At 61.6% G+C, this 42,443-nt stretch carries 38 protein-coding genes; 21 read left to right on the top strand and 17 right to left on the bottom strand.

Annotated elements, in window-relative coordinates; translation table 11 throughout:
- The coding region (locus tag C6W91_RS10710) for a hypothetical protein (RefSeq protein ID WP_370570808.1) at positions 1-242 on the top strand (242 nt) is incomplete at its 5' end.
- 65 nt (positions 243-307) lie between these two features.
- Here C6W91_RS10710 and C6W91_RS10705 read toward each other — a convergent pair.
- Entirely contained in the window at positions 308-1,156 is an 849-nt protein-coding gene (locus C6W91_RS10705; protein ID WP_274831662.1) for an LOG family protein, read from the bottom strand.
- A gap of 145 nt (positions 1,157-1,301) precedes the next feature.
- On the opposite strand from C6W91_RS10705, the gene C6W91_RS10700 reads away from it, so the two are divergent.
- The 3 genes from C6W91_RS10700 to dapD all read left to right on the top strand — a co-directional run bounded on the left by C6W91_RS10700 (position 1,302) and on the right by dapD (position 3,805).
- The gene (locus C6W91_RS10700) at positions 1,302-2,231 is read left to right on the top strand and encodes a threonine/serine dehydratase (protein WP_370570807.1); all 930 of its coding nucleotides are present in this window, start codon (positions 1,302-1,304) and stop codon (positions 2,229-2,231) included.
- 38 nt (positions 2,232-2,269) lie between these two features.
- Complete coding sequence (locus C6W91_RS10695; RefSeq protein WP_065272178.1) at positions 2,270-2,869, top strand: GntR family transcriptional regulator; 600 nt, start codon at positions 2,270-2,272, stop codon at positions 2,867-2,869.
- 108 nt (positions 2,870-2,977) lie between these two features.
- Complete coding sequence (gene dapD, locus C6W91_RS10690; protein WP_065273668.1) at positions 2,978-3,805, top strand: 2,3,4,5-tetrahydropyridine-2,6-dicarboxylate N-succinyltransferase; 828 nt, start codon at positions 2,978-2,980, stop codon at positions 3,803-3,805.
- A 55-nt stretch (positions 3,806-3,860) separates the two neighbouring features.
- Here dapD and hutU read toward each other — a convergent pair whose 3' ends face one another.
- Genes hutU through hutI form a run of 4 tightly spaced genes read right to left on the bottom strand, consistent with a single transcriptional unit; the run spans position 3,861 to position 9,038 of the window.
- The gene (hutU, locus tag C6W91_RS10685; protein ID WP_370570806.1) at positions 3,861-5,528 is read right to left on the bottom strand and encodes a urocanate hydratase; all 1,668 of its coding nucleotides are present in this window, start codon (positions 5,526-5,528) and stop codon (positions 3,861-3,863) included.
- On the bottom strand, positions 5,525-6,307 hold the full coding sequence (gene hutG / locus C6W91_RS10680) for an N-formylglutamate deformylase (protein WP_274837912.1): 783 nt from the start codon (positions 6,305-6,307) through the stop codon (positions 5,525-5,527). The genes hutU and hutG overlap by 4 nt, the downstream gene beginning before the upstream one ends.
- Entirely contained in the window at positions 6,304-7,827 is a 1,524-nt protein-coding gene (gene hutH, locus C6W91_RS10675; RefSeq protein WP_274837911.1) for a histidine ammonia-lyase, read from the bottom strand. Before hutH ends, hutG begins: the two co-directional genes overlap by 4 nt.
- Positions 7,824-9,038 carry an imidazolonepropionase gene (gene hutI, locus C6W91_RS10670; RefSeq protein ID WP_274837910.1) on the bottom strand — a complete coding sequence of 405 codons (1,215 nt, stop codon included), beginning with the start codon at positions 9,036-9,038 and terminating at the stop codon, positions 7,824-7,826. The genes hutH and hutI overlap by 4 nt, the downstream gene beginning before the upstream one ends.
- 74 nt (positions 9,039-9,112) lie before the next feature.
- Between hutI and C6W91_RS10665 the strand changes: the two genes are divergently transcribed.
- Positions 9,113-10,480 carry a formimidoylglutamate deiminase gene (locus tag C6W91_RS10665; protein WP_274837909.1) on the top strand — a complete coding sequence of 456 codons (1,368 nt, stop codon included), beginning with the start codon at positions 9,113-9,115 and terminating at the stop codon, positions 10,478-10,480.
- A gap of 77 nt (positions 10,481-10,557) precedes the next feature.
- The gene (locus tag C6W91_RS10660; RefSeq protein ID WP_274829401.1) at positions 10,558-11,259 is read left to right on the top strand and encodes a GntR family transcriptional regulator; all 702 of its coding nucleotides are present in this window, start codon (positions 10,558-10,560) and stop codon (positions 11,257-11,259) included.
- A 15-nt stretch (positions 11,260-11,274) separates the two neighbouring features.
- Here C6W91_RS10660 and C6W91_RS10655 read toward each other — a convergent pair whose 3' ends face one another.
- Positions 11,275-12,846, bottom strand: coding sequence for a choice-of-anchor L domain-containing protein (locus C6W91_RS10655; protein WP_065272172.1), 1,572 nt, complete (start codon positions 12,844-12,846; stop codon positions 11,275-11,277).
- 186 nt (positions 12,847-13,032) lie between these two features.
- On the opposite strand from C6W91_RS10655, the gene C6W91_RS10650 reads away from it, so the two are divergent.
- The gene (locus C6W91_RS10650) at positions 13,033-13,380 is read left to right on the top strand and encodes a hypothetical protein (RefSeq protein WP_065273666.1); all 348 of its coding nucleotides are present in this window, start codon (positions 13,033-13,035) and stop codon (positions 13,378-13,380) included.
- Between the two features lie 21 nt (positions 13,381-13,401).
- On the opposite strand, the gene C6W91_RS10645 is transcribed toward C6W91_RS10650, so the two are convergent.
- Complete coding sequence (locus C6W91_RS10645) at positions 13,402-14,430, bottom strand: transporter substrate-binding domain-containing protein (RefSeq protein ID WP_065272171.1); 1,029 nt, start codon at positions 14,428-14,430, stop codon at positions 13,402-13,404.
- A 168-nt stretch (positions 14,431-14,598) separates the two neighbouring features.
- Positions 14,599-16,170 carry a Hint domain-containing protein gene (locus C6W91_RS10640; protein WP_274837908.1) on the bottom strand — a complete coding sequence of 524 codons (1,572 nt, stop codon included), beginning with the start codon at positions 16,168-16,170 and terminating at the stop codon, positions 14,599-14,601.
- 364 nt (positions 16,171-16,534) lie between these two features.
- Between C6W91_RS10640 and dapE the strand changes: the two genes are divergently transcribed.
- From dapE to C6W91_RS10615, 5 genes are all read left to right on the top strand, one after another.
- Positions 16,535-17,680, top strand: a complete 1,146-nt coding sequence (gene dapE, locus C6W91_RS10635; RefSeq protein WP_370570805.1) for a succinyl-diaminopimelate desuccinylase — start codon at positions 16,535-16,537, stop codon at positions 17,678-17,680.
- A complete protein-coding gene (locus C6W91_RS10630; RefSeq protein ID WP_274837906.1) occupies positions 17,677-18,102 on the top strand; it encodes a GNAT family N-acetyltransferase in 426 nt (141 codons plus the stop codon). Before dapE ends, C6W91_RS10630 begins: the two co-directional genes overlap by 4 nt.
- Position 18,103: 1 nt before the next feature.
- Positions 18,104-18,700, top strand: coding sequence for a TIGR04282 family arsenosugar biosynthesis glycosyltransferase (locus tag C6W91_RS10625; RefSeq protein ID WP_274837905.1), 597 nt, complete (start codon positions 18,104-18,106; stop codon positions 18,698-18,700).
- 50 nt (positions 18,701-18,750) lie between these two features.
- A complete protein-coding gene (gene rnr / locus C6W91_RS10620; protein WP_370570804.1) occupies positions 18,751-21,036 on the top strand; it encodes a ribonuclease R in 2,286 nt (761 codons plus the stop codon).
- A gap of 131 nt (positions 21,037-21,167) precedes the next feature.
- Complete coding sequence (locus tag C6W91_RS10615) at positions 21,168-22,514, top strand: lytic murein transglycosylase (RefSeq protein WP_274837904.1); 1,347 nt, start codon at positions 21,168-21,170, stop codon at positions 22,512-22,514.
- Positions 22,515-22,592: 78 nt separating this feature from the next.
- Here C6W91_RS10615 and C6W91_RS10610 read toward each other — a convergent pair whose 3' ends face one another.
- The 6 genes from C6W91_RS10610 to C6W91_RS10585 all read right to left on the bottom strand — a co-directional run bounded on the left by C6W91_RS10610 (position 22,593) and on the right by C6W91_RS10585 (position 30,362).
- Complete coding sequence (locus C6W91_RS10610; RefSeq protein WP_065272164.1) at positions 22,593-23,768, bottom strand: ABC transporter permease; 1,176 nt, start codon at positions 23,766-23,768, stop codon at positions 22,593-22,595.
- Between the two features lie 5 nt (positions 23,769-23,773).
- Complete coding sequence (locus C6W91_RS10605; protein WP_274829393.1) at positions 23,774-25,453, bottom strand: ABC transporter permease; 1,680 nt, start codon at positions 25,451-25,453, stop codon at positions 23,774-23,776.
- A 129-nt stretch (positions 25,454-25,582) separates the two neighbouring features.
- The gene (locus C6W91_RS10600) at positions 25,583-26,683 is read right to left on the bottom strand and encodes an extracellular solute-binding protein (protein ID WP_065272162.1); all 1,101 of its coding nucleotides are present in this window, start codon (positions 26,681-26,683) and stop codon (positions 25,583-25,585) included.
- An 84-nt stretch (positions 26,684-26,767) separates the two neighbouring features.
- Positions 26,768-27,868, bottom strand: coding sequence for an ABC transporter ATP-binding protein (locus tag C6W91_RS10595; protein ID WP_370570803.1), 1,101 nt, complete (start codon positions 27,866-27,868; stop codon positions 26,768-26,770).
- A 347-nt stretch (positions 27,869-28,215) separates the two neighbouring features.
- A complete protein-coding gene (locus C6W91_RS10590; RefSeq protein WP_274837903.1) occupies positions 28,216-29,610 on the bottom strand; it encodes an aspartate aminotransferase family protein in 1,395 nt (464 codons plus the stop codon).
- 65 nt (positions 29,611-29,675) lie between these two features.
- Positions 29,676-30,362: a GntR family transcriptional regulator gene (locus tag C6W91_RS10585; protein ID WP_274829391.1), complete on the bottom strand. Its 687-nt coding sequence runs from the start codon at positions 30,360-30,362 to the stop codon at positions 29,676-29,678.
- Between the two features lie 141 nt (positions 30,363-30,503).
- On the opposite strand from C6W91_RS10585, the gene C6W91_RS10580 reads away from it, so the two are divergent.
- From C6W91_RS10580 to C6W91_RS10560, 5 genes are all read left to right on the top strand, one after another.
- On the top strand, positions 30,504-31,589 hold the full coding sequence (locus C6W91_RS10580) for a polyamine ABC transporter substrate-binding protein (RefSeq protein ID WP_065272159.1): 1,086 nt from the start codon (positions 30,504-30,506) through the stop codon (positions 31,587-31,589).
- 111 nt (positions 31,590-31,700) lie between these two features.
- Entirely contained in the window at positions 31,701-32,828 is a 1,128-nt protein-coding gene (locus C6W91_RS10575; RefSeq protein WP_274829389.1) for an ABC transporter ATP-binding protein, read from the top strand.
- Positions 32,828-33,709 carry an ABC transporter permease subunit gene (locus C6W91_RS10570; RefSeq protein WP_065272158.1) on the top strand — a complete coding sequence of 294 codons (882 nt, stop codon included), beginning with the start codon at positions 32,828-32,830 and terminating at the stop codon, positions 33,707-33,709. Before C6W91_RS10575 ends, C6W91_RS10570 begins: the two co-directional genes overlap by 1 nt.
- Complete coding sequence (locus tag C6W91_RS10565) at positions 33,706-34,521, top strand: ABC transporter permease (RefSeq protein WP_065272157.1); 816 nt, start codon at positions 33,706-33,708, stop codon at positions 34,519-34,521. The genes C6W91_RS10570 and C6W91_RS10565 overlap by 4 nt, the downstream gene beginning before the upstream one ends.
- Positions 34,521-35,843 (top strand): NAD(P)/FAD-dependent oxidoreductase, encoded by a 1,323-nt coding sequence (locus C6W91_RS10560; protein ID WP_370570802.1) that lies wholly within the window; start codon positions 34,521-34,523, stop codon positions 35,841-35,843. The genes C6W91_RS10565 and C6W91_RS10560 overlap by 1 nt, the downstream gene beginning before the upstream one ends.
- On the opposite strand, the gene C6W91_RS10555 is transcribed toward C6W91_RS10560, so the two are convergent.
- The 3 genes from C6W91_RS10555 to C6W91_RS10545 all read right to left on the bottom strand — a co-directional run bounded on the left by C6W91_RS10555 (position 35,816) and on the right by C6W91_RS10545 (position 38,776).
- Positions 35,816-36,631 (bottom strand): phosphotransferase family protein, encoded by an 816-nt coding sequence (locus C6W91_RS10555; protein ID WP_274839014.1) that lies wholly within the window; start codon positions 36,629-36,631, stop codon positions 35,816-35,818. The two genes, C6W91_RS10560 and C6W91_RS10555, sit on opposite strands and share 28 nt — an antisense overlap.
- 132 nt (positions 36,632-36,763) lie before the next feature.
- Entirely contained in the window at positions 36,764-37,444 is a 681-nt protein-coding gene (locus tag C6W91_RS10550) for a flagellar hook capping FlgD N-terminal domain-containing protein (protein ID WP_065272154.1), read from the bottom strand.
- A gap of 3 nt (positions 37,445-37,447) precedes the next feature.
- Positions 37,448-38,776 carry a flagellar hook-length control protein FliK gene (locus tag C6W91_RS10545; RefSeq protein WP_274837900.1) on the bottom strand — a complete coding sequence of 443 codons (1,329 nt, stop codon included), beginning with the start codon at positions 38,774-38,776 and terminating at the stop codon, positions 37,448-37,450.
- A gap of 522 nt (positions 38,777-39,298) precedes the next feature.
- On the opposite strand from C6W91_RS10545, the gene C6W91_RS10540 reads away from it, so the two are divergent.
- The 4 genes from C6W91_RS10540 to C6W91_RS10525 all read left to right on the top strand — a co-directional run.
- Positions 39,299-39,604 carry a rod-binding protein gene (locus C6W91_RS10540; RefSeq protein ID WP_274831681.1) on the top strand — a complete coding sequence of 102 codons (306 nt, stop codon included), beginning with the start codon at positions 39,299-39,301 and terminating at the stop codon, positions 39,602-39,604.
- Positions 39,601-39,960, top strand: coding sequence for a flagellar export chaperone FlgN (locus C6W91_RS10535; RefSeq protein ID WP_065272151.1), 360 nt, complete (start codon positions 39,601-39,603; stop codon positions 39,958-39,960). Before C6W91_RS10540 ends, C6W91_RS10535 begins: the two co-directional genes overlap by 4 nt.
- A gap of 214 nt (positions 39,961-40,174) precedes the next feature.
- A complete protein-coding gene (locus C6W91_RS10530; protein WP_274831682.1) occupies positions 40,175-41,008 on the top strand; it encodes a flagellin in 834 nt (277 codons plus the stop codon).
- Positions 41,009-41,750: 742 nt separating this feature from the next.
- Positions 41,751-42,443 (top strand): flagellin (locus C6W91_RS10525; RefSeq protein WP_370570801.1); only part of this gene is annotated, 693 nt, incomplete at its 3' end.

The raw sequence follows: 42,443 nt of genomic DNA, 5'->3' as shown, positions 1-42,443 counted from the left end.
TCCGCCCGCCTCGTCAGGTTCAATTTATCACTGAAACAGAGGCGACAACTATCCTGACTGAGGGGGAACCGGGCGTTCTGACCATGATCCGTGATGAGCGTGAAAAGGCGCTGAGCACCCGTGAATGGCAATTTCGCCTGCGTGGCTATGGCTATGGCATCAAGACGATCGAAGGCGAACAGATCCTGACCCGTCTGCCCCAGGGCATCGCGGTTGGCGTGTTGCCGCCGGAGTTTTTCTGAGCAGCCCGCATCCCCCACGCATTGGTGACGGATGCGGTGCGGCCGAATTTGGCTCGGCAGTCTGATTACATGTCGCGGTCCGGCAAAGCGCCGCGCGCCGGAGCAGGCTCCCAGTTATCGATAATCTCCACGGCCTCTTGTGCCGTTTCGACGAACCGGAACAGGTCGAGATCCTGATCGGAAATGGTCCCGGCATCCGCCAGGGCCTCCCAGTTGATGATTTTTTCCCAGAACGCGCGCCCGAATAGAATGAAGGGCACCCGTTCCATGCGGCCGGTCTGGATCAGGGTGAGGCTCTCGAACAGTTCATCCAGAGTACCAAAGCCACCCGGAAAAACGGTGATCGCCCGGGCCCGCATCAGAAAGTGCATCTTGCGCACCGCGAAATAGTGGAAGTTAAAGCTGAGATCCGGCGTCACATAGAGGTTCGGTGCCTGCTCATGCGGCAGAACGATGCCAAGGCCGATCGAATGCCCCCCGGCATCGCTGGCACCTAGGTTCCCTGCCTCCATCACGCCCGGCCCGCCGCCCGTCACGATGACATTGTGCTGTCCAACAGTCTCCAGGGATGTCAGCGTCATCAGCCGGGCAAATTCCCGCGCCTCGTCGTAGAAATGAGAAAGATCCGCAAGGGTCTGCGTGCGGGCCTGCTCCTTGTTTTGCGGGCTGGGAATGCGCGCGCCGCCGAACATGACGATGGTGCTTTCGATCCCCTTTTCATCCAGCAGCAACTGCGGTTTCAAAAGTTCCAGCTGCAACCGCACAGGGCGCAGCTCGTCCCGCAGCATGAAATCGCTGTCGTCAAAGGCCAGCCGGTAGGACGGGGACCGGGTCTGCGGCGTATGCGGCAGATGTTCGGCCCGGCTCCGGTCGGACTGGGCGTCTGGAAACCGGCTTTTGCGATCGTCGCTCATGTGAAAAGACCTGCGTGTTATGCTCAACTGATGCCCTGTCTATCGCTGCCCTGCCCCCGGCGCCAGCCCACGCGCACCGCTCGGCTCTTGCACCCGGAGCGAAGTGGCGTAGTCTCCCGCCGAAAGACAAGAAAAGGCGGACGACATGGATTGGACAAGCGATATCGCAGCAGCGGCAGAGCGCATTCGGGACCACGTGCAGGTGACCCCCGTGTTGCAGACGAAAGGGTTTGATCTGGACCGGCCGATCGAGCTGAAGCTTGAACACATGCAGCATACCGGCAGCTTCAAGGCGCGTGGCGCCTTCAACACCCTGCTCAGCTGTGATGTTCCAGAGGCAGGCATCGTCGCAGCCTCGGGCGGGAACCACGGCGCGGCAGTGGCCTATGCCGCCAGCAAACTGGGTCATCGCGCCCGCATCTACGTGCCCGAGATGGCAGGCCCCGCGAAAATTTCACTGATCCGCGACACCGGCGCCGATCTTCAGGTGGTGCCCGGCGCCTATGCCAACGCGCTGGAACTGGCGCAGGCCTATGAACAGGAAACAGGCGCCATGCAGGTGCATGCCTATGATGCGCCCGGCACCGTGGCCGGTCAGGGCACCTGTTTCGCCGAATGGCAGGATCAGGGACTGGAAGCCGACACCGTGGTGATCGCGGTCGGCGGTGGCGGGCTGATCGCCGGGGCGCTGGCCTGGTTCAATGGCGCCAAGAAGATCGTCGCGGTCGAACCCGACACCTCCTGCGCGCTCAATGCCGCACTGGCCGCCGGGGCACCGATCGATGTCGAGGTTTCAGGCGTCGCCGCCAACGCGCTTGGCGCCAAACGCATCGGGTCGATCTGCTATGATCTGGCGCAGGCGCGCGGCGTCACATCGGTCACGGTTCCGGACGAGGCCATCACCCGCGCGCAGCATGCCCTGTGGCGCGAGCGGCGCATCCTGACCGAACCGGCGGGCGCAACCGCACTGGCGGCGCTGATGTCCGGCGCCTACCAGCCTGCCCCCGGCGAACGTGTGTCTGTGCTGGTCTGTGGTGGCAATATCGCCCCAGATCCGCTTCAGCCGCAGGGCTAAGGCTTGCGGCAGGGCCAAAGGCACCCTATCGCAGGGCCATGACCGCCACGATCGCAGACAGGATCTATAGCGCGCTGAGCGAGCGCATCGTCACCGGGCAATTGCCCGCGGGCGAAAAGCTGCGTCAGGACCACATCGCCCGCGAATTCGACACCAGCCATGTGCCAGTGCGCGAGGCGCTGTTGCGGCTTGAGGCGCACGGGCTGGCACGGTCAGAGCCGCGCCGGGGCACCCGCGTCAGCGCGCTGGATCCGGCCGAGATCCGCGAGGTGATCGAAATGCGGGTGGCGCTGGAGGTGCTGGCGCTGACCCATGCCTTCCCCCGGCTCAGCGACGCCGACATCGCCGCCGCCGACACAGCCCGTATCGCCTGCGACGAGGCCGAGGACATGGCCAGCTGGGAACGGCTCAACCGCCAGTTCCACCGCATCATCCTGGCACCCTGCGGGATGCCGCGGCTGCTGGCCTCGATCGACGATTTGCACATCGCAGCGGCCCGGCACCTGTTTGCCAACTGGCAGCACCAGTGGCGGCAGCGCGCCGACAAGGACCACGCCGCCATCGTGCAGGCGATGATGCGCCGCGATGCGGCAGCGGCCTGCGAAATCCTGCGCCGCCACCTGCGCCGGGTGCGATAGATCGTCTGAGGACGCTCAAAGCCGCTGTTTCACCGCAATCCGCACATGACCTTCCCCCCGAATACCGCTATGAAAGCGCGAAACGACATTCTTGCCGGAGATACACGCATGTCCAACGCACAGCTGGAAACCGCAATCGAAGCCGCCTGGGAGGCTCGTGACACCATCACCCCCGCCACCACCGGCGAGCAGCGCGAAGCAATCGAAGATACGCTTAACGCGCTCGACAGCGGCAGCTTGCGCGTGGCCGAAAAGCTGGAAAACGGCGACTGGCATGTGAACCAATGGGCCAAGAAGGCCGTGCTGCTGGGCTTCCGCATCAAGGACATGGAAATCCAGTCCGGCGGCCCGCAGGGCTCTGGCTGGTGGGACAAGGTCGACAGCAAATTCCTGGGCTGGGGTGAAAACCAGTGGAAGGCCGCAGGCTTCCGCGCCGTGCCGAACTGCGTCGTGCGCAAATCCGCCTTCATCGCGCCGGGCGTGGTCCTGATGCCCTCCTTCGTGAACCTCGGCGCCTACGTCGATGAGGGCACCATGGTCGACACCTGGGCCACCGTCGGCTCCTGCGCACAGATCGGCAAGAACGTTCACCTGTCGGGCGGCGTCGGCATCGGCGGCGTTCTGGAACCCATGCAGGCCGGCCCCACCATCATCGAGGACAACTGCTTCATCGGCGCCCGTTCCGAAGTGGTCGAAGGCTGCATCGTGCGCGAAGGCTCGGTGCTGGGCATGGGCGTCTACATCGGCAAGTCGACCAAGATCGTCGACCGTGAAACCGGCGAAGTGATGTATGGCGAAGTGCCGCCTTACTCGGTCGTGGTCTCCGGCTCCATGCCGTCGAAGAACGGCATCAACCTTTACTGTGCGGTAATCGTGAAGCGCGTCGATGCGCAGACCCGCTCCAAGACCGGCATCAACGAGCTGCTGCGCGACTGATCCCGGCCTTGACTGGCACTGTTGGAAACGCGCCCCCTCCGGGGCGCGTTTTTCGTTAGAGGATGCCCGGCAGGTTCAGCTGGTGCTCACGCGCGCAGTCGTTGGCGATCTCATATCCTGCATCGGCGTGGCGTATGACGCCGGTGGCCGGATCGTTCCACAGCACCCGTGCGATACGGCGGTCGGCGTCCTCGCTGCCATCGCAGCAGATCACCACGCCGGAGTGCTGCGAAAAGCCCATCCCAACCCCACCGCCATGGTGCAGCGACACCCAGGTCGCCCCCGAGGCGGTATTGAGCAGCGCATTCAGCAGCGGCCAGTCCGACACCGCGTCGGATCCATCCATCATCGCCTCCGTCTCGCGATTGGGCGAGGCGACCGAGCCGCTATCGAGGTGATCGCGGCCGATGACGACCGGCGCCGACAACTCGCCATTGCGAACCATCTCGTTGAAGGCCAGCCCGGCCCGATGCCGGTCGCCAAGGCCGATCCAGCAGATCCTCGCAGGCAGGCCCTGAAAGGCGATCCGTTCCTCTGCCATATCAAGCCAGCGATGCAGGCCCTCGTTCTCGGGGAACAGCTCTTTCATCTTGGCGTCGGTCTTGCGGATATCCTCGGGATCGCCCGACAGGGCACACCAGCGGAAGGGACCAATGCCCCGGCAGAACAGCGGGCGGATATAGGCGGGCACGAAACCGGGGAAGTCAAAGGCGTTTTCCAGCCCCTCCTCCAGCGCCATCTGGCGGATGTTGTTGCCGTAGTCGACTGTGGGAATGCCCATCGCGTGGAACTGGCACATCGCCTCGACCTGCACCTTCATCGAGGCACGAGCGGCCTTTTCCACCGCTTTAGGGTCTGTTTCTCGCTTCTGCTTCCACTCGCCCATGGTCCAGCCCTGCGGCAGGTAACCATTCACCGGGTCATGGGCCGAGGTCTGGTCCGTCACCAGATCGGGGCGGACGCCGCGGGCAACCAACTCGGCAAAGACATCGGCCGCATTGCCCAGAAGGCCAACGGATTTTGCCTCTCCGGCGGCAGTCCAGCGGTCGATCATCGCCAGGGCCTCGTCCAGGGTCTCGGCCTTCTCGTCGAGGTATTTCGTGCGCAGGCGAAAATCGATGCTGTCGGGGTTGCATTCCACCGCCAGACAGCAGGCGCCCGCAAAGACCGCTGCCAGAGGCTGCGCACCGCCCATGCCGCCAAGTCCGCCAGTCAGGATCCACTTGCCACGCATATCGCCGCCATAGTGCTGACGACCTGCCTCGGCAAAGGTTTCATAGGTGCCCTGCACGATGCCCTGGGTGCCGATGTAGATCCAGGACCCGGCGGTCATCTGGCCGTACATCATCAGCCCCTTTTTATCGAGTTCGTTGAAATGGTCCCAATTCGCCCAATGCGGCACAAGGTTCGAGTTGGCGATCAACACGCGCGGCGCATCCTTGTGGGTCTGGAAGACGCCAACGGGTTTGCCCGATTGCACCAGCAGGGTCTGATCTTCTTCGAGCGCGCGCAGGTTGTCGACGATCAGATCGAAGTCCTTCCAGGTCCGCGCCGCACGCCCGATACCGCCATAGACCACCAGTTCGTGCGGATTTTCCGCCACATCCGGGTGCAGGTTGTTCATCAGCATCCGCAGCGGCGCCTCGGTCAGCCAGCTTTTTGCGCTGATCTCGGGGCCGGTGGGGGGATAGATATCGCGGTTGTTCTTGCGGGGATCGCTCATGTCGGCCTCCAGGTTTTCAGATCGGTGAGAATACGGCTCAGATGCGCCTGCAGCCGGTCAGCGCGGGCAGCGTCATAGGTCCAGGGCGCCTGTTCAAGGCAATAGCAGCGCTGCGCCAGTTCCATCTGGATCGCATGCAGGCCTTCCGCAGGGCGGCCATAGTGGCGAGTGGTCCAACCGCCCTTGAAACGCCCGTTCAGGATCGCGGTGTAGCCTTCTGCCGCCTCGCAATGGGCCAGGGTCAGCGCCTCGATCTCCGGATCGCAGGTCGTGCCCATATTGGTGCCGACGTTGAAATCCGGCAGCAGCCCGTCAAAGAGGAAGGGAATTTCGCCCCGGATCGAATGGCAGTCATAGAGAATGGCAAAGCCGTGCTGTGCCCTGACCCGCTCCAGCTCTGCCGCAAGCGCGGCGTGATAGGGCGCATGATAGGCGTCGCGGCGGCGGGCGATCTCTGCTTCGTCCGGCTCCGCCCCTGCTGTCCAGATCGCCCGTCCGTCGAAATCGGTCAGCGGCACCAACGTCGTGGTGTTCTGCCCGGGATACAGGCTGACACCCGCCGGATCGCGGTTCACGTCGATGACATAGCGATGGACCGGGGTGCGCACGGTGGTGACCTCTTCCACCAGCCCCGCGAAAAGGTCGTGAATGTGCCAGTCGGTATCGGCCAGTGCCCGACCCACCTCGTTCAGCCCCGCCCAGATTTCCGGCGGAACGTCGGTGCCGGTATGCGGCAGCCCCAGAACCAAAGGAGCAGAGCCACGGGTAACCTCGATCATCGCAGCACCTCTGTTCCGGCGGCCCGGGCGATTTCACCGCTGCGGATCATGGCGCTGGCGGCCTCAATCTCGGGGGCGAGGTAGCGATCTTCGGCGAGCGGCGGGATCTCCGCCCGCAGCGCCTGCAGCACCTCCGTCAGCCGATCAGAGGTCACCAGCGGCGCCCGTGCCTCGACCCCTTGGGCGGCGCAGAGCAATTCGACGCCAAGGATCACAGACAGATTCGCGTTCATCCGCCCCAGCCGCAGTGCGCCATGGGCGGCCATCGACACGTGATCTTCCTGATTGGCAGAGGTGGGGGTGGAATCGGTGACACAGGGATTGGCGAGATGCTTGTTCTCGCTCATCAGGGCCGCAGTCGTGACCTCGGCAATCATGAAACCGGAATTGAGCCCCGGATCGGGGGTTAAGAAGGGCGGCAGGTCAAAGGACAGCGACGGATCCACCATCAGCGCCACGCGGCGCTGCGCGATGGCACCGATCTCCGCCACGGCGAGGGCAATCTGATCAGCGGCGAAGCCAACGTATTCGGCGTGAAAATTGCCGCCCGACACGATCTTCCCAGCCTCGACCAGCACCAGCGGATTGTCGGTGACGGCGTTCGCCTCGATCTCCAGCGTTGCGGCAGCCATCCGCAGCACGTCCAGCGCCGCGCCCAGCACCTGCGGCTGACAGCGGATGCAATAGGGATCCTGCACCCGGCTGTCACCGTCACGGTGGCTTTCGCGGATCTCGCTACCACTCATGATGGCGCGCATCTCGCGGGCCACGTCGATCTGTCCGGCATGCCCCCTGAGTGCGTGAATATCCGCGATCAGCGGCGCGGTGGACCCCATGATCGCATCCGTTGTCAGCGCCGCCACCACGATGGAGGCTTCGGCCAGACGCCAGGCATCAAACAATCCGGCTAGAGCGCAGGCGGTGGAAAACTGGGTGCCGTTGATCAGGCCCAGCCCTTCCTTTGGCCCCAGAACGATCGGCTCCAGCCCCGCCAGTTCCAGCGCCCTGGCGCCGGGCATGCGCGCCCCGTCATAGGTAGCCTCGCCTTCGCCGATCATCACCGCCGCCATATGCGCCAGCGGTGCCAGATCGCCCGAGGCGCCGACAGAGCCTTGCGAGGGCACAACGGGAATGACCCCGCATGCCAGCATAGCCTCGATCTGGGCGATCACCGCCCAGCGCACACCGGAGGCGCCCCGTCCCATCGAGAGCAGTTTGAGCGCCATCATCAAGCGGGTGCGGTCTGCAGGCAGCGGATCGCCGACACCGCAGCAATGGCTGAGGATCAGATTGCGTTGCAGGGTGGCGGTGTCTTCCGGCGCGATCCGGGTCGAGGCGAGTTTGCCGAATCCTGTGTTGATGCCATAGACCGCCGCATCGCCCGCTGCGGCCTCTGCCACCATCCGGGCCGCAGCCTCGACAGCGGAGCGCGCCGCCGGGTCCAGCCGGACCGGGGTGTCAGAGCGATACAGGGTTTCGAGCGTTTGCAGCGTCACCGCGCCCGGGGTCATCTCAATCATGGTCTGCCTTCGAAAATACGTGCGTGGAGCGGGTTGAAACCGATGCGATAGGACAGCTCGGCCGGGCGGCTGACGTTCCAGATGGCCAGATCGGCGCGCAGGCCCGCCGCTATGCGGCCCCGGTCCGAAAGGCCCAGCGCCTGCGCCGCATGGCAGGTCACCCCGGCCAGTGTCTCTTCCGGGGTCATGCGGAACAGGGTGCAACCCATGTTCATCGCCATCAGGAGCGAGGTCATCGGCGAGGAACCGGGATTGCAGTCCGTTGCCAGCGCCATCGGCACGCCGTGGTCACGAAACAGCGCGATGGGCGGCGCCTGGGTTTCCCGGATCATGTAATAGGCACCGGGCAGGATGGTCGCGACACTGCCTGCCCCGGCCATTGCCGCAGCATCCGCCGCATTGGCATATTCAAGGTGATCGACCGACAGCGCCCCATAACGCGCGGCCAGCGCGGTGCCGCCCTGACGGCTCAGCTGCTCGGCATGCAGTTTGACCGGCAGACCCAGTTCCTGCGCGCAGACAAAGACCTGTTCGATCTCAGCCGGGGAGAAAGCGATGTTTTCGCAGAACCCGTCCACCGCATCGACCAGCCCTTCATCATGGGCCGCGCGCAGGGTGGGCAAGCAGACCTCCTGCAGATAGGCCCCAGCACGGCCGGTGTATTCCGGCGGCACGGCGTGGGCGCCCAGAAAGGTCGTGATGACTGTCACCGGGCGCATCTGCCCCAACCGACGGGCGGCGCGCAGCATTGTCAGCTCAGCCTCGCGGTCCAGCCCATAGCCGGATTTGATTTCGACCGTGGTGATCCCTTCGGCGATCAGCGCATCCAGACGCGGCAGGGCGCTCGCAACCAGTTCCTGTTCTGACGCGGCGCGAGTGGCCGAAACGGTCGAGACGATGCCGCCCCCGGCACGGGCGAGTTCTGCATAGGATGCGCCGTTCAGACGCATTTCAAATTCCCGCGCCCGGTCTCCGCCGAACACCAGATGGGTGTGGCAGTCGATGAGCGCAGGCGTCAGCAGCCGCCCTTCGAGATCCTGCCGGTCCCAGTCTGCGTAAGTATCAGGCAGGTCAGCCTCAGCTCCGATCCAGTCGATCAGGCCATCCTTGATGGCGACAGCCGCTGCGGGAATCAGCCCATAAGGCGCGCGCCCCTGCACCAGCGTGGCAGCAGGTCCTCCGGTCAGCACGTATCGGGATGCGTCAGTCATCAGCCCCTCACAAAGTTCTTGATGCAGGATTGATATGAGCATATTCATATTATGTCTATACATAAGGTGATCAGATGCAGACAATTTTTGCACGGCAGGCCCGCACCCCATCGGGATGGGTTCAGAACGTCCGGCTGAGGATTGAGAGTGGAGCCATTGCAAAGATCACCGCCAATGCGGCGCCCGGCGATGGGGATACCTGCGTCGACACGCTGCTGCCGGGGCTGGCCAACCTGCACTCGCATAGTTTTCAGCGGGCGATGGCGGGGATGAGCGAATACCGCGCCGCCGGGCAGGACAGTTTCTGGACCTGGCGGCAGCTGATGTATCGCTTTCTCGACCACCTCAGCCCTGAGCAGTATCAGGCCATCGCTGCGCTGACTTTCATGGAGATGCTTGAGGCCGGGTACACCGCCGTGGGTGAGTTCCACTATGTCCACCACCAACCCGGTGGCGCCCTCTATGATGACCCTGCCGAGCTGAGCAACCGGGTCTTTGCCGCCGCTGACGAGACCGGTATCGGCCTGACGCATCTGCCGGTTTTGTATTCCTATGGCGGGGCTGGGCAGCAGCCTCTGACAGGTGGGCAATTGCGGTTCGGCAATTCGGTGGACGGGTTTGCCGATCTTGTGGCGCAGGTTCGCAGAAATGCTGACCGAGACCTGCCCGCCGACACCCGCGTTGGCATCGCTCCGCACTCCCTGCGCGCCACCAGCCCCGAAGATCTGGCAGAGGTCCTGAAGATCCAAGACGGCGCGCCGGTCCATATCCATATCGCCGAACAACCCGCCGAGGTGAAGGATATCCAAGACTGGCTGGGCGCCCGTCCTGTCGAATGGCTGCTGAACAACGCGCCGGTGGGCAAGGACTGGTGCCTGATCCACGCCACCCATATGACCGAGGCGGAAACCCGAGCACTGGCCACATCGGGCGCGGTTGCGGGGCTGTGCCCGATCACCGAGGCAAATCTGGGCGATGGCCCCTTCAATGGGGCGGAATATCTGGCCCATGGCGGGCGCTTCGGGATCGGATCGGATTCCAATATCCGCATCGCCCTGCCCGAAGAGCTGCGCCAGCTGGAGTATTCCCAGCGCTTGCGCGATCTGGCCCGCAACGTGATGACCCCGGGACCGGGATCCGTCGGCGACACCCTGTATCTGGGCGCCGCCCGGGGCGGGGCGCAGGCGCTGGGCCGCGCCGCCGGACAGATCGAGACCGGGGCGCTGGCCGATCTTATTGCCGTCGACACCTCTCTGCCTGCTCTCTGTGCGCTGACGCCCGAACAACTGCTGGACGGTCTGTGCTTCGCCGCGGGTGACGGCGCCGTCACCGATGTCTGGAGCGCCGGACGTCATCAGGTGAAACAGGGGCGCCACGTGGGCCGGGAGCAGATTCTGGCCGCCTTCGGCGACGCAGTGCAGTCCTTGCGCGCCGCACTCTGACCGCGCGACTTTACAAAACGCGCCCGGGCGCCGAGAACGGATCGACCCTTTCGCCACAACCAGCAGCAGGACAGCCGGTGCAGCCACAAAAGAAAACCAGTTTTCAGGATATCCGGGACGAGGTGCTGCGCCGCATTCAGGACCGGGTTTGGGATCAGGGTGCCCTACTCCCCACTGAACAGGAGTTGTCCGAGGAATTCGGCTGCGCCCGCGCCACGGTGAACCGCGCGCTGCGCGAACTGGCCGAACGTGGCATCATCGACCGCAAGCGCAAGAGCGGCACGCGCGTTGCCATCGCGCCGGTGAAACAGGCGCGGCTGGAAATCACCGTGACCCGCCAGCAGGTCGAAGACATGAATGCGGTGTATCGCTACCGGCTGGTCAGCCGTGCCGCCGTGCCTGCGCCGGGGTGGCTGTCCTCGCAGATGGGGCTGACGGCGGGGGCAGAGGTCCTGCATCTGCAATGCATGCATTACGCCGACAACAGCCCCTTTCAGTTCGAGGACCGCTGGATCAATATCGACGCGGTACCGGATGTCGCGGAGGCGGATTTTTCGCAGACCGGGCCGAATGAATGGCTGCTGTCACGGGTCCCCTTTTCAAATGCCGAAATCACCCTGTCCTCGGTGGCGGCGGATGCCGCGCTGGCCGGGTTCCTTGGCACGCAAGAGGGCACACCACTGTTCCTCATGGAACGGGCAACCTGGTTTCAGGAGCAGCCAGTGACTTTTGTCCGGATGCATTTTCACCCGGGCTACCGGATGCGCACCCAGTACTGATCCCGCACCTGAACCTTAGCCAGCCTTCAGCAGTAGCTGGCTTTCGTATCCTTTCAGCGCCGGACGGGCAGAAGGGCCGTAGGCGGACCAGTCGCCGCCAATGAGGTGCAGGATCTCCGCCCGCGTTTCACCATCAAAACTGGCAGCGGTTTCAAGGCCGGGATGATAGCTTTCGCTCTCCAACCCGTTGCCCCGGATGATCTCGTGCCGGTCAAACAGCAGGTGCACATAGGTCACCGGGCCGCCATCACGGCGCATGCGGATGCTGTCGCCGTTGACCAGATCCTTGGCCTTGACCAGAACCTGCGGCGCACCAAACAACAGCTCTGCCCGATCCGAGGACACAAGAACCCGGTGGCAGGGCGACAGCTCTAGCGCAGCGTGATCGCCCAGCGCGCCTGCGACCAGGACAACCGGCGCATCGGCGCCCTCTGCGCGGCGGTGGCTGCGGCCGACCCAGCGCAGCGGCTGCAATCCATTGTCACGGGTATGAACCAGAGTACCCGGCTCCAGCCTCTCCACCGGCTGCAGCCCCGCGGCGGTATCAATTAACGTCCCGGCCACGAAACAGGGGACCGTGGTCATTTTCACCAGACCCGTGTCGGTATTCCCCAGCCCATCGGCAACCGTATAGGTAAAAGTCGTGGTCTCGGGATCGTCGACATCATCCTGCGCGGCAATGTCAAAGGTGCCATCGTCATTCAGGGTGATGCGCTGGCCGCCCGACAGGGTGACGGTGCTACCCGCCACCACCGGCTGGCCGTTGATATGGGTGATGGTCAGCGTCGTGCCGGGCGTGTGGCTGTCATTGGTCAGCACATCCAGCGTGTCCGAACTGCCCTCATCCAGCGTGATTGCGTCATCCCCTGCCACCAGCGCGGTCTGGATAGAGTCCCCAGCGATCAGCAGGTTGGAATCGTATTTATCATCACCCGCATCCGCGATGCCGATCTTGATCGAGTTCACCTGCCCCGGCTTGACCGGCGCGGTCAGCGTCAACGTGATGGTGAAGCCATCCATTTCGGTATTGTAGGTGTCGTCATGCTGGTTGTTGTCGACATAAAGATCCTGGTTCGACCCATCGTTGATATTGTCGATGGAAATGTCACCGCTGCCAATCGTCAGCTCGGCCTGCTCGCCGTTGACCCAGACCCCGACCGCGTCGTTGAACCCCTTGTTGACGTACTCCAAATACTCTTCCGAGGAGAACACGAACTGCATGGTCAGCGTCGAGCCCGCGGGAATAAAATTAGCCTCGAACACCGCCGCATCATAGGTCTGCATACCCGCCAGATCGGTCAGGTCGGAATCGCCCGCTTCTCCGTGGCGCGTCGTGGTCCGCGAGCTGGTGTTCACGTCACCGCTGCTGTTGGTCACATCCGCCGCATTGCCAGTCGACAGGATCACGCCGGTGTCCGAGGGGGTGATTTCAGAGGCAACCGTGTCGCCATCCGAATAGATGCCTGAGGCGTCTTTGGCGCCTGTGTAGCTGGCATTGAGAACGGTAATTCCGCTGCCGAACATCGCATCCGCCATCTGCGCCGCAGAGGCTGAGGTATCGACGGGCAACTCGGATGCAATGGGCATAAGATCGGTCCTGAAAAAGCATGAGCAAAACAGAAAATCGGCCCGGCGCGTGAGAACCGGCCCCGCCTCCCTTAGCAGACCCGGAGTTGAGGATCGGTAAACCAGCGCAAATGACAACCGCGCAGACCACTTCTGCAGGCTCTAAGACGATTGACCGCGCAGCGCGCCCCGCGTATGGCCTGCGCCATGGAAAAGAAGAAACCCTCCCGCCAGCAGGTCTATACGCTGCTGGTTCAGATTGGCCGCAAAGAAGGCGACGGGCTGCCCGATGGCGCCTCGGGCGCTGCGCTGATGGTCTATGCCTCGGGCGTGGATGAAGCCGAAGCCGTGCGCGAAACCGTGGCGATCCTGAAACAGGCCGACACCGCGCCGCTGGATGTGACCGGATACGGCACCCTGGCCGAGCGCGAAGCCGAAGGTCACGAGATCGGTGAGGAAGAGCGCGAGTTGATGGACCGCGCACTGGCGGAGAACGCCGTTATCGTCGCTCAGATGACGCCGTTCTTTGACGGGGAAGAACCCACCATCCACTGAACGCGTAACCGGGGGTCCAGATCACCTCGATCCGCCGAACCAGCGTTTATAAAGCTGATCATAAGTGCCGTCTTCTTGCAGTGCCAAGAGCGCGCGGTTGGCTTCTTCCGTGTGCTCTGAGCCCTGCGGGAACAGAAGACCGTAATTCTCCCGCAGGAAAGCAGACCCGATGGTGCGCCCGTGGGCCTCGCCTTCGTGTGTGACGTAGTAATTCAGCACCGGCGCGTCAAAGACCACCGCGTCGATCTTGCGCCCCTCAAAAGCTTCGATCAGCTCTTCCAGCCCCGGGTAGCCATAGAAATCGATATCCCGCCGCTGCAGGAAACCCGACGCCGTCGAACCCTCGATGGTGCCAACCCGCTGGCCATAAAGGTCATTGACGGAATTCACCTTGCCGGTGATCGCCTCGACCGTCATCGCCGTGGTGATCTTTGCGACAAAGACCGACACCACGAACAGCGATGAAATCACCAGCAGCACCCCGAACAGGCGACCGATAGGAGTGCGAGGCACCCGCTCTTCAAAACCGCCATTCACCACCAGATTCAGCGCCCACCAGAAGGACGGAAACCAGGCCTCTTTCAGCGGTCGGTCGAAATAGGGCTGGGCGCGGCGTTCGAATGTCCACATCAGCATGCCACCCCCGAACAGCAGCAGGAACGCCAGACCGATGGCAATCGCCAGATCCCAGGACAGCATGGCCCGCCACAGCGACGGCGCCCGCACGTCCTCGGCATGCACCATGATCTGCAGCCCGCTTTCGAACACTGGCTGGCTGAAATCCATTTCGGTTTCGCGCGCCGCCGTGATCGAGATATTGGCCGCCGCCATATCCACCGTGCCGTTGCGCACGCCCTCCAGCATCTCGGCAAAGGTCTCGGTCCGGTTGATCTCGTAGTTCCAGCCAAGGCGATCAGCCATCGCCTCCACCAGCTCGATCGAGAATCCGGTATCGACCCCATTTTCCACCATTGAAAACGGCGGCCGCGTCACGGTGTTGACCGTCAGCATCTGGGCCAGGCTAACCTGTCCCCAGAGGGCAAACATCATCAATGGAAGAAGACGGAAGAAAGACACGTCGAAATCACGACCCTGGATTAAGGAAATCAGAAATGTCTTAGGCCGTATAATAGCTTCACGCAAGCGTGATGCCGCGCGCTCCCCTCGGGTCATGCTCTGCCCTGCCCAATGGCGCGGCACAGGAGGCAGACTTCTTGCTCAGCCGATCTGCATAGCCGACAGCAAACGCCCCTCAGCCCCGGACAGGGCCCGCCGGGCCGCAGGTCCATAACCGGTGCCGGTTTCCGGGTCCAACTCGGGGAACAGGGCGCAGATTTCGTCCAACACCCTCCGTTCGAACAGGTTCGGGGTTTCCGGACCGGGCAGGAAGCTTTCGCTGGGCAGGTCCTCAGAATAGATCACCTGATGGCGGTCGAACATCAGGTGGACATACTCCACCTCGCGGCAGGGAGAGGGCCGGACCGTTCTGTCATTGATCAGATCCCGCGCCGTCACCAGAACCTCGGGTTCGCCAAACAGGAGTTCCGCCGCAGCGCCGCGCACCAGCACCCGGTGCTGCGGAGAGACGGACAATGTCCGGTGCGCGCCAAAGCTGCCCGCAGCAATCCGTACCGGTGCCAATTCCCCGGTCCCGGCAACCCGGCGCGATCCGGTCCAGCGCACCGGCTGCGGCCCGTCATCGCGGGTCATGACCAGATCCCCGGGCATTAGGCTCTCGACCGGCACTTCGCCGCGCGGGGTGCGGATCAGCGTGCCCGCAACAAAGCAGGGGATCGAAGTCGCATTCACCACCCCGGTATCTGAATTGGTCCCGTTGCTGACGGTATAGGTGAAGGTGAAATCCTCCACGTCGCCATCCCCGACCAAGGTCAGCGTGCCATCACCGTTCAGCTCGACCGTCTGTCCAGTGCTCAGCGTCACCAGCGATCCTGCTGTGACCGCGACACCATTCAGATGGGTAATCGTCAGCGTGCTGCCCGACACATTTGTATCGTTGGCCAGCACATCGATCGTCTTTCTGCCGTCGGCCTGCACGTGCGCCAGATCCGTCTGCGCCACCAGATCTGTCTGGATCGAATCCCCAGCGATCAGAAGGTTACTGTCGTATTTGTTGTCGCCCACATCGGCGATACCGATGCGCAGGGTGTTCACCTCATCCGGGTTGACCACCATCGTTAGCGTCATGGTGAGCGTCAGCCCGTCCATTTCGGTGTTATAGGCATCGCCGGTATTGTCGAGATAGAGGTTCTGATTGTTGGTAGAACTGACAGTGTCCGGGTTGGCGGTGTCGCTACCCACCTCCAACTGTACCTGTTCGCCATTGATCCAGACCGAGACCGAGTCTTGATAGATCGAATCCTGGTATTCCGGAAATTCCTCTGAGGAGAAGATGAACTGCATCGTCATCACTTCGCCATCCGGAATGAAACTCACATCCAGATAGGAGGCATCATAGGTCCGCGCGCCAGCAGCCGCGTTGAAATCGGCGTTGTCGTTCTCACCGCTGGTATTGGTGGACTGGTTGGCCCGCTGGTTCGCCTCGCCGCTGGAATTGGTGTAGTCATCCGCGCGGCCCGTCGACAGGATCACCCCAGTATCGCCCGGCGTTGCACCGGGGGCTATTGTATCGCCCCCCGAGTAGATTGCAGAGGAACGACTGTCACCGGAATAGCTCGCGCTGACCACCGTGACGCCGGTGCCAAAGATCTCTTCCGCCATCTGATCGGCAGACGCCGCCAGATTGTAGTTCAGTTCAGACGCTGCCACCATTGCCCTGCCCTCACTCATAACGATGAGACAGACCATCCGGCGCATTGAAACGCCTTTTCGGCGCCATGCGGGGTAAAGACCCTTCCGGGTCCTGTTTTCCGGGATGCAGTGGCCACATGGACCTGTACTGCGCGTTGGTGACCTGCCTCAGGTCTTCTTGGTTAATGGATTATTAACACGATTCTTTTTGCCTGTCCCCGCCTCTGAAGGGGGTGCACAAAATGACCTTTTTTGCGCCACGTTTCGCCCCCTCTCCGCCCCTTCACAGTCCCATGACCTGCCCCCTTGGCGACCTTCTGGCGGTTTGCACCTTGCCGGGATCCACGCTAGGCCATGACAAACCGGAATTTCAGGAGCCCACCGCATGTCCCCGACCGATCCCGCCCGCCTGACCGCCGATCTGATCCGCTGCCCGTCGGTCACCCCTGAAGAGGGCGGCGCGCTGGAGCTGCTGGAGCAGATTCTAAGCGCAGCAGGCTTTGACTGCGCCCGGGCAGACCGCGGCGGGATCAGCAACCTGTTTGCCCGCTGGGGTGCAAAAGGCCACGCCCGCACCTTTGGCTTCAACGGTCACACCGATGTGGTGCCCGTGGGCGATGAAGCAGCCTGGACCGTCGATCCTTTTGGCGCCGAGGAAAAAGACGGCATCCTTTATGGCCGGGGCGCCACCGACATGAAATCGGGCGTTGCCGCCTTTGCCGCTGCCGCCATCGATTTTGTGCAGACCACCCCGCCCGACGGCGCCGTCATCCTGACCATCACCGGCGATGAAGAAGGCGATGCGCTGGACGGCACCACCGCGCTGCTGGACTATATGCAGGAACAGGGGGAGGCCATGTCGGTCTGCCTGGTGGGGGAACCCACCTGCCCCGACACCATGGGCGAGATGATCAAGATCGGGCGCCGCGGGTCGCTGTCAGCCTGGTTCACCGTGACCGGCAAACAGGGCCATTCCGCCTATCCGCACCGGGCCAACAATCCGCTCAACGCCATGGCGCGGCTGATGGATCGTCTCGCCAGTCACGAGCTGGATCAGGGCACCGAGCATTTCGACGCCTCGACGCTCGCGGTTGTCACCATCGACACCGGCAACCCGGCGACCAACGTGATCCCGGCGCAAAGCCGCGCCACCGCGAACATCCGTTTCAACGATGCCCACAGCGGCGCCAGCCTGACGGAATGGCTGCGGGCAGAAGCCGACAAAGTCGAAGCCGAGTTCGGCACCACCATCGACATGCAGGTCAAAATCTCGGGCGAAAGCTTCATCACGCCGCCGGGCGCACTCTCCGATCTGGTCTCAACCGCAGTGGCGGCGGAAACCGGCGTCACGCCGGAGCTGTCCACCACAGGCGGCACCTCGGACGCGCGCTTTGTCAAATCGCACTGCCCGGTGGTGGAGTTCGGCCTCGTGGGCAAGACCATGCATCAGGTGGATGAAAACGTTGAAATCGCGCAGATTCACCAGCTGAAAGCCATCTATTCCCGCATCCTGAAAGACTATTTCGCATGACGGCGCAGATTGCGGTCACCGAGGACCGCGAGGCCTGTTTTCGCCTGCGGTTCGACGTTTTCGTCACGGAACAGGGCGTGCCGGTCGAGGAAGAGATCGACGCGCTGGACGAGGTGGCAACCCATCTTCTGGCCACGCAGGATGGACACCCCATCGGCACCGCGCGCATCGTCTTTGCCGGTGACACCGCCAAGATCGGGCGCGTTTGCGTCACACAGGCGGGCCGGGGAACCGGTCTAGGCAAGGCGCTGATCCAAAAGGCGGTGGAGATCGCCCGCCAGACACCCGGTATGTCCCGCGCCAAGCTGGGCGCCCAGCTGCACGCCCTCGGCTTTTATGAAAAGCTGGGATTTGCGGCCACCGGCCCCGTCTATGATGACGCCGGGATCGATCACCGCGATATGGTTCTGGATCTGACCTAAGATGAAAAGACAAACCCTTGTCATCATGATCAAGGAACCGCGCCCGGGCCGGGTCAAAACGCGGTTGGGACAGGGGATCGGCGTGATCCCTGCAACCTGGTGGTTTCGTCATCAATCGGCCCGGCTGATCCGCGCCTTGCGCGATCCGCGCTGGCAGATCGTTCTGGCCGTGGCCCCGGACCGGGCCGTCACCTCCCGCGTCTGGCCCGCTGATCTGCCGCGTTTGGCGCAGGGCGGCGGTGATCTGGGGCAGCGCATGAAGCGGATGCTCAAAGGCGTGTCCTCTGCCCCGGCGCATGGCCCCGTCTGCCTGATCGGCGCCGATATTCCCGGCATCACCCGCGCCCATATCGCCCGTGCTTTTGCGGCGCTGGGACACTCGGATGCGGTCTTTGGCCCGGCCACCGATGGTGGCTACTGGCTGGTCGGGGCAAAACACCCGGCCCGCCTGCCGCAGACCCTGTTTCAGAACGTGCGCTGGTCCAGCGAGCACGCGCTGGCCGATTCTGTTGCGACACTGCCGGGCTGGCGCATTGCGCAGACAGACATCTTGAACGACGTGGACACGGCAGCAGATCTGCGTCAAAGCCGCAGCTGACCCGCTCTTTTCATCATGACCTTGTCTTCGGGTCATGATACGCGGGAGATATGACCCGTATCCCCTCCAAGGCCGAAATCCTCGACTGGATTTCCGCCCACCCGACCCAGAACTCGAAACGCGACATTGCCAAGGCCTTTGGCATCAAGGGGGCTGACCGTATCGACCTCAAGCGCGTATTGAAGGAACTGGAGGCCGAAGGGCACCTGGAGAAGCGCAGGAAAACCTACCGCGATCCAGAACAATTGCCGCCCGTCACCATCCTGACGGTCAAACGTCCAGACCGGGACGGCGATCTGTTTGGCCGCCCGATGGAATGGCATGGCGAAGGGGTGGAACCCATTATCCTGCTGATGCCGCGCGCCTCGGATCCCGCATTGGGGGAAGGCGACCGGATCCTGGCCCGGCTGACCGCCGTCAAAGGCGCGGATCACAATTACGAAGCCCGGCTGATCCGCCATATCGGTACCAACCCCAAACGGGTGCTTGGCGTCTTTCGCACCGGTGCCGAAGGGGGCCGGATTGTCCCGATTGACAAATCCAGCTCGACCGAATGGAGCGTGGCGCCGGATGCAACGGGCGGCGCCAAGGATGGTGAACTGGTCGAGGCCGAACAGGCCGGTCCCAAGACCCGTCTGGGCCTGCCGCGCGCGCGCGTCGTCGAACGTCTGGGCGACCCATCGGCGCCCAAGGCGGTATCGCTGATCGCGATCCACCAGCACGGCATTCCTGACCAATTCCCCGATCAGGTGATGGCCGAGGCGGACGCCGCCAAACCCATTGGCCTGAAAGGACGCGAAGACCTGCGCGACCTGCCGCTGATCACCATCGACCCGGTGGATGCGCGCGACCGCGACGATGCCTGTTTCGCCGAGGCCGACACCGATCCCAAGAACCCCGGCGGCCATGTGATCTGGGTCGCGATTGCCGATGTGGCCGCCTATGTACGGCCCGGCTCCGCATTGGACCGCGAGGCGCGCAAACGGGGCAACTCCAGCTATTTCCCCGACCGCGTGGTGCCGATGCTGCCGGACCGGCTGTCAGGCGATCTGTGCTCGCTGCATGAAAACGTGCCGCGCGCCTCTGTGGTGGTGCGGATGCAGGTCGATGCGGAGGGCAACAAGATCGGCCATCGCTTCATGCGGGCGCTGATAAACTCCAGCGCCGCGCTTAGCTATCAAGAAGTGCAGGACGCCATGGACGGGCGCCCGAGCGAGAAGACCGCGCCCCTGCTCGAGGACGTGATCAAACCGCTTTATGCCGCCTATCGCGCCCTGACCAAGGCCCGCGCCGCGCGTCAGCCGCTGGATCTGGATCTGCCGGAACGGCGCATCGTGTTGGATGACGACGGACAGGTTGCCTCGGTCAATTTCCGTGACCGGCTGGAGGCGCACCGGCTGATCGAGGAATTCATGGTGCTTGCCAATGTCGCGGCTGCCGAGACCCTGATCAAGAAACGCACACCGCTGGTGTTCCGCGTGCACGAAGAACCGGCGCCAGAGAAACTTGAGGCGCTGCGCGAAACAGCGCAGGCGGCGGGTCTGAACCTCGCCAAGGGACAGGTGCTGCAAACCCGGCATCTGAACGCGCTGCTCAATGCGGCGGCGGGCACGGACGATGCAGAGCTGATCAATATCTCGACCCTGCGGTCGATGCAGCAGGCCTATTACAACCCTGAAAACTTTGGCCATTTCGGGCTGGCCCTTCGCAACTATGCGCATTTCACATCCCCCATCCGGCGCTATGCGGATCTGATCGTGCACCGAGCGCTGATTACCGCCCATGGCTGGGGGCCGGACAATGGCAAGGATGGCCTCACCCCCGATGAAATCGAGCGGCTGGACGACACCGCCACTCATATTTCCGAGACCGAGCGCCGCTCGATGATCGCGGAACGTGACACCACGGACCGCTATCTGGCGGCCTACCTGTCGGAACGGGTCGGCAATGAATTTACCGGCCGGATCAGCGGCATTGCTCGGTTCGGCGCCTTCGTGAAACTGGATGAAACCCATGCCGACGGGCTGGTGCCCGTGCGTACTATCGGACGCGAGTTCTTCCATTTCGATGCTGATGCCGGGACGCTGATGGGGGCCGATACCGGTCTCACGCTTGCCATCGGTCAGCGCGTCACCGTCAGGCTGACACAGGCCGCGCCGGTCACCGGCGGTTTGGAGCTGGAGCTGCTGTCGATTGAGGATCAGGCCCTGCCCAAAGGTGGCAGTGGGCGCGGACGACGCAGCCCGGCGGGCCGCACCGTCAAACGCAAGGCGGCAAAATCCAAACACAAGGCCGCCAAGACCAAGCGCAAGGTCGAACGCAAACGCCGCAAGTAAAACAGCCAATAGATCCGGCCTGCTACGCCGGTTCGGCGGCGCCTTGCGCGCCTGCCGATTGCACCCTTTTGCGATGGACCTGCAATGATTACATTCAAGCTGAGCAGACACTGAACCAAGGTAGTATTCCCATGCGGATCTGGATGAAGGCGGCAGCCCTTGCCGCGACCGGCGCAGTTGCAGCACAGGCCGGACCCGACGAATCCCTGCGCCCCCCTGAGCGCCCGGTCGAACGCGGCGCCCCGGCGGCTGATGGCTCTTACCAGCTGGCGGCGGCGATCTCGTTGCGCCCCTTGAGCCGCCCCAGCGGGCTGGCACCAGACATCGTTCAGGACGATCAGGTGGTGCCGGTCGCCGCCAACAGTGGCTTTCAGGCGTGGATCAACGGATTCCGGCGCCGTGCCATGACACAGGGGATCTCCTCTTCGACCCTGAACCGCGCCTTTCGCGGGGTGGAGTATGACAACGACGTCATTCGCCGCGACCGCAACCAGTCCGAGTTCACCAAGACGATCTGGGAATACCTAGACAGCGCCGTCTCGGACTCCCGGGTCAAGAACGGCAAAAAGGCCCTGCGTGAACAGCGGCGGCGGCTGAACCGGATCGAAGCCACCTATGGTGTCGACAAGGAGGTCGTGGTCGCCGTCTGGGGCATGGAAAGCAACTATGGCAACCACCGCGGCAATATGAACGTCATTCAATCGCTGGCGACGCTGGCCTATGACGGACGCCGCGGGCGGTTCTTTGAAAAGCAGCTGATCGCGGCGCTGAAGATCCTGCAATCGGGCGACGTCGCCCCGCGCAAGATGACCGGCAGCTGGGCCGGGGCCATGGGGCACACCCAGTTCATACCCACCTCCTATCTGGCCTATGCTGTGGATTTCACTGGCGATGGCAAACGCGACATCTGGTCGGAAGACCCCTCTGATGCGCTGGCCTCGACCGCCGCTTATCTGAAGCGGTTCGGCTGGGTCAAAGGCCAGCCCTGGGGCGTCGAAGTGCAGCTACCGCGCGGGTTCAACTATGGTCTGGCTAGCCGGTCGGTGAAGAAATCCCCCGCGGAATGGGCCCGGCTGGGTGTTGTTGGAACCAACGGGCGCGCCGTTCCCAACCATGGCACGGCCTCGATCTTGCTGCCCGCCGGCGGGAATGGCGCCGCCTTCATGATCTTCAAGAACTTCTCGGTCATCGAGCGCTATAACGCCGCCGATGCCTATGTGATCGGGGTGGGGCACCTGTCCGACCGCATCGCAGGCGGACCGGCGATCCAGGCGGAATGGCCGCGCGGCGACCGCTCCCTGAATTTCCGGGAACGCAAGGAGCTGCAGCAGCGCCTGTCGCGGGCCGGTTTCAACACCGGCGGCGTCGATGGGAAGATCGGCCCCAAGACGCTGGCCGCGATCCGCGGCTATCAGGCGTCGAAAGGCCTGATCCCGGATGGTTATGCTTCGCTCAAGCTACTGCGGCGCCTGCGCTGAGCCACACCTCACGACGAGCAAAAGAAAAGGCCCCGCATCCTCTGCGGGGCCTTCTTTATTTCAGCGTTCTGTGGCGTATCAGCCTGGGCTCATGCCGCGCAGACGTTCGGAGCGGCGACGCAGCAGTTCCAGCACCGTCAGCAGGCAGATTGAGATCCCCACAAGGATGGTCGCAACCGCCAGAATGGTGGGCGAGATCTGTTCGCGCAGGCCGGTGAACATCTGCCACGGCAACGTCTTCTGCCCGGCGGAGCCGACAAAGAGCACCACGACCACCTCGTCAAAGGAGGTGATGAAGGCAAAGAGACCACCGGAAATCACACCGGGCAGGATCAGCGGCATCTGCACCCGGAAGAAGGTGGTCACCGGATCGGCGCCCATGTTCGCCGCAGCGCGGGTCAGCGAACGGTCAAAGCCCACCAGCGTCGCAGTCACGGTGATGATCACGAAGGGAATCCCCAGCGCCGCGTGGGCCAGAACCACGCCAAAGTAGGTGCCCTGCATCCCGATGCGGCTGTAGAAGAAGTACATGCCCGCAGCCGAAATGATCAGCGGCACGATCATCGGAGAGATCAGGATCGCCATGATCGCGCGGCGGAAGGGCACGTGCGGCTGGCTCAGACCAATCGCCGCCAAGGTGCCGAAGCTGACCGACAGGATCGTCGCCATCGGCGCGATCTTAATCGAGTTCCACAGCGCCTGCTGCCAGTCGTCATTGCTGAAGAAGTCCTTGTAGTGCTTCAGCGAATAGCCAGCCGGATCAAAGCGCAGCATTTCCGGGGTGAAAGTGAAGAAGTTCTCGGCATTGAAGCTGAGCGGCATCACCACAAGGATCGGCGTGATCAGGAAGACGAAGATAACGCCGCAGATCACCCGGAAACTGTAATGCCACAACACCTGACCGGGGGTCAGATAGGGCGGCAGATGCGCCCGGTAGCGCGAGGTCGCCAGCCAGAAGATGAACCAGCCCGCGAACCAGCCGAACAAGCCGCCCACCACCGCGGCGGGCAGCCCGCCGAACAGGTAGCCCAGCACCAGGAACAGCGCAAAGGTCGCCCAGCGCAGCGGTTTTTCCTTGTCGGTCATACCCGCAAAGACAAATCCAAGTACGCCCAAGATGGCGCCGCCGACGAGGATCCCGATCAGGCCGGTGGCCTGAGCGGTGCCCACGAAGAGACCAAAGAAGGCTCCGGCGCCAGCTGCCACAGCAGCGGTGAAACCGGGGGTTTGATTTGTAACAGGAGTCAATGCCATGTCGATTATCCCAGTTTCACGTTGTCGATGCCGACGATCTTGTCATAGGCCCAGTATAGCACCAGAACGACGACCAGAAGGATCGCGCCAAGTGCAGCCGCGAGGCCCCAGTTCAGCGAAGACGAGATGTGATAGGCGATCCGGTTCGAGATGAAGACACCCTTGGTGCCGCCGACGATTTCCGGGGTGATGTAGTAGCCGATGGCCAGAATGAAGACGAGGATCGACCCCGCGCCGATACCGGGCACCGACTGCGGGAAATAAACCCGCCAGAAGGCCGTCCAGTTGGTCGCGCCCAGCGACTTCGCCGCGCGCAGGTAGGATGGGTTGATCGTCTGCATCACCGAATACATCGGCAGGATCATGAAGGGCAGCAGGATGTGGGTCATCGCCACGATGGTACCGAACTGGTTGTTAATCATCACCAGCCGGGCGTCATCCGCCACAAGCCCCAGCCAGACCAGCACGTCGTTGATGACGCCCTGTTGCTGCAGCATCACCTTCCACGCCGATGTCCGCACCAGAAGCGAGGTCCAGAAAGGCAGCAGCACCAGGATCATCAGCAGGTTGGCCGAGCGTGTCGGCAGGTTCGCAAGGATCCAGGCCACCGGGTACCCTAGCAGAATACAGGAACCCGTGATCACCAGAGACATGAACATCGTACGCTTGAGCAGCGTGATGTAGATCTGCTGGTTCTCGGGGCGCGCTTCGGCGCCATCCGGGCCTTTCTGCATGTCGATGGAGTTCAGGAAATAGCCGCTGGTATATTTCGGGCTGTAGGTCTGGATGGTGCGCCAGTTGTCGACGTCGCCCCAGTCTTCGTCGATATCGAGGAAGGCTGCCTTGAAGGAAATCGGCTCCAGATCGGCCAGTGCTGCGCCCGCGGCCTGAAGTTCAGCCGCGCCGGGGCCGCTATAGCTAGCCAGTTTTTCTGCGCCACCGGGGGCCTGCACTTCGGTGGCAAAGGCCACGAAAACGCTTTCCCAGGGATCTTCTTCGGCCACGACATCCTGATCAATGATCGCCGTGAACAGCGCGAAATCGGTATAGGCGGTCGCCATGCGCGGGAAGAGTTCGGAAATCTCGGCGCCGGGAACAAAGCCGATATCGGCCGGGAAAACCTCATCCGTGAGATTGCGCATCTTTTCGCGCTGTGCGGTCAGCAGATCGGAATTGCCCGCCGCGCCACTGCCACCGGTCATGATTTCGAACCAGAGCGCCTCATCCTTGAGGGCGCGATCGGCAGCGCGTTCGATGGCTTTGACGTGGTCCTTGCCGATGTCATCAACCTTGCGGCCGCTGCTGCGGAACAGGGAGGAAATACCGGTCTGTTCATAGTTCAGGCGGGTGCCGAGCTTGGTATGCTCCTTGGCCTCTGCCGCCACAAATAAATCGTAATATAGCTCTTCATATACCGCGTCGCCGGGGGCTTCACCGCTTTTGGCGTCCCAGTCGGCAAGGGTGACCACGGTCTTGGGAAGCGTGTCCGAAACGATCCGGTTCTCGACCGAGCGGAACAGCATGTCGCCGATCGGGAGAATGAAGGTCAGAAGGATGAAGAGCAGAAGCGGTGCGATCAGCATCAGCGCACGCATCTTTTGCATTCTCAGGGCGCGGGCCAGGCTGCGCTTCAATGGCGTGCCGTCAGCCGCCAGAACCGGGCCGGATTGGGTGGTGTCGCTCATATCTATCCCTGTGTTTTGCCCGCTGTGTCGCCCGCGGGTTTTGCTCTTCCGGTCGTTCAGATGCGACCTGATACGAAGAGTGGGTGCCAGAGAGCGCCGGGCGCTCTCTGGCGAGGTCTTCAGACCGGCTTACTTGGCCAGCCACGCCTGGAATTTGGCGTCGATGTCGTCGCGGTAGTCAGCCCAGAACTCGTAGTTGTAGAGGAACGTGTTCTTTGCGTTTGCCGGATCGGTCGGCATGTGCGGCGCCATGTCGATGCCCAGTTCGGCGTGCTTGCCAACCAGCGGAGCGGAGGACGCACGGGCCGGACCGTAGGAGATGTACTTGGCCTGGTCCGCCAGACGCTGGGTGTCGGTTGCGAACATGATGTAGTCCAGCGCGCGGGCTTTACGCTCGTCGGACAGACCTGCCGGAATGATCCAACCGTCCAAGTCGAACACCTGCGCGTCCCACATCATGGCGACGGGCTGCTTCTGCTCTTCGATGACCGAGAACAGACGACCGTTGTAGGTGGAGCCCATCACGACTTCGCCGTCAGCCAGCAGCTGCGGAGTGTCGGCGCCAGCAGACCACCAGATCACGCTGTCCTTGATGGTGTCGAGCTTGGCCAGGGCCTGCTCTTGACCTTCTTCGGTCTCCAGCACGTCATAGACTTCGTCCTTTGCAACGCCGTCGCAGAGCAGAGCCCATTCCATGTTGTTGATCGGACGCTTCTCCAGCGCGCGCTTGCCCGGATAGGCTTCCAGGTCGAAGACGTCGCAGATGTCATCCGGAGGCGTATCGCCGACCATGTCGGTGCGGTAGCCGAAGGTGGTCGAGTAAACGATCTGCGGGATGAAGCAGTCGGACACCAGCAGTTCGCCGAAGTCTTCGGAGGCCGGGGTGCCATCGGGCGCGGCGGCCAGTTGCTCATCCGCGTCGATTTCCATCGCCAGACCTTCGTCGCACAGACGCATCGCGTCCGCAGCAACCACGTCAACCACGTCCCAGGTCACGTTGCCCGCTTCGTTCATCGCGCGCAGCTTCGCAACCGCTTCGGCCGAGCTTTCGTCGTTGATGATCTTGACGCCGGTCTTTTCAGCATAGGGCTCGTGATAGGCCTTCAGCTGGGAGTTCGAATATGCGCCACCCCAGGACACGATGGTCATCTCGTCTGCCATTTCTGCGAACGCCATCGGCGCGCAGAGCGCCGTCGTGGCGGCAAGGGCTGTCAGTTTGGTGAGTTTCATAAACACTCTCTCCTTGTTGATCTTGAATTTAACTGTGATCCCCCGGTCACTTGGCCGCCGGGGGTTTCAAAGCGCGCGCCGTCGTCAGGCGTCCAGCGCGCGGCAGTCTTCGGGCAGCCAGCCGATTTCAATCTGCTGGCCCGGCTTCAGGCGAACCTGGTCCGGTGCGTTCCGTGTCTTGATAATGAATTCGTCATTTCCCGCCACCCGCAGACGGGTACGGAAGATGTCACCCATGTAGATGAATTCCAGCACTTCGGCCTTCAGGGTGTGGGCGCCTTCCTGCAGGCGTTCCTTGTTGTATTCGACCCGCTCGGGGCGGATGGAAACGCGGGTGCGCTCGCCGGGCTGGGACACGTTGATCGGCTTACAGTCGATCAATTCGCCACCATCCAGCTGCACCAGAGCAAGACCGTTGTTGATCTCTTTCACGGTGCCTTCAAGGGTGTTGTTCTCACCAATGAACTGCGCGACGAAGCTGTTTTCCGGCTCTTCATAAAGCTGATCCGGCGGCGCCAGCTGCTGAATACGGCCATCGTCGAACACAGCAACGCGGTCCGACATGGTCAGCGCTTCGGTCTGGTCGTGGGTCACATAGACCACGGTAATGCCCAGACGGTGGGCAAGATCGGTGATCTCGAACTGCATCTTTTCGCGCAGCTGTTTGTCCAGCGCGCCCAGCGGTTCGTCCATCAGAACCAGCTCGGGTTCGAACACGAGCGCACGTGCCAAAGCGACCCGCTGCTGCTGACCACCCGAAAGCTGCGCAGGGCGGCGGCCGCCAAAGGCGCCCATTTCCACCATGTCCAGCGCACGCTTGACCTTCTCTTCACGCTCGGACTTGCCCATCTTGCGGACTTCCAGCGGAAAGCTGAGGTTCTCGGCGATGGTCATATGCGGGAACAGCGCATAGTTCTGGAACACCATGCCGATGCCACGCTTGTGCGGCGGAATGTTGTTGATCGAAACACCGCCCAGACGGATATCCCCGTGGGTGGCGGTTTCAAATCCGGCAAGCATCATAAGGCAAGTTGTCTTGCCAGAGCCAGACGGCCCAAGCATTGTCAGAAACTCACCTTTAAGCATCACCAGGTTAAGGTCTTTGACGACGAGCGTTTCGCCATCATAACTCTTTTGGACACGTTCGAATTCAACGAACGCATCACTGTTTGACGCATCAGCCAAAACAGGCTCCCCGTGTTAATTTGGCAGTTTGGTCTGCACTCGTTGCACTGATGTAAACATACCCACCATGGTGGATGCAACCGGATCGTCCTTTCAGTGCTTGAAACTAGCTTAGGGACTAGCTTTCAGCGGATCGGACCGATTGCGACCGCAAAAGCAGAATTTGCGGCATATTTTAAATGATCATACAGGAGAATCCTCTGCCACGGGCTCCCTTTCACGAAAATGTGCAAGAAAAGGCCCTGCGCCGGGAAGATCCTTTGATTCCGGCACAGGGCCTGTTTTTCAGGCAAATAATGCATGCCAAACACCGCTTTCCTGCCGAAATTCGGTGTTTGCGCTTAAGTTCAGGCGCTGTGCAGCAGGTCTTGCTCTTTCAGTGCGGCATAGCATTCGTCCAACGACAGGCGGGCTCGTTCGATCAGGGTATCGATCTCGGCCGGGGTCATGACCAGCGGAGGAGAGATGATCATCCGGTCGCCCACATGGCGCATGATCAAATTATTGGCAAAGCACCGCTCGCGGCAGATATAGCCCACCGTTCCGGCAGGTGCCGCAAAGGCAGCCCGCGCTTCTTTGTTCGGTGTCAGCGCGATTGAGCCCATCATGCCAACGATCTTGGCCTCCCCCACCAGCGGGTGATCAATCAGCGCCTCCCATTGCTCTTTCAGATAGGGCGCAGCCACATCCTGCACGTGACCAACCACGTTTTCCTCTTCGAGAATGCGCAGGTTTTCCAGCGCCACCGCCGAGGACACCGGGTGCCCGGAATAGGTATAGCCGTGGTTGAATTCGTCGCTCGCGATCACGGCGGCGACCTCATCTGACACCACCGAGCCGCCGATCGGCGCATAGCCCGAACTCAGCCCCTTGGCGATGGTCATGATGTCCGGGCGGATGCCCATGGTCTGGCTGCCAAACCAGTTGCCGGTGCGGCCAAAGCCACAGATCACCTCATCCGCGATCAGCAGGATCTCGTATTTATCGCAGATGCGCTGAATTTCCGGCCAGTAGGTTTCCGGGGGCACAATGACGCCGCCCGCACCCTGAACTGGTTCTGCGATAAAGGCTGCGACGCGGTCTTCGCCCAGTTCCAGAATCGCCTGTTCCAGTTCCTGCGCGCGCTGCAGGCCGAACTCTTCGGGGGAGGTGTCACCACCCTCGGCCCACCAATGCGGCTGGTTGATATGGTGAATATCCGGGATCGGCAGGCCGCCCTGTTCATGCATCGCCGACATCCCGCCCAGGCTGCCGCTGCCAACCGAAGAGCCGTGATAGGCGTTCTTGCGGCTGATGATGATGGATTTGGTCGGTTTGCCTTTCAGCGCCCAGTAGTGACGCACCATGCGGATGTTGGTGTCATTCGCCTCAGATCCCGACCCGGCAAAGAATACATGGTTCAGATCACCGGGCGCCAGTTCCGCAATCTTGTTGGCCAGAGCGATGACCGGCACATGCGAGGTCTGGAAGAAGGTATTGTAATAAGGCAGCTCGCGCATCTGGCGCGCGGCGACATCGGCCAGCTCGTCACGGCCATAGCCGATGTTGACGCACCACAGGCCCGCCATCGCGTCGAGGATCTCGTTGCCTTCACTATCGGTCAGCGTGACACCGCTCGCGCGGGTGATGATCCGGGCGCCTTTTTCCGCCAGTTCACCATTGGCGGTGAAGGGATGCATGTGGTGCGCGGCGTCCAGGGCCTGCAATTCGGCCGTCGGCATGTGGTTGGTGATCGCATTCATGGGAGTCGCTCCAAAAATAAGAGATTGGCCCCAGAATATGATCAAATTTCACGGTGTCAATCGAATCAGTTGTCCGGATCCAGCCCCATGCTGACCTGATCCATGCCCTGACAAACGTCCCGCTCCATCGCCAAAGCAGCCATTTCGGGATCCCTGCGACGCAAGGCCTCAAGGATGTCCTTGTGACGGTCCGGAAAGCTCTGGGTGCCAAAGCGGCCACAGACCACCCGCAGGGACGGGCCAAAGCGCAGCCACAGGCGATCCGCAAGATCGGTCAGGATCGGAGCGGCGGCGCGACTGTATAATGCGGTGTGGAAACTGTAGTTCTGCGCCAGATACCCCGGCACATCGCCTGCGGAAATCGCCTGATCCAGCGCCGTGTCGATGCGCTCCAGCTCAGCGATATCGGCGTCCGAAACCTGTGTTGTTGCGAGCCTGACAAGCTCACACTCAATTGTTTTTCTTGCGAAAATAAGCTCTTTGACATCCGATGTCCGCAACAAGGGAACGGAAACACGCCGGTTACCCTGAAACACCAGCGCCCCATCCGAGATAAGTCGGCGGATCGCCTCGCGGACCGGTGTCATCCCAACCCCCAAAGCCGCAGTCAAACCCTGGATTGTTACCGCCTGCCCCGGCGCCAGTTCACCGAACAGGATCTGCGCGCGCAGCTTTTGATACACGGCCTCATGGGCCGGCGTTTTCGCCGCGCCGTCTTCTGCATTCTGGGCCGAAGATGTGATCTCTGTCACCTTGGGGTATCCTCCTAGTTTTTGGGCAGCTTGCACCAAGAACCACCCGGTGAAAACATAAACAGTATTGCCCCACGAGGCAAAACTTGATCAAATCCACCCCAGCCGGGCAATGAAACCGGCAGGCACAGGGAGATACTCATGACACTCAAGACGATGACACTGACCGCCGTCGTTGCCCTTAGCAGCACGGCCGCCATCGCGGAAGAGGTGCGCGTTTATAACTGGTCCGACTACATCGACGAAGCCCTTCTGGAAAAGTTCGAGGCAGAGACCGGGATCGATCTGATCTACGATGTATTCGACAGCAACGAACTTCTGGAAACCAAAATGCTGGCCGGCGGGTCGGGCTATGACGTGGTGGTGCCCAGCGGCACCTTCCTGCAGCGCCAGATCATGGCAGGCTCTTTCCAGAAACTGGACATGTCCAAGCTGCCCAACCACAAGAACATGTGGGATGTGGTCGAAAACCGCACCGAACAGTACGACCCGGACAACGCCTATTCCATCAACTACATGTGGGGCACCACCGGCATCGGTGTGAACGTTGGCAAGGTCAAGGAACTGCTGGGCGACGATGCCCCGATCAACTCGCTTGAGCTGGTCTTCAACCCCGACAACATGGAAAAACTGGCCGAATGCGGCGTCCATTTCCTGGATGCCCCGGCAGAAATGATCCCCGCTGCACTGAAATACATCGGCGAAGATCCCGACAGCCATGACCCGGACGTGATCGCCAAGGCCGAAGGCGTCTTCATGGCGGTGCGCCCCTATATCCAGAAATTCCATTCCTCCGAATACATCAACGCGCTGGCGAATGGTGACATCTGCGTGGCAGTGGGCTGGTCCGGTGACGTGCTGCAGGCCCGCGACCGCGCCGCCGAAGCCGACAATGGCGTCGAAATCGCCTATCATGCGGCCGTCGAAGGCGCCCAGATGTGGTTCGACCAGATGGCCATTCCGGTCGACGCCCCGAACCCGGATGCGGCGCATGTGTTCCTGAACTTCATCATGGACCCGCAGAACATGGCGGCGGCATCAAACTACGTCTACTACGCCAACGGCAACAAGGCATCGCAGGAATTCCTGGTTGAGGACGTGATCGGCGATCCGGCGATCTACCCGGATGAAGCCACCCTGGCCAACCTGTTCACCACCACGCCCTATGCCCCCAAGGTGCAGCGCGTCGTGACCCGTCTGTGGACCAAGATCAAGTCGGGCACCTGATCCGATATCGCCTGATCCGGCAGGGCGCACCCTGTGCCCTGCCGGGCTATGCCAATACACCTTCCAAAGGGGCCAGTGCCGCTTTGGACCTGGACCGCGCAGGGGGCCGGATTGACACTTCCCGTTTTTGAACCCTGGAACGACCCCGAGGCCAAGCCTCTGATCGAGTTCCAAAATGTCACCAAACGCTTTGGTGAGTTCACCGCAATCGACGATCTGACAATCGGTATATACGAGCGGGAGTTCTTCGCGCTTCTTGGCCCCTCGGGCTGCGGCAAGACCACGCTGATGCGGATGCTCGCCGGGTTTGAAACCGCGACCGAAGGTAAGATCTATCTCGCCGGTCAGGATATCGCCCCGGTGCCGCCGAACAAGCGCGCGGTGAACATGATGTTCCAGTCCTACGCGCTGTTCCCGCATCTCAGCATCTGGGACAATATCGCCTTCGGGCTCAAACGCGAAGGCATGCCCAAGGACGACATCGCCGAGCGGGTGGAGAACATGCTGCGCCTGACCCGGCTGGAAAAATTCGCCCGCCGCAAACCGCACCAGATCTCGGGTGGACAGCGGCAGCGGGTGGCACTGGCGCGGTCGCTGGCCAAGGCGCCAAAACTGCTGCTGCTGGACGAACCCCTTGGTGCGCTCGACAAGAAGCTGCGCCAGGACACCCAGTTCGAGCTGATGGACATTCAGGAGAAGACTGGCACCACCTTTGTCATCGTCACCCACGACCAGGAAGAGGCGATGACCGTCGCCAGCCGCGTTGCGGTGATGGACAACGGCAAGATCATGCAGGTCGCCACCCCGGATCGCATCTACGAGACCCCCAATTCCGTTTACGTCGCCGATTTCATCGGTGATGTGAACATCATCGACGGCACCGTCACGCCCACCGGCGAAGACAGCTATGCCCTGAACTGGAAAGAAGGGCAGGAACCGCTGACGGTCAAAACCCCCAACACGTTCTCGGACGGGCAGACCGCACATCTGGCCATCCGCCCGGAAAAGGTCACCATCACGGCAGACCGTCCCGAAGGCGCCGATAACGCGGTGCAGGGCAAGATCCTCGACATTGCCTATCTCGGTAATATCTCGACCTATCACGTTGAACTGCCCTCTGGCGCGGTGATCAAGGCGCAGGCCGCCAATACCCGCCGCATCTCGCGCCGGGCCTTTACATGGGAAGACACTGTCTGGCTGTCCTGGACCGCCACGGCAGGCGTCCTGCTGGCGAACTGATGCGCCGCTTTGCCCTGATCATTGTCCCCTACCTGTGGCTCTTTGCGCTGTTTCTGGTGCCTTTTGCCATCGTCCTGAAAATCTCGCTTTCGGATGTGGCGCTGGCGCGCCCGCCCTATATGCCGCAATTCGACTGGGCGACGGGCATCTGGACCTTCCTGTCCGAGCTGGACTTTGAAAACTTTGTCTGGCTGACACAGGACGATCTATACTGGAAAGCCTATCTCAGCTCGCTGCAGATCGCCTTCTTCTCGACAGTGCTGACGCTGCTGGCGGGTTATCCGATCGCCTACGGCATGGCGCGGGCGCCGTCCGAATGGCGCGCGACGCTGATGATGCTGGTGATCCTGCCGTTCTGGACCAGCTTCCTGATCCGCGTCTACGCCTGGATGGGCATCCTGTCGAACGAAGGGTTCCTCAACCAGTTGCTGTTGTGGCTGGGGATCATCAACGAGCCGCTGACCATCCTCAACACCAATACCGCCGTCTATATCGGCGTGGTCTATACCTACCTGCCCTTCATGATCCTGCCGATCTATTCCGCGCTAGAGCGGATGGATGAATCGCTGATCGAAGCGGCCGAGGATCTGGGTTGTTCGCGGCTCTCCGCCTTTTGGCTGGTGACCATCCCGCTGTCGAAACCCGGCATCATCGCGGGCTGTTTCCTCGTCTTCATCCCCACCTTGGGCGAGTTCGTGATCCCGTCTCTGCTCGGCGGATCCGACACGCTGATGATCGGCAAGGTTCTGTGGGAAGAGTTCTTCTCGAACCGGGACTGGCCGGTTGCCTCGGCCGTGGCGGTAGTGCTGCTGCTCCTCTTGATCGTTCCCATCGTGCTGTTCCAACGCAACCAGCAGAAACAGCAGGAGGCCGAACAATGAACAGGATGAGCTGGTTCAATACCGTTTCGCTGACGCTTGGCTTTGCCTTTCTTTATGTGCCGATGGTGATTCTGGTGATCTTCAGCTTCAATGAAAGCAAGCTGGTCACCGTCTGGGCGGGCTTTTCGACCAAATGGTACAGCGAGCTGATGCAGAACGAGGCCTTCCTCAACGCCGCCTGGGTCACCATCAAGGTCGCGGTCTTCTCCTCGACCATCGCGACGGTCCTTGGCACCATGGCCGCCTATGTCATGGTGCGCGGCGGGCGGTTCTTTGGCCGCACCCTATTTTCCGGGATGATCTACGCACCCCTCGTGATGCCCGAGGTAATCACCGGTCTGTCGCTGCTCCTGCTGTTCATCGGCATTGGGCTGGACCGGGGGATTCTGACCATCGTTCTGGCGCATACCACCTTCTCCATGTGCTACGTGTCGGTGGTGGTCTCCTCGCGATTGGTGACATTCGACCGGTCGCTGGAAGAGGCCGCACTGGATCTGGGCTGTTCCCCGGCGGAGGCATTCCGTCTGGTGACCCTGCCCATCATCGCGCCTGCGGTGATCTCGGGCTGGCTGCTGGCCTTTACCCTGTCGCTCGATGATCTGGTCATTGCCTCTTTCACCTCGGGACCAGCGGCCACCACCCTGCCGATCAAGATCTTTTCGGCGGTGCGCCTTGGGGTCTCCCCAGAGATCAACGCGCTGTCGACCATCATGATTGCCATTGTCACCATCGGCGTGATTTCGGCCTCGTTGGTGACGAAACACCAGATGGTGCGGCAGAAACGGGATGAACAGGCGGCGGCGCGGACCTGATGCGGCGGATCTTCTCTGACTACGCCTATGGCCCGGGCCCGCGGGACGGCTGCTGGTGGGATGGAACCATTGCTGCCCCCGACTGGCCCAGGCTGTCCGGTGAGGTGACAGCCGATGTCGCAATTATCGGCGGCGGTTTCACCGGCATGTCCGCCGCCCTGCATTTGGCCGAGGCCGGAGCAAAGGTCGCCCTGCTTGAAGCTGAAACACCCGGCTGGGGTGCCTCCGGACGCAACGGCGGTTTTTGCTGTATCGGCGGTGCCAAGCTGTCGGGCGCTGCCATGCGACGCAAATTCGGCGCCGAGGCGACCGACATCTATGATGCCGGTGAGGTCGCCGCCGTCGATCTGGTGCGCCAGCTGCTGGACCGTCACCAGATCGATGCCGATACCCACTCGGATGGCGAAACCCAGATGGCCCACAGCCCGCGCGCCATGAAGGCGCTGCGCCGACAGGCCGATGAGATTGCCGCTGCGGGCGGCTCACCGCAGTTGCTGGAACAGCATGAACTGGCCGCGAACGGAATGAACGGCGGCTTTTTTGGCGCCCTGACTATCCCGGTGGGATTCGGTCTCAATCCCCGCAAATACCTGTTCGGCATCGCCCGCGCCGCGCAATCTGCCAGGGCCCGCCTGTTTCAGAACAGCCCGGTCACCGGACTCAGCCGCGCATCGAGCGGCGGGCATATCCTGACAACACCAGACGGTGCTTTGCACGCCGATCAGGTGATCGTGGCCACGAACGGCTATTCCTGGGACGGGCTTCCGGACTGGCTGTCAGGCCGCTATATCCCGGCGCAATCCACAGTGATGGTGACCCGCCCACTCAGCGATGAGGAGCTTCAGGCGCAGGGTTGGTTCAGCGATCAGATGGCCTTTGATACCCGCAACCTGCTGCATTATTTCCGGCTGATGCCGGACCGGCGGTTCCTGTTTGGCATGCGGGGTGGGCTTTTTGCCTCGCCACGTTCCGAAACCGCGATTCGCCGTGCACTGCGTCAGCATTTTGACATCATGTTCCCCGAATGGAGCACAGTGGAAGGCACGCATTTCTGGTCTGGCATGGTCTCCATGGCGCGCAATCTGGTGCCGTTTGTCGGGCCGGTGCCCGGTGAAAAAGGGATGTTCGCGGGCCTGTGCTATCACGGTAATGGGGTTGCCATGGGCAGCTATTCCGGTCGGTTGCTGGCTGATCTGGTGCAGGGAAAGCAACCTGATCTGCCCTATTCACCCGTTGTTCAGAGCATGGGGAAATTCCCCTTTGGCCGCGCCCGCCGGGTGGTGATGCCGCCCGCCTATGCGGTGCTAGGGATGATGGACTGAAGCGCGGCGATCTCCAGCTGCATTGCGGCCCGGTCCTGTGCCCCGCCTTGCTCCGCTTTCCACAGACAATAGGCTGCCATGCGCCAATGGAACCAGGGCTTCAGGGCCTCTGTACGCTCGACGACCTGCCGGTCCGGATAGGCCGCAAGAAAGGCGGCCTCCTCCGCGCGGCTCAAGACTTTGCCGCGGTACAGGAATTGCATTGCGGGCGACAGAAAAAGTGCCAGATCCTCGGCCGGATCGCCTTTCTGCGGGCATTGCCAGTCGATCAGGGTCAGTGTTCCGTCATGCGCCACCAGATTGCCTGGCACCGGATCACCATGGATGAGGCTGGTCCGGGAGGCGGGCGACACCTGTCCTGCGGGGCGCAACGCGCGCAGATCCGCGCCACCTTGGGTTTGGGACAGGATGCTTTCGGTCTGCGCCGTCAGCATCGCGCTGCCATTCACGCCTGCGGGAACGCCTGCGAAAACCGGCTGATCATGCAACCTGCCAAGCAGCCGGGCCACTTCGGCAGCACCGCGCTGCCAGGGAGCGCCCTCAATATGAGAATAGGCCAACCAATGGCGCCCCTCGAAATGACCAGAAGTGACCAGATGCGGCACCATTCCGGTCCCAGACAAGGCCGAAAGCGCTGCAATTTCCCGCAAGGGATCATTGGCAAACAGCGGATTTTTTCGTCCCGGCTCGAACAATTTCACCACCAAATCGCCCATGCGCCAGACATGATTCGAACGCCCCCCGGTCAGGATCCGGGGGGCGCGCGCCTCAAATCCCGAGGCGTTCAGATACGTAAAGAATCTGCTGTGAAATTCAGGCGATTTGGCTGACAGGGTCCGCTCCAGTCTTCATCCCCCGGCGAAATGCGAGGGTATCAGGGGACGATGCCCCCCGATGTTCCGGCGGTCCCTGCCCTATTGTCAGGTCTCGGCCGGAGCGTCGCGAAGCCCCGTCACAGTGGATGCCAAGATCGCCGAGCCGCCTTCGGTGATCAAGACCACATCGCCGCCCTGCATCTGGGTTTCCGTCACCTTGGTATAGACCTCGGCCAGATCCGTCAGCAGAACATCGCCGTCACGGCTGCTTTCGATGGTGAAGGCATAGCTGCCGGGTTCGAGCGTATTGCCCTCCTGATCGGTGCCATCCCAAGAATAGGGCTCCGCCGAAACAGGCAGGTTGATACGAGCGACTTCGGTCCCATCAGCATCTGTGACGACCATTGTCACCTGATCCGCAGCAGCCGCCGGATTGGGGGCCACAACCACCGGAGAGGATCCGTCAAAATAACCCGGCGCCGCAACGCGGGCCTCCATGCCCACCCAGCCGGACATCGCCGCCATGTTGGACAGGCCCAGCTGATTCTGCATGGCGAGCAGCAGATCGTTGCCCTGAACCTGTTGCTCCACCATCGAGAACTGCGCCAACTGTGATGCATATTCCGTCGAATCGAGCGGTTCCAGCGGATCCTGATAACGCGCCTGGGCGGTCAGCATTTTCAGGAAGGTTTCAAAGTCCGAAGCCAGTCCGGTCGGACGCGTGGCTTTCGCGGCGCTGGCCTGTGTCGTTGTCGCGGCACTGGCCGCGCTTACAGCATCTGTCATGGTTCAAACTCTCATATCAACGCCGGTCGAGCCCAACCGGAGGTTCTGTATCTGTGTTTCAGCGACCTCATCGGTCGCGCTCATATCGGTGGCCCCGGTCGAGGCGCCATGCCCGGTCCCGGCACCGGTGCCATCGCCCAGTCCCTGCTGCGCCTGACCGCCCGCGGAATCACCGCTGCTGAATTCGAACGAGATGTCCTGGAACCCCATGCGGCGGAATTCCTCGGCCAACTCATTGATATGCCGACGCATCAGATCGCCAGTTTCCGGGCGTTCTGTCTGGATGATCATGGTGATGCCGTTTTCACTGGTCGCAACGCGCATCTTCACCTTGCCCAGCTCTTCGGGGTTCAGTGAAACATCCACGTTCCGGTCGCCTTTCGCCACGAATGCTTCGGCCATTTGCGAAGCGATCATACGCGGGGTTTCCGGTCGGTGCGTAATTCCGGGCTGGAACACCGCTTCGGTCAGAAGCTGCGGCAGCCCGGGAAGATCTGCTGTCATGCTCAACCCGCTACCGGATGAATCCCCCAGCAGCCCCGGCGCCTGCGACAGTTTCATGGTGTCTGCCTGCAACGCCTGCATCATTGCAATGGCGGAATTGGTGGTTGCGTTGACTGCAGTGGCCGCGTTTGTCTGGACACCCGCAGCGGCAGTGGATGCCTTGGCCACTTCGGCAGCGGCCTGCGCATCACCATTGCGGGTGCGATAGCGCGCCTTGCGGGAATCCCCGGCTTCTGCGTTTTCGACCTGCATTTGGAACACAGACTTCGGCACGCTGTCGGCGGAAGATGTCTTGCTCGCGGCGGCAGCGGCAGCGGGCGTCGCCTTGTCTGCTGCAGCCATCCGGGCGTCAGCCGCCTTTTCTTCTGCTTTCAACGATGCTTTCGCCTCTGCCGGACTAGCCGGTGTCGCGGATTTGGTCGCGTCAGCCGCGGTTGCAGGGCTGGCCGGGGTTGCCGCCGCAGCGCCTGGCTTGTCCTGAGCCACTCTGGCGACGGCCTGATCTGCGGCTCCGGTCTGCGTTCTGGCGGGGCTTGCTCCCTCCTCCTGGGCCGCTTCGGTATTGACCGTCATGGCCGACTGTTCGCCGACCTTCACATCGCCACCGCCCGCGGTGGCTTTACCACCTGACTGTGCCGCCCGCGCCGGGGCCTGGTTTTCAATCGTCTCTCGTCCGGCAAAGGCTGCGCCTGCGGCAGCCGGACCTTGCGCTTTTTCCTCGCCTGCCGTCTGAGCTGTCGTGTTCCCGGCCGCTTTTGAAGCGGCTGCTTCGCCGTCTTCTGCCACCGCCGATCCGGCGACAGCTCCCTGACCTATCTTCTGCCCCACGCGCGCACCTTCAGGCAGATCTGCAGACCTGGCAGACCGTTTTTCCGCATCCAGAGCCGCATGTCCTGCCGAAATGGCCGCTTCGCTCGGCGTTTCAACATCCTCTCCCGCTGCGCTCCCGGTCGATTCTCCCGTCGCCTGATCGGCAACCGCGTCCTCTGAGCTGGCGGACGCGCTATCCGCCTCAACAGCAGCCTGAGAATCAGCCTGATCCGCTATGCCGCTATCGATTGTTTCTGATGTTTGGGACTGTGCCGCCTCCTGCTTGGAGGATGCGTCATTTACATAATCTGCGAACGAACGATCCTGAGTCTTCTTCGGAGCATCCTGCGCTGGGGAGGTCTTGCTGCCTGTGGCTCCGCCAAGGGCCTGACCTATGAGTGATGTGGTATGCATGGGTTTCCAGACGTTCTATCTCGATACCCCCTTCTACCTCAAAGCGGTTACGGCAATTTTAACCGGTTATGTCGCAGTCTCAGAAAAATCGAAGCAATTCGTAGTTTCTGTCAGACCGAGGCCAAAATGCCGAATGCAACCATATCCCCCCTGTCACAGGCCCTGCCGCAGGCCAAGCCCCAGCCCGTGCAACAGCCCCCGCAAGATGACCCTCTGCGCAAGGCGGCGCTCGAGCTAGAAGCTTCATTTTTGGCGGAAATGTTGAAATCTGCGGGGCTTGGTGAATCACGCGAAGGACTTGGCGGCGGCGGTGCTGGAGAAGAACAGTTTTCCAGCTTTCTGGTCCGTGCCCAGGCAGAACAAATTGCAAAAGCCGGCGGCATCGGGCTCGCCGAATCACTCTATCACGCACTGAAGGAATCTCAGAAATGACTGACCAAAATCCCCAGACCCTCATCGATGAACTGGATACCATCCTCGACGAAGAGCGCGCTGCCCTTATGGACGGCGATTTGAAAAAAATGGAAGCCATCCTTGCGCGAAAAGAACAGGCGATCGAAGCGCTCAACAGTTTTTCCGATCTGGAACGCCAAACCCTTTCGAAGGTGCAAAGCAAGGTCACGCGTAATCAGGACCTTCTGGAAAGCGCCATGGAAGGCATCCGCTCGGTCGCAACACGTATGGCGGAATTGCGCCGGGTTCGCAAAGGTCTGGACGTATATGACAGCGCGGGCCGCAAGACCCGCTATGGCACCCGTTTGGACCAGAAACTCGAGAGACGCGCGTAAGGAAATACAACCAAAAGAGGATATCACAGAAGCTTTATCTCGCAATTAGGGTTCCTTTAGCAAACTCCACAACAAAGTCCGCTTGCGCCTCGGGAAACGAGGTGGCGCGGAAGCCAGATGGCTTAACGCATAGTCAGAAAGACGTCAGAGATGTCCTTCGGGACAGGAAATACTCGGGGACGAAACGTCTCATATTGCTAAAGGACTAAAAGCTATGACCAGCATTCTGACGAACAACGGCGCAATGGTCGCCCTGCAAACCCTAAACTCCATCAACATGAACCTGGAGAATACCCAGAACGCGATTTCCACCGGTAAAGACGTCGCAACGGCCAAGGACAACTCGGCCATCTGGGCGATCTCGAAAGTCATGGAATCGGACGTTGCCGGCTTCAACGCGGTAAGCGACTCGCTGGCTCTGGGGGAATCCACTGTTGCGGTTGCAACGGCCGGCGCCGAACAGATCACCGAGCTCCTGAAAGAGATGAAGGAAAAAGTGGTCAATGCGACCGGGGAGAACGTGGAAAACGGGAAACTTGCCGCCGAAGTTACCGAGCTGAAAAACCAGATCACCTCGATCATCAAAGGGTCGCAGTTCAACGGTGCAAACCTGCTGAACAAGAACGGTGGCAACCTGACTGTTCTGTCCTCGCTTGACCGCAATGGGACTGGCACATCCTCTACAGTATCCGCTTCGAACATCACCGTAGCCTCGGTTAACTTTGAGGATAACCTGTCCCTGGGGACCATCGATGTTTCGAATTCAACGCAGGCTGAACTTTCTATCTCGAAGATTGAGTCTCTGATCCAGACTGCAATCAACGGCGCTGCTGCCCTGGGTGCTTCGGCAGCCCGCATTGAGAAGCAGGCCGACTTCGTCTCAAAGGTGTCTGACGCGATGAAGAGCGGCATCGGCGCGCTGGTGGATACTGATATGGAAGCCGCATCCGCGCGATTAAAGGCGTTGCAGACACAGCAACAGCTAGGCGTACAGGCGCTATCGATTGCCAACTCGGCGCCACAGACCCTACAGCAGCTGTTCCGTTAAACGGCCTGATCCGGGGCGCGCCAGACGCGCCCCGGTTTCTTATCCTTAGCCCCTCATCGATGAACGAAATGTCGGCCTCGGCGAAGGGCGTACTGCCATGATGGATGGCGCTTTGAAAAAGAGAAAAGCCGTCCTCGTGCGACAAGAACAGGCGATCGAAGCGATCAACAGTTTTTCCGACCTGAAACGCCAGCCCTTTTCGACGGCGTGAGGCAAGGTCACGCGCATTCAGAACCCATCGAAAAGTGCCATTGGGGAGGGGCATCCGCTCAGTCGCAGCACGAATGGCGAACCTGTGCCAGTTGCGTGGCGATTGCAATCAGTGGACCCCACACACGAGCCTAGATGAGCTCCCCCGTACAGGTCTCACCAAAGGCCAGTTGAGCCCCCAACCTTGACAAGAGCGAAGAAAAACCGCGCGTCCTGCGGCGAGCGGGTCATTCGGACAGGTCCGGATCTATACGAAGGCGCAGGCCGCAAGACCCGCTTGGCACCGGATTGGATCAAATATTCGAGAGGCATGCAAAAGCATGCACAACTTAGGCGGAATTCTAGAGACCCCAACTCTCGCCGTTAATGTTCCCTTAGAAACTATTGCAGAAAGGTACAATCGCGCCTCGGGAAACGGGGGGGGCGCGGAAGCCGCACGGCTTAACGCATAGTCAGAACGACGTCAGAGACGCCCTTCGGGGCATCAAACACGCGAGACGAAACGTCTCCTAATGCTAAAGGACAAAAAGCTATGACAAGCATTCTGACGAACAACGGCGCAATGGTCGCTCTGCAGACTCTGAACTCCATCAACATGAACCTGGAGAATACCCAGAACGCGATTTCCACCGGTAAGGACGTCGCAACGGCCAAGGACAACTCGGCCATCTGGGCGATCTCGAAGGTCATGGAATCGGATGTTGCCGGCTTCAACGCCGTGGGCGATTCGCTGGCTCTGGGGGAATCCACTGTTGCGGTTGCACTTGCTGGCGCCGAACAGATCACCGACCTTCTGAAAGAGATGAAGGAAAAAGTGGTCAATGCAACCGGGGAGAACGTGGACAGCGGCAAACTCAAAGCCGAAGTCGACGAGCTGAAAAACCAGATCAAAGCAATCTATAAAGGGTCGCAGTTCAACGGTGCGAACCTGCTGAACACCGCCGGCGGTAACCTGACCGTTCTGTCCTCGCTTGATCGCGATTCGACTGGCACGGTCACCGCGTCAAACATCACCGTAAGCTCGGTCAATTTTGAAGCCAGCCTGACGCTGGGCGACGTCGATGTCAGTTCTTCGACAGCCGCTGACGGTTCCATCGCGAAGATTGAGGCTTTGATCCAGACTGCGGTCGACGGCGCCGCTGCCCTGGGTGCTTCGGCAGCTCGCATCGAAAAGCAGTCCGAATTCGTCTCAAAGGTGACTGACGCGATGAAGAGCGGCATCGGT

The sequence above is a fragment of the Phaeobacter sp. SYSU ZJ3003 genome, from assembly GCF_041300735.1.
Taxonomy (GTDB): Bacteria; Pseudomonadota; Alphaproteobacteria; order Rhodobacterales; family Rhodobacteraceae; genus Phycobacter; species Phycobacter gallaeciensis_A.
Note: the sequence above shows the minus strand (reverse complement) of the source record. Positions and strands in the feature narration are given on the sequence as shown.

Bases quoted from the DNA above. Each gene is read 5' to 3' on its own strand.
- C6W91_RS10705 (WP_274831662.1), bottom strand. From the start codon at position 1,156: ATGAGCGACGATCGCAAAAGCCGGTTTCCAGACGCCCAGTCCGACCGG.
- C6W91_RS10700 (WP_370570807.1), top strand. From the start codon at position 1,302: ATGGATTGGACAAGCGATATCGCAGCAGCGGCAGAGCGCATTCGGGAC.
- C6W91_RS10695 (WP_065272178.1), top strand. From the start codon at position 2,270: ATGACCGCCACGATCGCAGACAGGATCTATAGCGCGCTGAGCGAGCGC.
- dapD (WP_065273668.1), top strand. From the start codon at position 2,978: ATGTCCAACGCACAGCTGGAAACCGCAATCGAAGCCGCCTGGGAGGCT.
- hutU (WP_370570806.1), bottom strand. From the start codon at position 5,528: ATGAGCGATCCCCGCAAGAACAACCGCGATATCTATCCCCCCACCGGC.
- hutG (WP_274837912.1), bottom strand. From the start codon at position 6,307: ATGATCGAGGTTACCCGTGGCTCTGCTCCTTTGGTTCTGGGGCTGCCG.
- hutH (WP_274837911.1), bottom strand. From the start codon at position 7,827: ATGATTGAGATGACCCCGGGCGCGGTGACGCTGCAAACGCTCGAAACC.
- hutI (WP_274837910.1), bottom strand. From the start codon at position 9,038: ATGACTGACGCATCCCGATACGTGCTGACCGGAGGACCTGCTGCCACG.
- C6W91_RS10665 (WP_274837909.1), top strand. From the start codon at position 9,113: ATGCAGACAATTTTTGCACGGCAGGCCCGCACCCCATCGGGATGGGTT.
- C6W91_RS10655 (WP_065272172.1), bottom strand. From the start codon at position 12,846: ATGCCCATTGCATCCGAGTTGCCCGTCGATACCTCAGCCTCTGCGGCG.
- C6W91_RS10650 (WP_065273666.1), top strand. From the start codon at position 13,033: ATGGAAAAGAAGAAACCCTCCCGCCAGCAGGTCTATACGCTGCTGGTT.
- C6W91_RS10645 (WP_065272171.1), bottom strand. From the start codon at position 14,430: ATGATGTTTGCCCTCTGGGGACAGGTTAGCCTGGCCCAGATGCTGACG.
- C6W91_RS10640 (WP_274837908.1), bottom strand. From the start codon at position 16,170: ATGGTGGCAGCGTCTGAACTGAACTACAATCTGGCGGCGTCTGCCGAT.
- dapE (WP_370570805.1), top strand. From the start codon at position 16,535: ATGTCCCCGACCGATCCCGCCCGCCTGACCGCCGATCTGATCCGCTGC.
- C6W91_RS10630 (WP_274837906.1), top strand. From the start codon at position 17,677: ATGACGGCGCAGATTGCGGTCACCGAGGACCGCGAGGCCTGTTTTCGC.
- C6W91_RS10625 (WP_274837905.1), top strand. From the start codon at position 18,104: ATGAAAAGACAAACCCTTGTCATCATGATCAAGGAACCGCGCCCGGGC.
- rnr (WP_370570804.1), top strand. From the start codon at position 18,751: ATGACCCGTATCCCCTCCAAGGCCGAAATCCTCGACTGGATTTCCGCC.
- C6W91_RS10615 (WP_274837904.1), top strand. From the start codon at position 21,168: ATGCGGATCTGGATGAAGGCGGCAGCCCTTGCCGCGACCGGCGCAGTT.
- C6W91_RS10610 (WP_065272164.1), bottom strand. From the start codon at position 23,768: ATGGCATTGACTCCTGTTACAAATCAAACCCCCGGTTTCACCGCTGCT.
- C6W91_RS10605 (WP_274829393.1), bottom strand. From the start codon at position 25,453: ATGAGCGACACCACCCAATCCGGCCCGGTTCTGGCGGCTGACGGCACG.
- C6W91_RS10600 (WP_065272162.1), bottom strand. From the start codon at position 26,683: ATGAAACTCACCAAACTGACAGCCCTTGCCGCCACGACGGCGCTCTGC.
- C6W91_RS10590 (WP_274837903.1), bottom strand. From the start codon at position 29,610: ATGAATGCGATCACCAACCACATGCCGACGGCCGAATTGCAGGCCCTG.
- C6W91_RS10580 (WP_065272159.1), top strand. From the start codon at position 30,504: ATGACACTCAAGACGATGACACTGACCGCCGTCGTTGCCCTTAGCAGC.
- C6W91_RS10570 (WP_065272158.1), top strand. From the start codon at position 32,828: ATGCGCCGCTTTGCCCTGATCATTGTCCCCTACCTGTGGCTCTTTGCG.
- C6W91_RS10565 (WP_065272157.1), top strand. From the start codon at position 33,706: ATGAACAGGATGAGCTGGTTCAATACCGTTTCGCTGACGCTTGGCTTT.
- C6W91_RS10560 (WP_370570802.1), top strand. From the start codon at position 34,521: ATGCGGCGGATCTTCTCTGACTACGCCTATGGCCCGGGCCCGCGGGAC.
- C6W91_RS10550 (WP_065272154.1), bottom strand. From the start codon at position 37,444: ATGACAGATGCTGTAAGCGCGGCCAGTGCCGCGACAACGACACAGGCC.
- C6W91_RS10540 (WP_274831681.1), top strand. From the start codon at position 39,299: ATGCCGAATGCAACCATATCCCCCCTGTCACAGGCCCTGCCGCAGGCC.
- C6W91_RS10535 (WP_065272151.1), top strand. From the start codon at position 39,601: ATGACTGACCAAAATCCCCAGACCCTCATCGATGAACTGGATACCATC.
- C6W91_RS10530 (WP_274831682.1), top strand. From the start codon at position 40,175: ATGACCAGCATTCTGACGAACAACGGCGCAATGGTCGCCCTGCAAACC.